Annotated in this window: 48 protein-coding genes; 22 read left to right on the forward strand and 26 right to left on the reverse strand. The window is 41.9% G+C overall.

Annotated features, from left to right (window positions below; translation table 11 throughout):
- Window positions 1–77: 77 nt before the first annotated feature.
- The gene (locus HUS62_RS02940; protein WP_175078482.1) at window positions 78–3,098 is read left to right on the forward strand and encodes a TonB-dependent receptor domain-containing protein; all 3,021 of its coding nucleotides are present in this window, start codon (window positions 78–80) and stop codon (window positions 3,096–3,098) included.
- 60 nt (window positions 3,099–3,158) lie between these two features.
- Here HUS62_RS02940 and zapE read toward each other — a convergent pair whose 3' ends face one another.
- Window positions 3,159–4,271, reverse strand: a complete 1,113-nt coding sequence (gene zapE / locus HUS62_RS02945; protein WP_175078483.1) for a cell division protein ZapE — start codon at window positions 4,269–4,271, stop codon at window positions 3,159–3,161.
- A gap of 58 nt (window positions 4,272–4,329) precedes the next feature.
- Here zapE and rsuA point away from each other — a divergent pair, with 58 nt between their 5' ends.
- Both rsuA and HUS62_RS02955 read left to right on the forward strand, forming a co-directional pair.
- Window positions 4,330–5,028 carry a 16S rRNA pseudouridine(516) synthase RsuA gene (rsuA, locus tag HUS62_RS02950; protein ID WP_175078484.1) on the forward strand — a complete coding sequence of 233 codons (699 nt, stop codon included), beginning with the start codon at window positions 4,330–4,332 and terminating at the stop codon, window positions 5,026–5,028.
- Between the two features lie 154 nt (window positions 5,029–5,182).
- Window positions 5,183–6,757, forward strand: coding sequence for a methyl-accepting chemotaxis protein (locus HUS62_RS02955; protein WP_175078512.1), 1,575 nt, complete (start codon window positions 5,183–5,185; stop codon window positions 6,755–6,757).
- 62 nt (window positions 6,758–6,819) lie between these two features.
- On the opposite strand, the gene HUS62_RS02960 is transcribed toward HUS62_RS02955, so the two are convergent.
- Window positions 6,820–7,602 carry a YggN family protein gene (locus HUS62_RS02960; protein WP_058585861.1) on the reverse strand — a complete coding sequence of 261 codons (783 nt, stop codon included), beginning with the start codon at window positions 7,600–7,602 and terminating at the stop codon, window positions 6,820–6,822.
- 105 nt (window positions 7,603–7,707) lie between these two features.
- On the reverse strand, window positions 7,708–10,137 hold the full coding sequence (locus HUS62_RS02965; RefSeq protein WP_175078485.1) for a zinc-dependent metalloprotease: 2,430 nt from the start codon (window positions 10,135–10,137) through the stop codon (window positions 7,708–7,710).
- A 160-nt stretch (window positions 10,138–10,297) separates the two neighbouring features.
- On the opposite strand from HUS62_RS02965, the gene HUS62_RS02970 reads away from it, so the two are divergent.
- The gene (locus HUS62_RS02970) at window positions 10,298–11,266 is read left to right on the forward strand and encodes a class 1 fructose-bisphosphatase (RefSeq protein WP_138619101.1); all 969 of its coding nucleotides are present in this window, start codon (window positions 10,298–10,300) and stop codon (window positions 11,264–11,266) included.
- 141 nt (window positions 11,267–11,407) lie between these two features.
- Here the strand turns inward: HUS62_RS02970 and HUS62_RS02975 are convergent, their stop codons facing one another.
- The 5 genes from HUS62_RS02975 to rplU form a co-directional block, all read right to left on the reverse strand.
- Entirely contained in the window at window positions 11,408–11,785 is a 378-nt protein-coding gene (locus HUS62_RS02975; RefSeq protein ID WP_062566166.1) for a DUF3718 domain-containing protein, read from the reverse strand.
- A gap of 79 nt (window positions 11,786–11,864) precedes the next feature.
- Complete coding sequence (gene folA / locus HUS62_RS02980; RefSeq protein ID WP_220094954.1) at window positions 11,865–12,344, reverse strand: type 3 dihydrofolate reductase; 480 nt, start codon at window positions 12,342–12,344, stop codon at window positions 11,865–11,867.
- Window positions 12,345–12,423: 79 nt separating this feature from the next.
- Complete coding sequence (cgtA, locus tag HUS62_RS02985; protein ID WP_054551016.1) at window positions 12,424–13,578, reverse strand: Obg family GTPase CgtA; 1,155 nt, start codon at window positions 13,576–13,578, stop codon at window positions 12,424–12,426.
- A 162-nt stretch (window positions 13,579–13,740) separates the two neighbouring features.
- Window positions 13,741–13,998 carry a 50S ribosomal protein L27 gene (gene rpmA, locus HUS62_RS02990; RefSeq protein WP_054551015.1) on the reverse strand — a complete coding sequence of 86 codons (258 nt, stop codon included), beginning with the start codon at window positions 13,996–13,998 and terminating at the stop codon, window positions 13,741–13,743.
- Window positions 13,999–14,014: 16 nt separating this feature from the next.
- Entirely contained in the window at window positions 14,015–14,326 is a 312-nt protein-coding gene (gene rplU / locus HUS62_RS02995; protein WP_036965957.1) for a 50S ribosomal protein L21, read from the reverse strand.
- Between the two features lie 410 nt (window positions 14,327–14,736).
- Between rplU and ispB the strand changes: the two genes are divergently transcribed.
- Window positions 14,737–15,708 carry an octaprenyl diphosphate synthase gene (gene ispB, locus HUS62_RS03000; protein WP_054562777.1) on the forward strand — a complete coding sequence of 324 codons (972 nt, stop codon included), beginning with the start codon at window positions 14,737–14,739 and terminating at the stop codon, window positions 15,706–15,708.
- A gap of 88 nt (window positions 15,709–15,796) precedes the next feature.
- On the opposite strand, the gene mdh is transcribed toward ispB, so the two are convergent.
- Complete coding sequence (mdh, locus tag HUS62_RS03005) at window positions 15,797–16,732, reverse strand: malate dehydrogenase (protein ID WP_054562778.1); 936 nt, start codon at window positions 16,730–16,732, stop codon at window positions 15,797–15,799.
- 225 nt (window positions 16,733–16,957) lie between these two features.
- Here mdh and argR point away from each other — a divergent pair, with 225 nt between their 5' ends.
- Window positions 16,958–17,425 (forward strand): transcriptional regulator ArgR, encoded by a 468-nt coding sequence (gene argR / locus HUS62_RS03010; RefSeq protein ID WP_063702957.1) that lies wholly within the window; start codon window positions 16,958–16,960, stop codon window positions 17,423–17,425.
- On the opposite strand, the gene HUS62_RS03015 is transcribed toward argR, so the two are convergent.
- The 11 genes from HUS62_RS03015 to ampD all read right to left on the reverse strand — a co-directional run bounded on the left by HUS62_RS03015 (window position 17,422) and on the right by ampD (window position 32,835).
- Window positions 17,422–18,321 (reverse strand): Dyp-type peroxidase, encoded by a 900-nt coding sequence (locus HUS62_RS03015; protein WP_175078487.1) that lies wholly within the window; start codon window positions 18,319–18,321, stop codon window positions 17,422–17,424. The two genes, argR and HUS62_RS03015, sit on opposite strands and share 4 nt — an antisense overlap.
- A 61-nt stretch (window positions 18,322–18,382) precedes the next feature.
- On the reverse strand, window positions 18,383–19,426 hold the full coding sequence (locus tag HUS62_RS03020; protein ID WP_175078488.1) for an ABC transporter ATP-binding protein: 1,044 nt from the start codon (window positions 19,424–19,426) through the stop codon (window positions 18,383–18,385).
- Window positions 19,423–21,057 carry an iron ABC transporter permease gene (locus tag HUS62_RS03025; protein ID WP_175078489.1) on the reverse strand — a complete coding sequence of 545 codons (1,635 nt, stop codon included), beginning with the start codon at window positions 21,055–21,057 and terminating at the stop codon, window positions 19,423–19,425. Before HUS62_RS03025 ends, HUS62_RS03020 begins: the two co-directional genes overlap by 4 nt.
- Window positions 21,058–21,134: 77 nt before the next feature.
- Entirely contained in the window at window positions 21,135–22,139 is a 1,005-nt protein-coding gene (locus tag HUS62_RS03030; RefSeq protein ID WP_175078490.1) for a Fe(3+) ABC transporter substrate-binding protein, read from the reverse strand.
- Window positions 22,140–22,929: 790 nt separating this feature from the next.
- On the reverse strand, window positions 22,930–23,592 hold the full coding sequence (locus tag HUS62_RS03035; RefSeq protein ID WP_175078513.1) for a tRNA-uridine aminocarboxypropyltransferase: 663 nt from the start codon (window positions 23,590–23,592) through the stop codon (window positions 22,930–22,932).
- Between the two features lie 340 nt (window positions 23,593–23,932).
- Window positions 23,933–25,357, reverse strand: coding sequence for a dihydrolipoyl dehydrogenase (lpdA, locus tag HUS62_RS03040; protein WP_054562783.1), 1,425 nt, complete (start codon window positions 25,355–25,357; stop codon window positions 23,933–23,935).
- Window positions 25,358–25,545: 188 nt separating this feature from the next.
- On the reverse strand, window positions 25,546–27,444 hold the full coding sequence (gene aceF / locus HUS62_RS03045; RefSeq protein ID WP_175078491.1) for a pyruvate dehydrogenase complex dihydrolipoyllysine-residue acetyltransferase: 1,899 nt from the start codon (window positions 27,442–27,444) through the stop codon (window positions 25,546–25,548).
- A 9-nt stretch (window positions 27,445–27,453) separates the two neighbouring features.
- Window positions 27,454–30,120, reverse strand: a complete 2,667-nt coding sequence (gene aceE / locus HUS62_RS03050; protein ID WP_062566172.1) for a pyruvate dehydrogenase (acetyl-transferring), homodimeric type — start codon at window positions 30,118–30,120, stop codon at window positions 27,454–27,456.
- An 85-nt stretch (window positions 30,121–30,205) separates the two neighbouring features.
- Window positions 30,206–30,955 carry a pyruvate dehydrogenase complex transcriptional repressor PdhR gene (gene pdhR / locus HUS62_RS03055; RefSeq protein WP_036965924.1) on the reverse strand — a complete coding sequence of 250 codons (750 nt, stop codon included), beginning with the start codon at window positions 30,953–30,955 and terminating at the stop codon, window positions 30,206–30,208.
- Window positions 30,956–31,419: 464 nt separating this feature from the next.
- A complete protein-coding gene (ampE, locus tag HUS62_RS03060; protein ID WP_175078492.1) occupies window positions 31,420–32,271 on the reverse strand; it encodes a beta-lactamase regulator AmpE in 852 nt (283 codons plus the stop codon).
- 21 nt (window positions 32,272–32,292) lie between these two features.
- Window positions 32,293–32,835, reverse strand: coding sequence for a 1,6-anhydro-N-acetylmuramyl-L-alanine amidase AmpD (gene ampD, locus HUS62_RS03065; protein WP_175078493.1), 543 nt, complete (start codon window positions 32,833–32,835; stop codon window positions 32,293–32,295).
- Between the two features lie 187 nt (window positions 32,836–33,022).
- Between ampD and nadC the strand changes: the two genes are divergently transcribed.
- The 7 genes from nadC (at window position 33,023) to yacG (ending at window position 39,925) form a co-directional block, all read left to right on the forward strand.
- Window positions 33,023–33,871, forward strand: a complete 849-nt coding sequence (gene nadC / locus HUS62_RS03070; protein ID WP_175078494.1) for a carboxylating nicotinate-nucleotide diphosphorylase — start codon at window positions 33,023–33,025, stop codon at window positions 33,869–33,871.
- Between the two features lie 506 nt (window positions 33,872–34,377).
- Window positions 34,378–34,815 carry a pilin gene (locus HUS62_RS03075; RefSeq protein WP_175078495.1) on the forward strand — a complete coding sequence of 146 codons (438 nt, stop codon included), beginning with the start codon at window positions 34,378–34,380 and terminating at the stop codon, window positions 34,813–34,815.
- Window positions 34,816–34,894: 79 nt separating this feature from the next.
- Complete coding sequence (locus HUS62_RS03080) at window positions 34,895–36,121, forward strand: type II secretion system F family protein (RefSeq protein ID WP_175078496.1); 1,227 nt, start codon at window positions 34,895–34,897, stop codon at window positions 36,119–36,121.
- A gap of 122 nt (window positions 36,122–36,243) precedes the next feature.
- Complete coding sequence (locus HUS62_RS03085; RefSeq protein ID WP_175078497.1) at window positions 36,244–37,146, forward strand: A24 family peptidase; 903 nt, start codon at window positions 36,244–36,246, stop codon at window positions 37,144–37,146.
- Window positions 37,147–37,148: 2 nt separating this feature from the next.
- On the forward strand, window positions 37,149–37,748 hold the full coding sequence (coaE, locus tag HUS62_RS03090; RefSeq protein WP_175078498.1) for a dephospho-CoA kinase: 600 nt from the start codon (window positions 37,149–37,151) through the stop codon (window positions 37,746–37,748).
- Window positions 37,749–37,941: 193 nt separating this feature from the next.
- The gene (gene pilB, locus HUS62_RS03095) at window positions 37,942–39,618 is read left to right on the forward strand and encodes a type IV-A pilus assembly ATPase PilB (RefSeq protein ID WP_175078499.1); all 1,677 of its coding nucleotides are present in this window, start codon (window positions 37,942–37,944) and stop codon (window positions 39,616–39,618) included.
- Between the two features lie 73 nt (window positions 39,619–39,691).
- Window positions 39,692–39,925, forward strand: coding sequence for a DNA gyrase inhibitor YacG (yacG, locus tag HUS62_RS03100; protein WP_054562797.1), 234 nt, complete (start codon window positions 39,692–39,694; stop codon window positions 39,923–39,925).
- Between the two features lie 57 nt (window positions 39,926–39,982).
- Here the strand turns inward: yacG and HUS62_RS03105 are convergent, their stop codons facing one another.
- Window positions 39,983–40,510 carry a Spy/CpxP family protein refolding chaperone gene (locus HUS62_RS03105; protein ID WP_175078500.1) on the reverse strand — a complete coding sequence of 176 codons (528 nt, stop codon included), beginning with the start codon at window positions 40,508–40,510 and terminating at the stop codon, window positions 39,983–39,985.
- A 171-nt stretch (window positions 40,511–40,681) separates the two neighbouring features.
- Here HUS62_RS03105 and HUS62_RS03110 point away from each other — a divergent pair, with 171 nt between their 5' ends.
- From HUS62_RS03110 to HUS62_RS03120, 3 genes are read left to right on the forward strand one after another with little or no spacing between them, the layout of a single operon-like run.
- Entirely contained in the window at window positions 40,682–41,371 is a 690-nt protein-coding gene (locus HUS62_RS03110; protein WP_175078501.1) for a response regulator, read from the forward strand.
- 1 nt (window position 41,372) lies between these two features.
- Window positions 41,373–42,758 (forward strand): ATP-binding protein, encoded by a 1,386-nt coding sequence (locus HUS62_RS03115; RefSeq protein WP_175078502.1) that lies wholly within the window; start codon window positions 41,373–41,375, stop codon window positions 42,756–42,758.
- The gene (locus HUS62_RS03120; protein ID WP_175078503.1) at window positions 42,759–43,697 is read left to right on the forward strand and encodes an alpha/beta fold hydrolase; all 939 of its coding nucleotides are present in this window, start codon (window positions 42,759–42,761) and stop codon (window positions 43,695–43,697) included.
- On the opposite strand, the gene HUS62_RS03125 is transcribed toward HUS62_RS03120, so the two are convergent.
- Window positions 43,676–44,584 (reverse strand): cation diffusion facilitator family transporter, encoded by a 909-nt coding sequence (locus HUS62_RS03125; RefSeq protein WP_082401648.1) that lies wholly within the window; start codon window positions 44,582–44,584, stop codon window positions 43,676–43,678. The two genes, HUS62_RS03120 and HUS62_RS03125, sit on opposite strands and share 22 nt — an antisense overlap.
- Window positions 44,585–44,685: 101 nt before the next feature.
- Between HUS62_RS03125 and trmL the strand changes: the two genes are divergently transcribed.
- The gene (gene trmL, locus HUS62_RS03130) at window positions 44,686–45,150 is read left to right on the forward strand and encodes a tRNA (uridine(34)/cytosine(34)/5-carboxymethylaminomethyluridine(34)-2'-O)-methyltransferase TrmL (RefSeq protein WP_058586636.1); all 465 of its coding nucleotides are present in this window, start codon (window positions 44,686–44,688) and stop codon (window positions 45,148–45,150) included.
- 103 nt (window positions 45,151–45,253) lie between these two features.
- Complete coding sequence (locus HUS62_RS03135) at window positions 45,254–46,744, forward strand: bifunctional diguanylate cyclase/phosphodiesterase (protein WP_175078504.1); 1,491 nt, start codon at window positions 45,254–45,256, stop codon at window positions 46,742–46,744.
- A 74-nt stretch (window positions 46,745–46,818) separates the two neighbouring features.
- Here HUS62_RS03135 and gpsA read toward each other — a convergent pair whose 3' ends face one another.
- From gpsA to HUS62_RS03155, 4 genes are read right to left on the reverse strand one after another with little or no spacing between them, the layout of a single operon-like run.
- Window positions 46,819–47,826, reverse strand: a complete 1,008-nt coding sequence (gene gpsA, locus HUS62_RS03140) for an NAD(P)H-dependent glycerol-3-phosphate dehydrogenase (protein ID WP_175078505.1) — start codon at window positions 47,824–47,826, stop codon at window positions 46,819–46,821.
- Window positions 47,827–47,829: 3 nt separating this feature from the next.
- Window positions 47,830–48,318: a protein-export chaperone SecB gene (gene secB / locus HUS62_RS03145; protein ID WP_058586639.1), complete on the reverse strand. Its 489-nt coding sequence runs from the start codon at window positions 48,316–48,318 to the stop codon at window positions 47,830–47,832.
- A gap of 41 nt (window positions 48,319–48,359) precedes the next feature.
- Window positions 48,360–48,617 carry a glutaredoxin 3 gene (gene grxC / locus HUS62_RS03150; RefSeq protein ID WP_054550973.1) on the reverse strand — a complete coding sequence of 86 codons (258 nt, stop codon included), beginning with the start codon at window positions 48,615–48,617 and terminating at the stop codon, window positions 48,360–48,362.
- A gap of 30 nt (window positions 48,618–48,647) precedes the next feature.
- The gene (locus HUS62_RS03155; RefSeq protein ID WP_054562817.1) at window positions 48,648–49,079 is read right to left on the reverse strand and encodes a rhodanese-like domain-containing protein; all 432 of its coding nucleotides are present in this window, start codon (window positions 49,077–49,079) and stop codon (window positions 48,648–48,650) included.
- Between the two features lie 192 nt (window positions 49,080–49,271).
- On the opposite strand from HUS62_RS03155, the gene gpmM reads away from it, so the two are divergent.
- From gpmM to HUS62_RS03175, 4 genes are read left to right on the forward strand one after another with little or no spacing between them, the layout of a single operon-like run.
- Entirely contained in the window at window positions 49,272–50,816 is a 1,545-nt protein-coding gene (gene gpmM / locus HUS62_RS03160; RefSeq protein WP_175078506.1) for a 2,3-bisphosphoglycerate-independent phosphoglycerate mutase, read from the forward strand.
- A gap of 3 nt (window positions 50,817–50,819) precedes the next feature.
- Entirely contained in the window at window positions 50,820–51,959 is a 1,140-nt protein-coding gene (locus HUS62_RS03165; protein ID WP_175078507.1) for a murein hydrolase activator EnvC, read from the forward strand.
- A gap of 35 nt (window positions 51,960–51,994) precedes the next feature.
- A complete protein-coding gene (locus HUS62_RS03170) occupies window positions 51,995–53,263 on the forward strand; it encodes a S41 family peptidase (protein ID WP_175078508.1) in 1,269 nt (422 codons plus the stop codon).
- Between the two features lie 35 nt (window positions 53,264–53,298).
- Window positions 53,299–54,057 (forward strand): divergent polysaccharide deacetylase family protein, encoded by a 759-nt coding sequence (locus HUS62_RS03175; protein WP_175078509.1) that lies wholly within the window; start codon window positions 53,299–53,301, stop codon window positions 54,055–54,057.
- Window positions 54,058–54,380 lie beyond the last annotated feature (323 nt).

The raw sequence follows: 54,380 nt of genomic DNA on the forward strand, positions 1-54,380 counted from the left end.
ACTGTAAATTTTAACTGCCCTTAAAAAGAGCATCACTCTGGTTCTAAAAACTAAAAATAAAACAACTAGGAACGCCTGTGAGAAATCTACTAACCAAACCTTGTGCAATTGCACTTGCTGTTGCCAGTGGTTTTAGCCAACATGCATTTGCCAATGAGGCTGAGATTGCCCGCCCTGCCAACACCACTCCAGCAGCTAATGAACAAACTGAAGAGCCGGAAAAAATCGTTGTTACGGGTTCACGTATTAAACGCGATAGCTTTTCAATTCCAACACCGCTGGTCACAATGGACCGCGAAGCCATTGCCGATACAGGTTTAACCAACTTATCAGACATTTTGGTTGATAACATGCCAGCTCTTAGCGAGAGCATAGGTAATACCACCAGCCAATCAAGTGTTTCAGCGACTGGCTTATCGACAGTACAACTTCGAGATTTAGGCGCTAACCGTACCCTTACATTGATTGATGGTCGTCGTGTTGTTTCAAACAGCTACAGTGGCAACTATGTCAGTTTAAATACCATTCCGAGCGGTATGGTTGAGCGCGTTGAAATAATCAGTGGCGGTGCATCTGCAACCTATGGTGCCGATGCTGTAGCAGGTGTGGTGAATATTATCACCCAATCCAAAAAAGAAGGCTTTGATTTTAAAGCGAACACAGGTGAAACCACCGATGGCGGCGGTAAAGAATTTACCCTTGATTTAAACTACGGTACCTCGTTTGCTGAAGATCGCGGTTACGCCTATTTCAGTGCCAACTGGGACCGTGATTTCGGTATGACTTTTTACGATCGTAAACGCGCACAAATCGAAGATAGTTACGATTACGATCCAGATCGCATGTGTAATGTAATGCAAACAGCAGATGGCGATCAATGTATGCGTGACATCACACAAGCTGATTGGGTAAGCAAAAGCGACGGTATTCCGGGCGGTGTATTCTTAGAAAACAGCCGTAACGACACACAGTTTTGGTATGACGGCCAAACTCTACGTGATGACTGGAAAGGCAACGAAGAAATTTACGGTATCAATTCAAATCAATACGTGATGCTTGATGTACCAAGCGATAACGTATCTGCTGCAGTTAAAATTGATTACGATTTAACTGACGATGTGATGTTCTACGCGCAAGTTCAATACAGTGAAAGTGGTTCTTTTAACAATAAGTCGCCTGAAGATGAATACGAAGGTGCGTATGTGCCGCGTTATGACCCTACCACTGGCGAGCCCCTTGCTGATGTAGCACCGGGTTACATTCCAATCGACAACCCATATGTTCCGCAAGAAATCCTCGATGCCAACCCATACAAAGATCGTATTTATTGGGATCGCCGCTTCAGTGAAGTGGGTAATATCAGCACCGATAATACTCGTAAAACCATTCGTAGTTGGGCAGGTCTTCAAGGCACATTATTTAACGACGAGTGGGACTGGGATCTATCTGCAAGTTATGGTCGATTTACTCAACACCAAATTCGTAGCAATGAATTAAATACTGTAAAACTTAATCAAGCTTTGCAAGCAGAAGAATTAGCGGATGGCACCATTCAATGTATTGATGAAGCAGCTCGCGCTGAAGGCTGTGTGCCAATTAACTTATTTGGTGAGGGATCTATTACCGATGAAATGGCTGCTTGGATCCGTACCAACCCAATTATTGATACCGAAATAAAACAATACGGTGTGGTTGGCTACGTAGCGGGTGATTTATTTGAATTACCAGCAGGCTCCGTATCTGCGGTAATTGGTGGTGAATACCGTAAAGACAGCCAAGACCTATCAACCAGCGACGACATGAAAGCAGGCGGTATTACCTTCAACTATGTACCAAATTTTTATGGTGAAGTTGAGGTCTATGAAGCCTTTGCAGAGCTTGCGATCCCACTTTTAAAAGATGCTCCTTTAGCAAAGAATTTAAGCGCAGAAACTTCATTACGTTTGGCTAACTATAGCATGGAAAACGTCAACACCGTTGCCAGCTACAAGCTAGGTGTATTTTGGGAGCCAATCGAAGGCTATGCATTTAGAGCAAACTACGCTCGCGCTCAACGCGCCCCCACAATCACAGAGCTTATGTCACCACCGCGTGGCGATTACGACAGCTATGATGATATTTGTGACGGTTTAACGGCAACATCAACTAAAGCAGGTCACGACAACTGCCGCAAAGAGCCGACGTTAGCTGCGCAACTTGCTGCTGCTCCTAACTTTGAATTTAGCGATGAGAACAACAGTTACTCTCCAGGGGCAGGTAACGAAAATCTAAAAGAAGAAACCGCTGATACCTATACCTTTGGTGTGACAGTGGCTCCTGCCTTTTTAGAAAACTTTAATCTTGCTGTTGATTACTACGATATTGCTATTGTTGATGCGATTTCGCAGATCAGCAATGAAAATATCATGCGTGAATGTTACGACTCAGAAGCAGCATGGGGTGAAGACAACGTATTTTGTAATGATATTACCCGTAATAGCGAAGGTAACATTATCAAAATTCTTCAGCGTCAATATAACCTCGATGAGCTAACTGCACGTGGTTATGATGTGGTTGCACAGTACAAACTCGACTTAGATAACCTAGGTCAGTTATCGTTTAAACTAGATTACAACCATGTAATCGAAAACTCGCAAACTTATGAAGGCCTTGATGGCAGCTTAGTAACCAGTCACTACGCAGGTTACGGCAGCAGCAAAGGTAAAGCCTCAATGTCACTGACATGGCGTAACGATAACTTGCGTATTCGCTGGCGTACAAATTACTTAGGCTCGTTTAAAGCAAGCCAGAGTCTTGAAGAAGATTATCAAGAGTATATTGCCGAAAATGATGCCCGCTGTGAGGCTGGTGAAGATACTTGTATCAGTAATCCAGAAAAACTTGCCTACCAAGATTATGGCTCGTTCTTAAAACACAGCCTTTCAGCGTCTTACACCATGTCACTTGGTGAACAGAGCCAATTGCGCGTATTCGGTGGTGTGAATAACGTGTTTGATAATAAAGGTGATTTTTATCCATATGGCCGTGGTAACTACTACAGCGCATACGGCGGTGGTGCTGGTCGCTACGTGTATGTAGGTGCTCAATATAGCTTTTAACCGTTTCATATGAAGATCCCCAGCTAGGCTGACATCAAAGGCGCATTTTTATTGCGCCTTTTATCTTTTCCAGCTTTGCATCTCAACTAATCGAGACTCGGTACGCGCATATTCAAATGCCAGTTTTTGGCCTTGGTATAAATCGCTAATACCCACCTTGGCCGAAATCACCAGTAATCGGCTGTGATCATAAAACTCATCAACCAAAGCAATAAAGCGCCGTGCTTCATCATCTAAAAAGTGTTCTTGTAAATCCTGCTTTTCTCGCTGATAACTATCTTCAATGCCATGCACAATTTGTTTACCTGTTGCTCCGCGCCCCATCACCGGCACATTGAGTAAATAAACACGCTGAAAACGCTCTGCCAAATAAATATAATCCGCGGTGCTTCTAGGTCCTGAGCAAAGCGTCATAAAATCAAACATAATGGCGTCTTGAGCTTGCATTACACAGCTAAGCTCGCGGTGGCAAACCTCTATCGTTGTTTGCCTTTGTATTACTTGCTCTTGCTTTAAAAAGCGCTCTGTTAGCGCCTCTTTGTTATTAATAAAATAATGTGCGGTTTGTTTGCCAAAGCGAAAGCGATGATCTGTGTCGCCTTCAACACTTAAAACATGGCAATGCTCATTTAATAAATCGATAGTGGGTAAAAATCGTGCTCGCTGTAAACCGTTGCGATATAACTGCTCCGGTTGACAGTTTGACGTTGCCACTAACACTACTTGCTGCTCAAACAAGGCTTTGAATAAGCCACCCAAGATCATGGCATCACCAATATCAGAAACAAAAAACTCATCAAAACAAATCAAGCGAATGTGCTCTGCCCACTCTTTAGCAATCACCGTCAGCGGATTTTTCTGCCCTTGCAGCTGAGTTAAACGCTCATGCACTTGCTTCATAAAATGATGAAAGTGCAAACGCTGCTTAGCGTCAATATTAACAAGCTTGAAAAACACGTCCATTAACATGGATTTACCACGCCCTACTGGGCCATATAAATAAACTCCTTTTATTGGCTTAGCGCTTTGCCACCAATGGCTTGGTGCAGCTAATTCTGTGGCTAGATTATCGAGAGCATTAATCGCTGTGCGCTGGGCACGGTCTTCTTGCAAATCACCTTTGGCTATTTGCGCTTGGTAATGCTGTAATATTTGTCCTTGCTGTACTGTCATAGGTAACTAGTATCCGCTATACTCGCCGCCATTGTAGCCGACTAAAAATGTGATCCCAATGAAATTTCCATGCCGTTTAGATAAATTTATTAGCCATATTGCCGAGTTACCTCGCAGCAAAACCAAAGCAGGTATCAAACGTAAATACGCCACTGTTAACGGCGAGGTGATCACCTCATTTGATTATTCAATCAGCCAAGATGATGACGTGCGCTGGCAAGGCGAGCCACTGGTGTTTTTAGGTAAGCGCTACTTCATGCTCCATAAGCCTGCTGGCTATGTATGTGCCAATAAAGATGACCTTCACCCGACTGTATTTGATTTACTTGATGAACCAAATATGAGCGACTTTCATGTTGCAGGCCGTTTAGATATCGATACCACAGGATTAGTGATCATCACTAATGACGGCGACTGGTCACACAAAATTACTGCACCAAAGCATAACAAATTCAAAACGTATTTAGTTGAAACTCAAGAACCTATTGATGAAGAAGCCATTGCAGCGTTAGAGCAAGGGGTGCAATTGCACAACGAAAAAGAGCTAACTCGCCCTGCGATTGTTGAAAAACTTGCAAGCTACAGCTTACGCCTTTCAATTTGCGAAGGTAAATACCATCAAGTTAAGCGAATGCTTGCTGCTGTAGGTAATAAAGTTGTTGAATTACATCGTGAAAAAATAGCTGACATTACCCTCGACGAAAGCCTTGCAAGCGGTGAATATCGAGCCCTTACAGAAGCCGAACTGAAGCTCTAAATAGGTACTTGAGCAAAAGTCATGATAACGCTGTCATTTTTCCTTAATAAAACCAGACAAACGTGGTAAAAGTTAACAGGGGAAATAATAAAGGAGGCTGACTGTGTTATCAGGACTAGCTTTAAAAACAAAAATCACCTTATTTGCTATCGCTATGTTTATTGCGTTATCTGCGATAGCGTTACTTGGCTTACAATCTTTACGTCATGCCAGCGAAAGCGACAACATCGCGCGTATCAACCAGCTCATGAAGAGCACCACCAATATTGTTGAGCAATTTGAGTTGATGGTTAAAAGCAATCAACTCGAAGAAGCACAAGCAAAGAAGCTTGCTATTCAGGTACTTCGAGAAAATAAATACCACGACTCAGAATATGTGTATGTCGTCGACAACAACTTAGATTTTGTCGCCACTCCGCACGACCCAGAACTACACGGCACCAGCTTTAACGATTTTAAAGATGCCAGCGGCAACAGTATCGGCCGTATGGTCGAAAATCTCGTGGGTAACACGACCAATAAAATCATCACCTATCACTGGGATTCAGTGCGAGATGGTGAAACCGTTGACTTAACCTCTGTAGTACAAAAAACACCGCTGTTTGGCTGGTATGTTGGTACAGGCATTAGCGCCAAAGAAGTTGATGAACGTTATTGGAATACTGCAAAGTGGTTACTGGGCTTATCTATGCTTATTGCCATTGCGTTGACCTTTGCCATTGCTCGCTTTGGCTCATCGCTCACTAATGCCTTAGGCGGCGAAATTGATGAAGTAATCGGTATTGTAAAAAACGTCTCTCGTGGCAACTTAAACTCACATATTCGCCAAGATGCCCCACCTGAGAGCATTATTGCTGCCATGCATTATATGCAGCAAGGGTTACGTGGCGTTGTTGGTGGTATTAAAGGGGTTACAGATAGCTTAAAAAATCAAAGTGTTGATAACGAATCTCGCTCTGTTGAACTCGACAAACTGACTCGTAGCCTAAACGAAGAAACTCAAATGGTTGCTTCAGCTATTACCGAGTTAACAGCCTCAGCGCAAACCGTTGTGGAACATGCTGAACAAGCAGCTTACTCAGTGCAAGAAGCTGAGCAACAAGGTCAAAGTGCCAGCCACTTAACCAGCGAGGCTGCTGATACCATCGCGCTTTTAGAGCAGCAAATTGACAGCGCAGGTAATAACATTCAAGTGCTTGATGATGAGGTAAATAACATCGCAAATGTGCTCAGTGTTATTCAAGGTATTGCCGAACAAACGAACTTACTTGCGCTTAATGCGGCGATAGAAGCTGCCCGTGCAGGTGAGCAAGGACGAGGCTTTGCTGTGGTTGCTGATGAAGTTCGCGGGCTTGCCCAGCGCACACAAACCAGTACTGAAGAAATCCGCAATATGATTGGCAAACTACAAGCTGCAACCCAAGATGCCAAATCATCTGTTTCGCTTAGTATTAGTACCAGTGAACAAACCGTTGAAAAGTCGACTAAAGCCAATGAAGAGCTAAAACGCGTTGCCAGCTCACTCAGCGCAATTGCACAAATGAGCCATCAGATAGCCATTGCTGCGAAAGAGCAACTTGATGCAGGTGAAGACACTGCCAAACGCATCGTAACTATCTCAGACACCGCTTCACAAACGGCTGTTGTATCAAACCAGGCTCATACAGCAACCGATTTGATCAAAGGTCTTACAAGCAATTTAGAAACTGAAACCGCTAAATTCAGTTAATTTAAATCAACTAAAAACGAAAAAGCCCAGCAACTGCTGGGCTTTTTCGTTTTTAGTTCGTATTAAGACTTTATTTGTACCAAATCAAAATCGGCCATACCAGGCACCATTTGTTGTAATCGTGATTCGGTGACATCTAATGAGTTCAAACACTCACAATACTCAGAGGCTTTCATTTCTAATTGCTCTGCTTTCTTTTGTAGTGATTTGTCAATTTCAGTTGAGATGATATCCATACGCTGCCCCATATCATTGATACGGTCTTCGATGTTACCTTCGCGCGATTTAAAAGCATCGCCTAACGAGACTAAAATAGCGCCAAGTGAGCCATGCACTGCAGAGTGAATTTTTTGGCTGATTTCTTTGGTAAAAAAGTCATCGATTTTCGACAGCGACTGCGGAGCAATAAAGAAAAAGTCATCACCACGCTTAAATTTATCCATCAGCGCACGCTCAACATATTGCAGCTGAGTTTTTAGTACTTCGGGCTCTTTGTCTGACATGCCCTCAACAACTTGCTCGATGGCACTTAAGCCAAGGTTTACACCATCGGTCGCCAAGTCAACAAGTTCAGGGACTGTTTGCCTGATACCGCGGCTGAACTGCTCCACAACTTTGCTTTCATCTGGGCTTAAATCAACCCAGTAGCCTCTTATAAACAATTGGTTATCGTTGTTGATCTGTACGCGAGTTTGACCTTTATCAACAATACGAATGACATCATCGGTGATGATTAAGCCATGGCTTAACTCTACATCGCATTGTTTTTTTTCTAAGGTTGCGTAACTGGAAAAGCTAGAGAATGTAATGGCCGCTGCTAACAACGAGCGAGAAAAGAACGCCATATACACCTCAAAAAGACAAAAAAGGAAGGCCGCTAGATTAGCAAATATCCAATTTTATGCAAGTAAAACGCCTAGCTATGCTAGGCGTCTTAAAAGAAAGGTGGATTAAATTGGTGAGCCCGGTGGCATTGGCAGCACTTTAAAGTTTGCAGGCCATTCACCGTTTTCTAAAAAGTGACTGATTTGCTCGCTTAAGTATTGCTTAAATGCACTGTTACCAACGGATGCACTGCCTAGCATGGATTCTTGCTGGTAACTCTTTGCAAGTTTAGCTAAGTAGTAACGAAGCTGTGCTTGCACTTCGGGTGCCACCTCATTGCTTGCAACTAAATCGGCAAACTGTTTTGCAGTTAAAAGCTGTACACGTTGGCTAATTTTACCTGCCATCCCTAAAGGAATTTTTTGCTCAAAAACTTGCTGATAAGTTTGTGCTAATAGCGCATCTAAACCATAAAATGCATCGCTTCGTGCTTGCTGCTGTGCTAAACGGTTAATGCGTTGGCTATTAAAAAGTAGGCTCAAGCTATGTGCTGCAGCAACCTCAGGCAACGCCATCGCATCAAGCGTGAGTCCTGTGCGACCAACAATACTTTCGCGTGATTTAGATTCACCATACGCTTTTGGTGGAATAAGCGCTAATACTGACTCAGGTAAAACAAGGTTTTCGGCTTTTAGCGTTGCAAGGAGTGCATCTACTGCTGCTTGTTGCGTTTGCTTTGCCACAACCTGTGCCCCTTTTGGTTGCGAGCCGTCACGTACTTCGTACTCGTAATTCACACCAGCAATTAGTTTAACCGCCGCTTCTACTTGATAGCGATGGAACAAATAAAGTGGCACCAGCATTTCTTCTAATTGCGATAAAGCAGTGCCTGTTTTGATGTTTTCGATACCAAAGCTCGTCAGCGCTTGTTTACGAACATCAAGTACACGCATTAGCTCATCACTTGGTGAACTGCCGTTATCCCATAAATGCCCTGTTGGGTGAGCACCACCTTGAGCGCGGGCATCACTGTCTGAAATAAATTCCAGCCCTTTGCTTTTGTTTTCAGCTAAAATAGCGGCCAATTGCTGTGCTTCATCTTGATTAGTGAAATCGCTATAACCGTATTTGACCACTTGGGTATCCCACACGCCCATGCCAGCAGCATAGCCTCGACTTACATCTAACTTACCTTGCTCATTAAAGCTCAGTAGTGGGTGTGGATAATCCATCACAGAGGCTCTGTCTGCCACTGACGCTGCAAAGTTATGCGAAATACCTAAAGTATGCCCTACTTCATGGGCGCTTAATTGACGAATACGATCAAGTGCCATGGCTTGTAAGCGCTTAGCCACCTCATTGCCTTCAAAATATGGGGCTGCTAATGCTTCTGCAATTAGGATGTCTTGACGAACACGCAGTGAACCCAGTGTCACATGACCTTTGATAATTTCGCCTGTTCGAGGGTCAATCACTGAACTGCCATACGACCAACCACGTGTTGCACGGTGCACCCATTGAATTACGTTGTAGCGTATATCCATAGGGTCGGCATCATCAGGGAGCACTTTAACGATAAATGCGTTCTTATAACCTGCTGCATTAAAGGCATCATTCCACCATTTAGCACCATCAAGTAACGCTGTTTTAACTGGCTCTGGTACGCCCGGATCTAAGTAATAAACAATCGGCTCAACGGGCTCGCTGATTGGCAGGCTCGGATCTTTTTTCGCTAAACGATGACGTGGAATGTAACGCACATACATAGACTCACCCAGTGCTGCCGCATAATCTTTGTGCTCAATGCTCCAAAAACCTGCTTGAGGGTGGAATTTGCGAGGGGTGTAGTTATCGTCCGGTAACTCAATTAATGAGTGATGCATATGTACCGTCAGTGCATAAGGGTCTGCGCTCACTTGGCGTACATACTTACCTGGGTTATTACCTTGAAAAGTAAGCACGGCTTCTAATTCAGTATTTTTTTCAAATGCTTTTGAACGTGCTAAATAAACCGCGCTGCGGTTGCTATCTAAATTAAAACTTCCCTGCCCGGTTGCTGATAAACGACGGCTTACACCATGAACATCGCTTAATAAATAAGGGGTGTAATCCACAAGTACCGCAGTGCCTGACTGAGCTACAACATTAAAGCCCGCTAAAATACTTGATGCGAACGCCTCTTTAATACTTTGTTGTTCCGCAAGGTTATTAGTATTAGCTCGGTAATAAGTATTAATAGCTCTTAGCATCACCTTATCGCCAAAACGCTCAAATTGAACTAAGTGAGTATCGCCTAACTGACCGCGATCTAAGCCAATATCATTTGAACCAACACCGTAGGGTAAGCTTTGTTGTAATAAAAATTGTTGCTCGAGTTTATCCACCTCAAGATACAATTTGCCGTTTTCTGTGTCGTAGTAAAATGAAAAATAGCCTGAAAAATGAGTCATTTTTTCAGTAAAATCATTTATAGACTTAATTGCTGCGTGTGCTTGAGTTATCATAGTAAGTAGCACAGCTAAGAGCAGATATCGTAGTAATGGTATTTTTTGCATAATCTTATCTTTGTTATTCGCGTTTTAAATACTGTATAGGTATTAAGCAGTATAAAGTACCGCCAAGAAAAATCAGCTATTTAAGACGAAATTCAGCGCTTGCTAAGACATTCTCTCTCACACTAAAAATGTCTGGCTACAACGTTATCAGGAAAATAGAATGCGTAGACTCCCACCGGTATTGTTAGAAGATGGTTGCCCTCGTGAACTGATCTCATTGATCAGAACGGTACTTGCGGCATGTAAAGAAATTTCATTTCGTGTTGGTCAAGGCGCCCTATCTGGCGTATTAGGCTCAACCCTAGACGAAAACATTCAGGGTGAAACACAGAAAAAACTCGACGTTCTAACTAACCAACTTTTAAAAGATATTTTATTAGAATCGGGCTACGTAAAAGCCATTGCCTCTGAAGAAGAAGACTTCACCGTTGCGGGTAATCCAGATGCCAACTACATTGTTGCATTCGACCCACTTGATGGCTCATCAAATACTGATATCAACTCACTCGTTGGTACGATTTTCTCAATTATGGCGGCGCCTGAAGGTTCAGATCCAGCTGATCCTAGTATTTTTATGCAACCGGGTAAAAACCAAGTTGCAGCGGGTTATGTATTATATGGCCCATCTACCGTGCTGGCGTTAACAACCGGTAAAGGCACACGCTTTTTCACCTTAGATAAAACACACGGTACCTTCTTATTAACGCAAGATTTTGCAAGCGTACCTGAAGAGACCAGCGAATTTGCAATCAATGCTTCAAACCAACGCCATTGGCAACCAGCAATGCAAAATTACATCAATGACTTAATTGCTGGTGATACTGGACCGCGTGGTCGTAACTTTAACATGCGCTGGATTGCTGCAATGGTAGGTGATGTGCACCGTGTATTATGCCGTGGTGGTATTTTTACTTACCCAACCGACACGAAAGATCCAAATAAACCTAACAAATTACGTTTATTATACGAAGCAAACCCAATGGCAATGTTAATCGAACAAGCTGGCGGTATTGCCTCAACAGGCACTGAGCGCATCATGGACATTCAACCTGACGCAATTCACCAACGTGTGGCGGTGATCTTAGGTTCTAAGAACGAAGTGGAAACGTGCTTAAGCTATCATAAATAGCAAGCAGTAAATGCCTTAGGCTGGGAGACTTGAATTGAAGCTTCCAGTCTTTAACAAACGTTAAATTCCAAGTAAACAACTCACTTCAAAGACAAAAAAACCGCAACGAGTGCGGTTTCTTAAATTCTATTGGCGTTTCAATTAAAGGCCAGCGCGGTCTTTAATAACAGCGATTAGTGGAGAACCACCGTGGCCGTTTGATTCTGCCCATGCGATGTCTGCACCGTCTTCTAAAGAGCTTTTAGATAAGTTCTTAACGATGTATTCACCAGCATCCGCAGCGCCGCTTTCAATTGCATGACGAAGCATATTGTTGCCGTTACATTTTACAGCATCAAAGATGTTACGAATTTTCACACGTGAGCTTTTTAGCTTACTACGTAAACGGTTTTTATCATCAGCTGCGATGTACTCACAGATAGAAACCGCTAATTGATCATCAGCTTTTGCTGGTGCTGTATACGCAACTGACGCTGAAACAACAGCCGCTGCAAGTAACATATTTGGTAACTTCATCATATTTTGCCCTTATGTAATACTTTTTTCTTACCAAGATTGTGTAATATTGTACCAACTAATTAATTTTACCGCAATAATGTTACGAGTTTTTGTACAGGGTTACAAAAGTATACGAGTAAGGGTTTTTGTTATCAGGCTGATGCTTTTCTTGATCGGCAACTGTCCAATTAGCAACATTTTCGTAATCTGGGAACTGCGTATCACCGGCCACTTCGAGGTCGATGAATGTTAAGTATAGACGATCTGCTTGAGATAGAAATTGTTCGTATATATTTCCGCCACCTATAATCATTACTTCTTCAACATCAGCAACCAATTCCAGCGCAGCCTCTGGTGAAGTAACCACCTCAATACCTTCAGCTGTGTAATCAGCATTACGCGTGATAATAATATTTTGACGACCTGGTAAAGGCCGACCTATTGATTCAAATGTTTTACGGCCCATGATCACAGGCTTTGCCATGGTTACTTTTTTAAAGTGTTGCAGATCGGCGGGTAAATGCCATGGCATTTGGTTGTCTTGGCCAATTACTCGGTTATTTGCCATAGCAGCAATCATTGAAATTTTCACACTAAACCTTAATACTTTTTTCTTATTAATAAAAAAGGAGCGCATGGCTCCTTTTCAGTTTTAAATTTTATCGTTGGTAGATAACTTCTACATCGTAGTCATCATCATCCCAGTCGTCATCCCAATCATCATCGTCTTGAGATGTTGCTTTCTGATGATAAGTATCCCACTTAAATTCAACTTCTTCTTTCTCTTCTTCAGCGAATTTCTCTTTCGGCATACTATCAAGTAGCGCCATAATATCATGACATAGTGCTTGGGTATTTTGCTTATTAGCAGCAGAGATACGGTAAACATTAACCTCTTCACCTAGCTCTTCGGCAATTTCATTACACAGTGCTTCAGCTTCATCTTCTGGTAATAGGTCAATTTTGTTAAATACTAACCAGCGCGGCTTTTCAGCAAGCTTAGGACTATATTGGTGTAGCTCATTAATAATCGCAAAGGCATTATCAACTGGATTTGTGCCATCAACAGGCATAACATCAATGATATGCAGTAATACACGACAACGCTCTAAGTGCTTTAAGAAGCGAATACCAAGGCCTGCGCCATCCGAAGCGCCTTCGATTAGACCAGGGATATCAGCAATTACAAATGACTTATTCGCATCTGGGCGTACTACACCAAGATTAGGAATAAGTGTCGTAAACGGGTAATCTGCCACTTTTGGTTTAGCTGCAGAAACACTGCGGATAAACGTTGATTTACCAGCATTTGGTAAACCAAGTAAGCCAACATCAGCAAGTAGCATTAGCTCTAGGCGTAAGCTGCGAACTTCACCAGGTGTACCTAGTGTTTTTTGACGTGGCGCACGGTTTGTACTTGATTTAAAACGTGCATTCCCCAAGCCATGGAAACCACCTTTTGCAACAACAACCTTTTGACCATGCTTAGTCAGATCACCTAATGACTCTTCAGTATCAACATCAATGATACGTGTACCAACAGGCACCTTAAGCGTTAAATCAGCGCCTTTTTTACCAGTCATGTTACGGCTTTGACCATTTGTGCCGCGCTCTGCTTTATGAAAACGCTCAAATTGGTAATCAATTAACGTATTTAAGTTTTCATCGGCTTGTAGATAAACGCTGCCGCCATCGCCGCCGTCGCCGCCATCAGGACCGCCATCTGGTACATATTTTTCACGTCGGAAAGATACGACACCGCTGCCGCCATCACCCGCGTCACAACGAATTTCTACTTCATCTACAAACTTCATGATTACTCACTTTAAGATTGGCTTGTTAATAACTCTATTATATACCTAAGTGCCCTATTCAGCACCCAATGCCAAGGCGCTTAGGTATATATTTATACGCACTATTATGTGCCTTAAAACAAAAAACCCCGCAAAGGCGGGGTTTTTCAAATATCGAGATGATTACTCAGCTACGATATTTACGTATTTACGGTTTAAAGGACCTTTCTGTTCGAATTGAACTTTACCATCTGCTTTTGCGAAGATAGTGTGGTCTTTACCGATACCTACGTTTGCGCCAGCGTGGAAACGAGTACCACGTTGACGAACAATGATGCTACCCGCTAGAACTGATTCGCCACCAAAACGCTTAACACCTAGGCGTTTGCTTTCTGAATCGCGACCGTTACGAGTACTACCAGCTGCTTTTTTATGTGCCATTTCTCAGTACCTCTAATTAAGCGCTAATGCCAGTGATTTTAACTTCAGTGAACCATTGACGATGGCCCATTTGCTTACGAGAATGCTTACGACGTCTAAATTTAACAATCTTAACTTTCTCACCGCGACCGTGTGAAACAACCTCAGCTGTTACTTTACCACCGTTTACGAACGGTACACCGATCTCGATTTTCTCACCATCAGCAACTAAAAGTACTGAATCAAATTCAACTGCTGCACCAGTTTCAACGTCTAATTTCTCAAGACGAATTGTTTGACCTTCAGTCACACGGTGCTGTTTACCACCACTTTGGAAAACCGCGTACATAATTAACTCCGTCTGTGCGCCCTCAAATCGACGCAACTAAAATATTCTTCAATAGGGCGCGAAGTTTACGCTAATGTGCAAAAACTAGCAAGCCTCTTTTTCGATAAAATGAATAAAAAATAGCTGCATTGAGAGCAATTCAATATTTTCCCCTATTCTATCCTAAAAACACCACATGCCAAGCGGTTTTTACGATCTCATGACAATTAAATTACGCTAATAATACACACCTTGAAAATTAAAAAAGCTGAACACTTATTAATCAAGGTTATAAATTTATCTTGGCAAAATTGATCTCAAATAAAAAACTTTACAGTGTTTTTTTACTGAATCATCACAAAATATCGAGCAAGCGCTTTTTTTGTTGTACAATCAGCCCCGTATACCCATAAATATTGGCTCGGAGATCAATGGATATAAAAGCTATCCAGACGTTAATCGAAAATGAAATGGATGACGTCAATCAACTTATACATGCCCAAATGCGCTCAGATGTCGCATTGGTTAACCAACTCGGTTTATACATAGTAAACAGTGGCGGTAAACGCGTTCGTCCTATGTTGGCCATTTTAGCGGCAAAAGCACTTGGTTATGAGGGCAAAGACCATATTACGCTTGCCACTATCATCGAATTTATTCATACCGCAACTTTATTGCATGACGACGTTGTCGACGAGTCACATTTGCGCCGTGGTACGCCTACAGCCAACGCAGAGTTTGGTAATGCAGCGAGCGTTTTGGTGGGTGACTTTATCTATACACGTTCATTTCAGCTTATGGTTGGCCTAGGTAAAATGCCAATCATGCAAATTTTAGCTGATGCAACCAATGTCATCGCTGAAGGTGAAGTATTACAGCTAATGAACTGTAATGACCCTGACACCACAGAACAAAGCTATATGCAGGTTATTTACAGCAAAACGGCAAAATTGTTCGAAGCTGCAACCGGCCTGGCTGCAATTATTACCGAGCAAGACGAACAAACCCTTGAAGCATTAAACTTATACGGTATGCATCTTGGCACTGCATTCCAATTAGTGGATGATGTTCTAGATTACAATGCTGATGCCGAGCAACTTGGTAAAAACATTGGCGATGATTTAGCTGAAGGTAAACCTACCCTACCGCTTATCTACGCCATGCAAAAAGGCACACCAGAGCAAGTTAAGCTAGTACGCGAAGCAATTGAGCTTGGTAATGGTATGGACCACTTAGAGAGCATTCTAGCGGCATTAGCTGACACTAAGGCCCTTGAGTTTGCAATGCAAAAAGCTGAGCAAGAAGCTGACAAAGCAATTGCTTGTATTGCGTTCTTACCAGATACACCGTACAAACAAGCCTTAGAGAGTTTGGCCCGTATCGCCGTTGCCCGCGATCACTAAACGCTATTTATTCGAGCCATTAAAAAAGCCTGCATTTGCAGGCTTTTTTGTTTTCGGCGATTTAAAAATCGCCTATCATCTGTCGGAATTAACCGTTGATGAAATCAACACCTTCTTGGATGTCTTTGTTAAGTGTAGCTAGCATGTCGTTTTTAGCTTGCTCTTCGAATGCACTTAACTCACCGTAAGAAAGGATTTCTTCAACGCCGTTTTTACCTAGACGAACTGGGTGTGCGAAGTATGCTGCGTCACCGTTTTCAACTGCAACGTATGCGTAATCAACTACTTCTTCACCTTGTAAGCCTTTAACTAAAGACATACAGAAGCGTGCTGCTGCAGCACCCATTGAAAGAGTCGCTGAACCGCCACCCGCTTTAGCGTTAACAACTTCAGTACCTGCGTTTTGGATACGTGGAGTTAATGCTGCAACTTCTTCGTCAGTGAAAGTAACACCTTCAACTTGAGATAGAAGAGGAAGAATTGTAGTACCTGAGTGACCGCCGATAACAGGAACTTTAACGTCAGTTGCGCTTAAACCTTTAAGTTCAGCAACAAATGCTTCTGAACGGATCACGTCAAGCGTTGTGATACCGAATACACGGTTAGCATCGTAAGTACCCGCTTTTTTGAATACTTCAGCAACGATTGGCACAGTGCCGTTTACTGGGTTAGTGATGATACCTACTAACGCTTTAGGACAGTTTTTAACGATGCCTTCAGCTAATGTTTTGATGATACCTGCGTTTACGTTGAAAAGGTCCGCACGGTCCATGCCTGGCTTACGTGGCATACCCGCTGGGATAAGAACGATATCACAACCAGCTAATGCTGCGTCTAGGCTGTCAGCACCAAAGCCTTCAACTTTAACGTCTGTTGGGATGTGAGAAAGATCAACCGCTACACCAGGAACAACAGGGGCAACATCGTATAACGATAATTCAGAACCTGCAGGTAAACTTGTTTTTAATAATAAAGACAATGCTTGGCCGATACCGCCAGCTGCGCCTAAAACAGCAACTTTCATTGGAATTCTCCGTAATTTGAGGTAGGAAATATTTGTGGCCCTAAAGATAATGAAATTAGCGACTAAAAACAAATTTATCCTGCTTATTTCGCGTATAATTTCGACCATAGTTGTAAACTTAGCTGTAAAGACACAGCATTTTGGACGACTTTGTAAACTAATACTGCATAAATATGCAGAGTTGTGTAGAATTACCCTACATTTTATGAATAAAGAAACGGCAACATGCAACCACAAGACAAACAAGAAGCACTGATCAAAGCGTTTAAAGCGCTATTAAAAGAAGAAAACTTCGGCTCACAAGGTGAGATTGTCGAAGCATTAAAAGAGCAAGGCTTTGATAATATTAGTCAAAGTAAAGTCTCTCGCATGTTAAGCAAGTTCGGTGCAGTACGTACTCGTAATGCAAAACAAGAAATGGTCTATTGTTTACCGGCTGAAATGGGTGTACCAACAGCGAAAAGCCCACTGCGTCAGCTTGTTATTGATATTATGCATAACGAAATGATGATTATTATTCGCACCAGTCCAGGCGCAGCACAATTAATTGCTCGTTTACTTGATTCACTCGGTAAAGCAGATGGCGTACTAGGTACCATTGCAGGCGACGACACTATTTTTATCGCCCCTGCGAAGATTTCTGAAATCGATGTGACGCTTGAGCGCGTGCGCACTTTATTTGATACCGTTTAAAGTTGCTTTAAGAAGTTTACTGACGGGGCGAAAAACGCAGATCCCATATCGGCTTGAGTAAAATCGAGCCAATGATCATAGCAATCGCCCTGCCCCAAACGACTCTTTAATACCTGCTCAAACGCATCCCCTTGCGCAGAACACGAAACCATTAAAATACCCTGCTTATGCACATCACCAAATGGCATGCTTTGGTTTAGCAATAGCGGCTGGCCATGCTCATCTTTTAATTCACTACGAACCGCATGACTGGTTTCTACAGCAGGCACAATCAAGGTGTTATCTAGACGCGTGCGCCCCATGATTTGCTCTTGCTCAGACAACGATAAATGCTGCCAGACACTCAAATCATGCACAAAGCGCTGAACATGAATATAACTGCCTTGGTCTTCAAAGTGACCCGGTTTATCGATAAGTGCTGTACTACGTTTTTGACGGCCATGAGGTGTATCGCCTGCATAAATGAAGCCGTTAAAATCACGTCCATCTAAAAACCGAAAATTACGGACCTGCTCCACCAGCTCAACATCCGGTGTTAATAATTTTAGAATTTGCAGAGCAAATAGATGATTTACATCTTCACGGTCTGAGCGAATTTGCACAAACAAGTCAAATGGCTGAGCACTAATCACATGCTCACTATGAGTCACATTCGGAAAGCTTTGCAATTGGCTTGGGATAAACTCGGGCAGAATATGCGGCCAATACTGAGCACCAAGGGCAACCACACACGATAGCATAGCTTCTGAGAACTGATCAGCAAACTCATCTTGAATGACGCTAACGCGTTTTAGTTTTTTACGTAATGACTCATCATGGCCATCGTAAACATTAAAAAACAGGTGCAAACCATGTAAGTTTGCTTCAGCACAAATCCCAGATTGCGCTTGCGCCATAGTGAATCCTTAGCTTCTCGTTATTTGCACAAAGCCAAGGATTCAAGATTGTTATTTATTGCTAATCATGAAAAAAATTGACTGTGTGCGGCATTATTTTTATTTTTACAGGCTGCTCAACAGCTAACACGCGGTCTTGCTCTGCAGCAACTTCACACTCTTGCCCTGCAATATTGATACGATATACATAACGCGTACCGATAAAGCGCCTGTGCAAGATAGTTAAACTGTTTGCGTCACTGTGCGCAGCTTCACACAACTGAATATGATTTGGTCTTATATACACTTGACCTTGCTGACAATCTGCATTGTTCGCCGTCAAAGAGTGAACCACACCAAACGCCGTCTCATATTCAGTTGGCGTTAATACTTTTGCCGTTAAGTATATGCCCGTACCAAGAAACTCTGCAACCACCTTTGAGTTAGGTTGGCTAAATAACTGCTCCGGAGAGCCCTGTTGGGCGATTTTTCCACCATGCATAACCGCAAGCGTGTCGGCAAACGCGAAAGCTTCTTCCTTCGAGTGGGTAACAAATACTGCAGAAACCTGCTGAGCTTTAATAATGCGACGTATATCAGCAATAAGCTCAAAACGCACTTGTGTATCAATATTCGAAAATGGCTCATCAAGTAGTAATAAACTTGGTTTGTAAGCAAGTGCACGGGCTATTGCCACTCGTTGCTGCTGTCCACCAGAAAGCTGATGCGGATATCGCTTTGCACAACCATCGAGTTTAACAAGGCTAAGCATTTCATCTACACGCTCGCGCTTTTGCGCTTTACTCATGTTGCTTAGGCCAAACGCAATGTTATCGCTTACCGTTAAATGAGGAAACAACGCATAGTCTTGGAACATCATGCCAATATTACGTTTTTCCGGTGCAACAAACAGCCCACTATCGTTGACCACTTTTGAATCAATACTCATATAGCCTTGCGCAGGCTGTAAAATTCCGGCAATTGCCTTTAGGGTGGTAGTTTTGCCGCAGCCACTTGCGCCAAGCAAACAGACGATTTCATCTTGTTCAACATTGAGGTTTAGTTCACTCAACACCTGAGTCGCATTGTACTGATAAGCTAAGTCTTTAATTATCAAATGACTCATGAGTGATTTTGCTCCATCGAACGATTAACGAAATACAAAGGGATTAACCCAACTAACACGATAAACAAGGCTGAAATTGACGCAAGCTCCAATTGCTCATCACTAACATATTGAAAAACATGAGTTGCCAGGGTTTCAAAATTAAAAGGTCTGAGTAATAGAGCTGCTGGTAACTCTTTCATGCACTCAATAAACACTAACAAGCCAGCTGTTAGAATGCCGCGCTTTAACAGTGGTAAATGTACTCGCCACAAGGTTTGTAAGGGCCCTTTGCCCATTGATTGGCTGGCCATATCAAGTGAAGGGCTAATACGTAAAAAACTGCTTTCAAGCGCGCCATGCGCAATCGCATAAAAACGTACAACATAAGCAAAAATCATCGCAAATAAAGTGCCGCTCAAAAGTAATCCTGGTGATAAACCAAAAGGTTCAAGCCAATTATTTAATGCATCATCTAACTGAGTTAATGGTAGCAATACGGCAATGGCTAACACAGTACCAGGTAAGGCGTAGCCAGTACTTGCTAAACGCCCTGGGATCAAAGGGTAAGCTTGTTTCGCAATACGTTGATAAAACAATACCAATAAGCTCAATAGAATAGTTACAATACTCACCACAACAGCCACTTTAAAGCTTTGCCAAGCGTAATTAAAGAATGCCCCATTCCATGCTTCATCTGCATAAACAATGGCGTATTTAACTAACACCCCAACCGGAAGGATAAAAGCCAGTATTAGCACAACGGTGCAAGCAAAGCTTGCAGCCCATGCAGCACTGCCTTTTAAGCGATATAAGGTTGCGCTGTTAACGCTTGACTGACGTTCATACACAGCTTGATTACGACGACTAAAGCGCTCAACCATGATGGTTAAAAACAAAATCAGTAACATAATGCCTGAAATTTTCGCCGCTGCCGTTAATGAGTAATAGCCAAGCCATGTATCGTATACAGCGGTCGTCAGTGTGCTCACAGCAAAGTAATTAACAGTGGCAAAATCAGCCATAGCTTCCATACTGATTAATGTAACCCCTGCCACAATCGCCCCACGACCAAGAGGTAGGCTAACGCGCAAAAAACTCTGTAATGGCGATAACCCCATCAGCTGACTAGCTTGTACTAGTTTAAAAGACTGCTCTCTGAGTGCCGTTTTAAAAATAAGGAATAAGTAAGGATAGAGTACCAAGGCAATCATAATAATAGCCCCAGCTAATGTACGAATATCAAAAAACCAGTAATCGTCTGGTGATTGCCAGCCAAACCAGTCTCTAAGGGCGATTTGTACTGGCCCTGCGTAATCAAGCAAGTCGGTATACACATAGGCGATGAGATAAGTTGGCATTGCTAATGGCAGCATTAACGCCCATTCAAATTGCTTTCGCCCAGGAAAGTCACAATATGCAGTTAACCAAGCTAGCGGCAATGCAATTACACAGCTTAACAGCCCTACCCCTGCAATGAGCATGAGTGTATTACGGGTATAATCCCACAGCACGGTATCGAAAAGGTGCTGAAATACATCTGAATCCCCTTGCAGAGACTCAAATAACAAAAAGCCTAATGGCGTAACAAGCAACAGGCCAATAAGCCAGGCTATAAGCTGCCAACGCGACAGCGAAAACTTCACATGCATAAGTGGATTAATACCAGATAAAATAAAAGCTGTTAAAAAACAGCTTTTATAAAAATGTGTTACGAGAAATATCCTCGTTATAAATCAAACTTTACTTCATCAATCAGCTTCAGTGCCACAGGGCGATATTTGCTGATCTCATCAAGAGGAAGGCTATCTTCTTTAAACTCACCCCATGATGCAACCATCTCAGATAATGCAACCCCTTGCTTTACAGGGTATTCCATATTAACTGAAGCATACATATTTTGCGCCTTATTGTCGGTCATATACTCAACCAGTTTCAAGGCATTTTCAGGGTTTTTAGCATAACGGGTCATAACAACGCCCGATACATTGATATGAGAACCACGGTTTGTTTGGTTAGGGAAGTTAATATAAACCGCTTCAGCCCATGATTTTTGCTGCTCATCTTGCATCATTTTGCCAAAATAATAGCTGTTGCCCAACGCCAGATCGCATAAACCTTCTTTTACGGCTTTGACTTGCGCTCTGTCATTACCTTGCGGCTTACGTGCTAAATTGGCTTTTACGCCCTCAAGCCATTGCTTAGTTTTTGCTTCGCCATGGTGAGCAACCATAGAAGCAACTAAACCTAAATTGTAAGGGTGTTTACCAGATCGAGTGCAGATCTTACCTGTGTATTTTGGATCGGCTAAATCCTCGTAAGTTAATTCAGCAAGTGCACCAACACGCTCTTTTGCAGAGTAAACATTACGTACACGTTTAGTAAGTGCTATCCATTGACCGTCGGCATCGCGAAAAGTGCTTGGCACATTCGCATTAACCACATCACTATTAATTGATTGCGTTAAGCCTAAGTCCTCTAATTGAATCAGCGCACTAAAATTAGAGGTTAATACTAAATCAGCCTTACTGTGCTTACCTTCACGCTTTACACGTTCAATTAACCCTTTTTTAGCAAAAACCACGTTAGTTTTAATACCTGTTTGCTTAGTGAAATCATCCAAAATAGGCTGAATTAAGAATGGTTGACGAAACGAGTAAATATTTACTACATCTGCAGCAAATGTAGGCGCACTTAATAATGCGCTAAGTAATACTAAGGCTGTTTTCTTCATTTTATAGCACCTAAATAGTAACAATTATCAAAATATTTTACCTAGAGTTAGGGCAAAGTGCACCCGTTTAAACTTATATTTCAATCAACCTAACTGCCATTTAGGAATTTGCATGTAAGACATATCTCACCCACATGGCAGTTATTGAGTAAAAACCACCAGCAAACACTGCACAAAACAAGATAAACACTTGAAATATAACAATATACTTTAAATGACAATAAAATAACCAGCAGATTAAGTAAGATTTTGACCTACTCAGCTTTGCCCATTTCTCTATAATTACTTACATCAACTAAGCAAGAAGCTTAATGAGTAGATGGATAAGGAAGCATTACTCATAATACCGCGGAATAAGGTTCATTAGGAGAATAAGGAATCAAGGACAGGCTCAGGAAGAGTAACGCAATGGAGTGACAACCTACGGACAACATCAGGATGATGTGGAATGGCATGACAACAGGACGTTGTTATACAGGAAGTTCAAAAAGTGGAATAAAGGACAGGCCGTTAGGGCATCGCAATGGATTTGCAAACAAAGGGATAGTGTCAGGATGGCACGTAAGGGAGTGGTAAAGTATTTACCAGCAAGGATGTAAAGGACTAACAAGGAAACAAGGCGGGATTGCCTTATATTGCACAGAACCAATAAGTAAAGTGTAATAGCATGGATTGGCAAAGTTTAGGGAGTTGATTAGATTCAATTGCAGGATGCAAAAAATTAAGAAGATTCCGCAAGCGCGACTAGAGATAGTACGCGCTTTTCTTTTGCCTAAAATTTAGTAAAGAGTTATTTCTCTGGTCGCCCTTTATTGCGCTTACCTAGCAGATAAGCATCTCTAAACTTAATAAAATGTTGCTCAAGCTTTTGTGTAGCATCTTCTTCACCGGCAAGGGCAAGTACCATAATAGCCACCTCAGCGGTGCCTAACTGATGCTCATGCGGAGCAACACGCAGTCGGTAATCCGAAAGCTTTTCAGGCGTAATTGAAAGCACAGGAAAATTATCTAGATAAGGGCTTTTACGGATCATTTTCTTTGCTTCGCGCCAAGTCCCATCTAAAAAGATAAACAAAGGACGCTTACCTTCAACAGGAGTTACTTCGGTGATTACGCGCTCTTCGTCGTCAACATCGCTGGCAGGAAAAATAACCATTGGCTGATACTGAGGATCCGCCAACAAGCTTAATAAGGCTTCATCTGGATTTGTTCTATCCCACTTAAAGGCATGGTTATCTGGCACGATTTCAGCAATTAAACGGCCAGTATTTGACGGCTTAAAACTCTCATTATGGTACATAAGTAAACAGACCGCGGCATCACACTGAGCCTGCTCAACGCCTTCACAAATACAATAGTGCTCGGCTAATAAACAACGCTCACAACGCGTTAACTTTGCTCCTCGCGCTTTAAATTCACGACGAGACTCAGTCATTTGCTGAGCACGAAGCATTAACACTGAATTATTTGAGATAGTAGCCACTGTATTTACCAGATAATTAAACGGCGCGTATTGTAGCTAAAAATATGGGGAATAGATATTGATCTAAGTGGTTAGTGGTTAGTGGTTAGTGGTTAGTGGTTAGTGGTTAGTGGTTAGTGGTTAGTGGTTAGTGGTTAGTGGTTAGTGGTTAAACAAGTATAATTCATTTCATGTATAACAAGCTTTTGTTCAATTACAAAAAATAAAATAACTCTCTCGATCAACTAACGAGTGACATCTGATATCTAACCTCTAAGAAAACAAAAAACCCAGCAGGAGCTGGGTTTTTAAAACGATTAGTCAAAAGAACTTACTTCTTTTTAACTGCTTTTTTGTTTGGAAGGTCAGTGATTGAACCTTCGAAGATTTCAGCAGCTAGACCGATTGATTCGTTTAATGTTGGGTGAGCGTGAATAGTTAACGCTAGGTCTTCACCGTCTGCGCCCATTTCAACAGCTAAGCCGATTTCACCTAGCATTTCACCTGCGTTGATACCAACCATAGCACCACCGATAACACGACCTGAGTCTTTATCGAAGATTAGCTTAGTTTGACCTTCAGTACGTGCTGAAGCGATTGCACGACCAGAAGCAGCCCAAGGGAATACAGCAGTTTCGATGCTTAAACCTTGCTCTTTAGCTTCTTTCTCAGTTACACCAACCCATGCGATTTCTGGATCTGTGTATGCGATTGAAGGAATGCACTTAGGATCGAAGAAGTGTTTCTGACCAGAGATAACTTCTGCAGCAACGTGAGCTTCGTGAACCGCTTTGTGTGCAAGCATTGGTTGACCAACGATATCACCGATCGCGAAGATGTGATCAACGTTTGTTTTAAGCTGTTTATCAACATTGATGAAACCACGCTCATCAACGTTAACGCCTGCTTTATCAGCGTCAAGTAATTTACCGTTAGGTGTACGACCAACAGCAACAAGTACTTTGTCGTAACGTACTGCGTCAGCTGGTGCGTTTTTGCCTTCGAATGAAACGTATAGACCGTCTTCTTTCGCTTCAACGCCAACAACTTTAGTAGAAAGCATTACGTTGAACTTGTTCTTAACGTATTTTTGGTAGATCTTGATAACGTCTTTATCAGCTGCTGGTACTAATTGATCAGCAAACTCAACTACGTCGATTTCAGAACCTAGTGCACGGTATACAGTACCCATCTCAAGACCGATGATACCACCACCTAAAACAAGTAGTTTCTCAGGAACGTCTTTAAGCTCTAGCGCACCAGTTGAGTCAATTACACGGTCATCTTCAGGGATGAAAGGTAAGTTAACAGGTTGAGAACCCGCTGCAATAATAGCATTGTCAAAAGTGATTGTTGTTGTACCGTCTTCACCTTCAACAGCAAGTGTGTTGCTGCCAGTGAATTTACCGTAGCCGCTAACTACTTTCACTTTACGCATTTTAGCCATGCCGTCTAGGCCGCCAGTAAGTTGACCGATTACAGACTCTTTCCAATCACGGATTTTGTCTAGGTCGATTTCAGGCTTGCCAAAAGTAACGCCGTGAGATGACATTTCAGCTGCGTCATCAATCACTTTAGCTACGTGTAAAAGTGCTTTTGAAGGAATACAACCCACATTTAGACATACACCGCCTAATGTGTTGCGAGATTCTACCAGTGTAACTTCTAAGCCCAAGTCAGCAGCACGGAAAGCCGCAGAATAACCACCAGGACCACCGCCTAGTACAACAACTTGAGTTTTTAATTCGTTGCTCATGCTATTACCTTAAATGTTTGAACGGGACACTGCCCCTAAGTTTAACTGCCATGTTTCTGCAAGGCAGAAAGGGAGAGCAGATATCTATACCAAGATTGTTCTATGGCAAAGATTGTATCATTGCCAATGGTAAAAATCCCAGCAAAAAACAACTTGCTGGGATTTGATTCTTATAATTTACGAGACGATTACATCACTAGTTGACGAATATCGCTCATGTAGCTTGCTAGCGTCACAGTAAAGCGTGCTGCTAGGGCACCGTCAATAACCCTATGGTCGTATGACATTGATAATGGAACCATTAATTTAGGTTCAAACTCTTTGCCATTCCACTTAGGTTTCATTTCTGACTTAGATACACCCAAGATAGCAACTTCTGGCGCATTCACAATTGGCGTGAACGCTGTACCACCGATACCACCAAGGCTTGAGATTGTGAAACAACCGCCTTGCATATCAGATGACGTTAGCTTGCCTTCACGTGCTTTCTTAGAAATATCCATTAACTCACGAGAAAGTTCAATGATGCCTTTCTTATCAATATCTTTGAACACTGGAACAACTAAACCATTTGGCGTATCAACTGCAACACCAATGTTGATGTATTTCTTCAAGATTAAGCTTTCGCCGTCTTCAGACAGTGAAGAGTTAAACGTTGGGAATTCAGCCAATGCTTTCGCCGCTGCTTTCATTACAAATACAAGTGGTGTGATTTTAACACCCAGCTTTTTCTTCTCTGCAAGCGCATTTTGCTCTTTACGGAATGCTTCAAGGCTTGTGATATCAGCTTCGTCAAACTGTGTAACATGCGGGATTTGCACCCAGTTACGATGTAAGTTAGCACCTGATAGCTTCTGGATACGAGAAAGTTTCTTCTCTTCGATTTCACCAAACTTAGCAAAATCAACCTTAGGCCAAGGGATAAGACCTAACTCACCGCCACCGGCATTACCTTTACCTGCAGATAGCTGACCTGACTCAACTTTCTTCACAAGATCTTTCACGTAGTTTTGTACGTCTTCTTTCACAACACGATTCTTACGACCCGTGCCTTTTACGTTTGCTAGGTTAATACCAAACTCACGCGCTAAACGACGAACAACAGGTGATGCATGTGCATACGCTTTGTTATCTGCAAAACCTTCGTTGCTTGCAGGTGCTGATGCTGGCTTTTCAGCCGCAGGCGCTGTTGCTGCAGGTGCAGGCGTTGCTTCAGCTTTTGCAGGAGCAGGTGCCGCTGCAGCTGGTGCACTACCAGCTACTTCAAATACAAAGATAAGTGAGCCAGTTGATACTTTATCCCCAGCTGCTACTTTGATTTCTTTAACAGTACCAGCAAATGGTGCTGGTACTTCCATTGATGCTTTATCGCCTTCTACGTTTAAGATTGATTGATCTTCTTCAACCTTGTCGCCAACAGCAACCATCACTTCGGTTACTTCAACTTCGTCACCACCGATATCAGGCACGTTAACTTCTTTAGTGCTTGATGCCGCTGCTGCCGGCGCAGCTTCAGCTGGTGCTGATTCTGCAGCTGGCGCTTCTGAAACGCTTGAAGCTGTTTCAAAAACGAAGATTAGAGAGCCCGTTTTCACTTTATCGCCAGTCGCGATTTTGATCTCTTTAACCGTACCCGCAATTGGAGCAGGTACTTCCATTGATGCTTTATCGCCTTCAACGCTTAATAAAGATTGCTCTTCTTCAACCGTGTCACCTACCGCAACCATGATTTCAGTTACTTCAACTTCATCATCGCCGATATCTGGCACAGTTACTTCCTGTGTAGCAGAAGCTGCAGGCGCAGCTGCTGGAGCTGGCGCTTCTTCTTTAGCCTCTGCAGGAGCCGCAGCTTGTTCTTCACCTTCGAAGATCATGATAAGTGAACCAGTAGTTACCGTATCACCTTCAGCTACTTTAATTTCTTTAACCGTACCTGCTTGTGCAGCAGGTACTTCCATTGATGCTTTGTCGCCTTCAACCGTTAATAACGATTGGTCAACCTCAACCTTATCACCAACGCTAACAAGGATTTCGGTTACTTCAACTTCATCGCCACCGATATCTGGTACATTAATTTCAATACTCATTGGAACCTCTTATGCGTATAGCGGGTTAACTTTGTTTGTGTCGATGTCGAATTTCTTGATTGCTTCAACAACTACTGACTTCTCAACTTCACCACGTTTAGCAAGCTCAGATAGTGTTGCAACCACAACATAACCAGCATTCACTTCGAAGTGACGACGTAAGTTTTCACGGCTATCAGAACGACCGTAACCATCAGTACCTAACACTTTGTAGTTACTGCTTGGTACGAATGAACGAACTTGTTCTGCGTAATTCTTCATGTAGTCTGTTGCTGCAACAGTCACGGCATCTGTTAATGCGTTCGTGATGTAAGCAGTCTTTTGCTCTGCTTCAGGGTTAAGCATGTTGAAACGCTCAGCGTCTTGACCGTCACGAGTTAACTCGTTGAATGATGTTACAGAGAATACATCTGAACCAATACCATACTCTTCGCTCAGGATTTGTGCCGCTTTACGCACTTCAATCATAATAGTACCTGAACCTAGTAACTGTACTTTCGCTTTATCGCCAGCCACAGTTTCAAGCTTGTAGATACCTTTACGAATACCTTCTTCAGCGCCTTCTGGCATTGCTGGTTGATGGTAGTTTTCGTTCATTAGCGTTAGGTAATAGAACACGTTTTCTTGGTCTTCACCGTACATGCGACGGATACCGTCTTGCATGATTACCGCTACTTCGTATGCGAATGTCGGATCATAAGAAATACAGTTAGGAACCGTGTTAGCAAGAATGTGGCTGTGACCATCTTCATGCTGTAAACCTTCACCGTTTAGTGTAGTACGACCTGCCGTAGCACCTAGTAAGAAACCACGTGCTTGTTGGTCACCGGCCATCCATGCCATATCACCTACACGTTGGAAACCAAACATTGAGTAGTAGATGTAGAATGGGATCATTGGTAAATCGTTAGTGCTGTATGATGTTGCAGCAGCAACCCATGATGACATTGCACCTAACTCGTTGATACCTTCTTGTAGTACCTGACCTGATGTTGCTTCTTTATAGTAAGAAACGATGTCACGGTCTTGTGGCGTGTAGTTTTGGCCATGCGGGTTATAAATACCGATTTGACGGAATAAACCTTCCATACCAAATGTACGCGCTTCATCAGCGATGATAGGAACGATGTTTTTACCAATGCCTTTGTCTTTTAGTAATACGTTAAGTGCACGTACAAAGCCCATTGTTGTAGAGATGTCACGTTTTTGCTCTTCAAGTAGTGGCTTGAACGCGTCAACTTCTGGCAATGTTAAGCTTTCAGAAAACTTAGGAATACGCTTAGGTGTGTAACCTTGTAGCGCTTCACGGCGAGCGTGAAGATACTTGTACTCTTCAGAGCCTTCTTCAAGAGTAAGATATGGCAAGTCTTTAATTTCTTCATCAGAAACTAAATCTTGTAGACCTAAACGTGAACGTAGGTGCTCAACGTGGGTCATGTCCATTTTCTTAACTTGGTGCGCGATGTTTTTACCTTCAGCCGCTTCACCCATGCCGTAACCTTTTACAGTTTTAGCTAGGATGACAGTTGGACGGTCTTTGGTTTCTTCCGCTTTTTTGAATGCAGCGTAAAGTTTTGATGGCTCATGACCACCACGCTTAAGTGCGAAGATTTCTTCATCAGTCATATCAGCAACAAGTGCTGCTGTTTCTGGGTAACGACCGAAGAAGTGCTCACGAACATATGCACCGTCTTTTGCTTTATATGTTTGGTAATCACCGTCAATCGTTTCGTTCATTAACTGCAGTAATTTACCTGATGTATCTTTAGCAAGTAGGATATCCCAACCACTACCCCATACAACTTTAATCACGTTCCAGCCTGCACCTTTGAATAGGCCTTCAAGCTCTTGAATGATCTTACCATTACCCATAACTGGGCCATCTAAACGCTGTAAGTTACAGTTGATTAGGTAACATAGGTTATCTAGCTTCTCACGCGCAGCGAATGAGATTGCACCACGTGATTCTGGCTCATCCATTTCACCATCGCCTAAGAAAGCGTATACACGTTGGTTTTTAGTGTCTTTTAAGCCACGACCGTCTAGGTATTTTAAGAAACGAGCTTGGTAGATTGATGCAATTGGACCAAGACCCATAGATACCGTAGGGAACTGCCAGAATTCAGGCATTAACTTAGGGTGTGGGTATGAAGGAAGACCTTTACCATCAACTTCTTGACGGAAGTTATCAAGCTGCTCAGCTGTTAAACGACCTTCAACAAATGCACGTGCATAGATACCTGGAGAAATGTGACCTTGGTAATAAACTAAATCACCGCCATCAACATCGTTTGGTGCTTTGAAGAAGTGGTTAAAACATACTTCATAAAATGCAGCTGAAGACTGGTAAGACGCCATATGGCCGCCTAAGTCTAGATCTTTTTTCGACGCACGTAATACGATCATGATCGCATTCCAACGAATAATTGAACGAATACGACGCTCAATGTTTACGTCACCTGGGTAAGCAGGTTCTTGATCTACCGGAATGGTATTAACGTAGTTAGTGGTTGTGCCAGTAGGCATATCAACACCGTCTAAACGGGCTTGCTCTAACACTTGCTCAAGTAAGAATTGAGCACGTTCAACACCTTCTTCACGCACAACAGACTCAAGGGCTTGTAACCACTCTTGTGTTTCTAGCGCGTCTACGTCAATTTTATTGACTTCAGACATATGGAGGTTTCCTTATGTTTAAAATACTAATTATTTTAATAAATCTTAAAATTAAGTAGTTAACTAAACTTAGCTAATCACTTGCTTAATGTTGTTTGGTGCGTCTTAAACTACGTTCAATCCGCGAATGCTCTTTGCCAGCCTCAAGTAAGGCTTCTTCGATAAAGGCTAAGTGAGCATTACTAGCAAGACGTGCTTGCTCTGGGTTTCCTTCAATAACCGCATCCATCAACAGTCGTCTATGTTCTGCGAGCTGCTGGCTGATCTGTGGTTTTTTTAACAGTACAGTTAAATTCTGTAATACATTTTGCTCTAGCAAGGCCTGCATACCACGTACTAAATGTAGCAGTACAACGTTATGAGACGCTTCAGCCACACTAAAATGGAATGCATTAATTGCTTTTGCCTTTTGCACAATGTCGTCATTAACGAGCGCAATGTTGTCAAAGCTTTGTTTTACTTTTTTGAAGTCATTCGTTGTGCCGCGCATAGCTGCATAATATGCTGCGATTCCTTCAAGGGCATGACGAAATTCGAGTAAATCAAATTGTGACTCTGGATGCTTACTAATCAAATCAAAAAGCGGATCCGTGAGCCCCTCTTCAAGCTGATTCTTTACGAACGTTCCACCACCTTGGCGACGCGTTACTAACCCCTTAGCTTCTAGCTTTTGAATCGCCTCACGCAGTGAAGGTCGCGATACTTCAAATTGTTTCGCTAATTCACGTTCAGGAGGCAGCTTTTCGCCTGGCGCCAACGACCCCTCAAGAATCATATTCTCAAGTTGTTGTAAAATTACATCAGATAATTTTGCTGCTTTAATCTTTAAAGACATTTATTAACGTCCGCATTGTTATGCGCTAACCCCATAAATATCGGGTATTTAGCCTTGTGCTTTGACCAAAAAGGTAAATTGGTCATACCAAATTTATCGCATACGTTATCAAAAACCCGTATTTCTGTCAATTTCACTACGTTCAGCGCCTAGTTACACCCTAACGTAATTCGTCTAAAGATTAAACAGTATGGATTAAAGTGGCTTTTTCTGAAGGAAAAAACAATAAAAAATAAATGGTCAGACCAGATTAGCAAGCAAAGCTATTAGAGGCCAGATTTAAGATTTTAGTTGAATTGAGTAGCTTTGTAACAGCGGGTTTACCCCGCATCGTTGAATTGAATGCTGAAAAATTAAAACTCAATCGAAGTGCATTAGTAGAGCGATTAATGAATAAAGTTATACAACAAGATTTACTCTTGTAACTTGCTAACTTTACTCTTTCAACTCGCTAACTTTACACACTACGCCAAACCACCAAACAGGGTTAATGCTGCTATGATCACTAAAAAGAACAATACATTTCTTTTTACAAGCTTCATCATGCAAGTGGCTTCATAAGTACAGCCAAAATGTTGCTGCTCAATTTGCTCAGCGGCAAGTGCAGTTTGCGTAACAACTTTGCGGTTGCTCACTGAAAAGTCGAGCACATACTTCAGCCAACAACTGGTACCTTTATTAAAGTTACCAATCACTAAATAACCAAAGCTTGCAACCCGAGCCGGTAACCAATCGAGCCAAAACAGTAAGCTATGTACTAGTTTAAAACGCTTAGCATAGGCAACACTGTGATCATCCCTTACTTTGTCAGCAAAAGTACGAACTAGCGCATAAAGAACCGCGCCAGGTACACCTAAGACCACAAACCAAAAAATAACTGCACAATAAAAGCGAAAATTTAACCAAGCTAAAGTTTGGCCAAAAGTTTCACCTTGAGGAGCATCTTCTGTCTTCTTTTGACCCATCTGTAATGCAAATAAGGTAGCCGCTTCTTGATCGTTGCGGGTTAACGCATTTAAGTAAGACTTATATAGAGCACGTTGCTTAGCACAGCCAAAACACACCAGCAGCACAGCAACATTCACAGCTAGTTGCCAAATAATAAAATCAGAGAGTTGATAAACTAAACCTGCGGCAACGACAGGCAGCATTAACCAAATCAAAAAACCAATTGGTGAATTAAATAAGCCTTTTTCTGAGAGTTGTTTTTGCGAATGCTTTAGATAGGTATTGGCATAAAAACCGATTTGCCAATAATTAGCGCGAGCCCCTAAGCGCTCAACCACCAAAGCAATAATTATTGAAATTAAGATCATGCTTTTACCTATATCCTTTAACTAAAACACTAAATCAAAATAGTATTGCCAATCAAAACTCGCTCCAGGGTCAGTTTTTCTGCCCGGAGCAATATCACAGTGGCCTACAATGCGTGAACGGTTTATCTCAGGGTACTTTGCCATCAACGCCTTAGTCACTAAGTGTAATGCATTATACTGGGCTTGGGTATACGCTTGCTTATCTGTACCTTCAAGCTCAATGCCCACGCTAAAATCATTACAGCGCTCTCGACCTTCAAACGTTGAGATACCAGCGTGCCAAGCTCGTTTTTCAAAAGGCACGTACTGAATAATTTCACCGGTACGACGAATAAAGCAATGTGCAGACACTCTTAAGCCTTTTAAATCAGTAAAGCTTTCGTGTGCCGTACAATCAATTGCCCCCATGAACAAGTCATCAACATAAGGCGTTGCGAACTGCCCAGCAGGCAATGAAATATTATGAATAACAAGTAATGACACTTCGCCCTCGGGGCGCTCATCGTAATGTGTACAGGGCCTTTGTAACACATTGTTTAATTGACCCAATTCATTTATATGCATATTAAAAACTAACGATGACAATAAAGTTAAATAGTGTAAAGGGTTAAAATCTCAGGGTCTAGTTGCTTTGATTCAATCACTTAAAGTAAGAGAAAGGATACTTTAATGTGGCCGATCTTTGTCTTCTATTAAGGGGTTAAACATAGTAAAATTTCGCCAATTTATTAATAAACAATGAGCTTTCGACATGTCAGTCCCTCACACTTTAATTAGCCAACTGGTAAAACTCGCCCTTGATGAAGATTTAGATTACCAAAGCGCAAGTGACGGTGATATTACCGCGCAACTAATTCCAGCAAACGAGCTAGCCAATGCCAAAGTAATTACTCGTGAAGACTGTGTATTTTGTGGTAAAGACATTATTTTAGAAGTATTTAAGCAAGTTGATCCTTCAGTTGAAGTTGACGTACTCGTAAATGACGGCGACAAAGTAGCTGCAAATAGCACACTTTTTACAGCATCTGGCTCAGCGCGTGCTATTTTAACTGCAGAGCGCACTGCCCTTAACTTTGTACAAACACTCTCAGGTACAGCAACAACAACAGCTCATTATGTAAAAGAGCTTGAGGGCACGACTACGCAGCTACTCGACACGCGTAAAACAATTCCAAGTTTACGTGCTCTACAGAAATACGCTGTAAAATGTGGCGGCGGCGCGAATCATCGCATCGGCCTTTTTGATGCGTTCCTAATTAAAGAAAACCACATTGCAGCCTGTGGTGGTATTGATAAAGCCGTCGCTCAAGCTAAATTAAACCACCCGACTAAACCAGTTGAAGTAGAAGTAGAATCACTTGATGAGCTTGAACAAGCGATCACAGCTGGGGCAGATATCATCATGCTTGATAACTTTACTGTAAAGCAAATTCAACAAGCTGTTGTGCTTACAGACAAGCGAGCAAAGCTTGAAGTATCTGGCAACATGACTCTTGAAACCTTAAAAGCCTATTCGCAGGCCGGTGTTGACTTTATTTCAAGTGGCGCACTTACAAAAAATTTACAATCAATCGACCTTTCAATGAGATTTAACACCTAAAACCCTCCCTTTACGTATTTAATGCTTTACCTAGTTCGTTGACAAGAAAATAAAAAAAGCATTAAATACGTAAAAAGCCTGAACAGATAACAAATAACTAACATCTCTTTAGCGCTTTTGACTATTTTGTATGCCTACACCCTAAACCTACTCAAGATTGCAATTAATTCAATAAGTTCCTGAGCGGGAGCGGTGTTTATAAGGTGTTTATAAATAGTACAACTAAGTAGAGCTAAGCTTATTTTACATCAAACAAAGGTAGGAAAGTTCTGAAAAACTGCTTATTGAACAGGAAAATGGCTTCCAAAAACGCTTAATAATGCTAAAGTAATTTTATGAACTCTGAACACAGGACGTTCAAGTAAAACTTTGTTAATAATCAAGCTTTATTCAAACTGATTTTAAGTAAAATTGTAAGATTTATCCTGTAAACTGAGCCTTGGTTTTACAACGCTGAAGTTACAGCTAAACTTACTAAATAATCATATCCTTTAGGAGAGGAACAAATGACACAACAAAAGCAACAGGGTTTCACCCTAATTGAATTAATGATTGTAGTTGCAATCATCGGTATTTTGGCAGCAGTAGCACTGCCTGCTTATCAAGATTACACTGTAAAAGCTCGGGTATCAGAATGTGTAAACCTTGCTAGCGCAGCAAAAACAACTGTAGCAATGAATGCAGCTGAAGGTGCAGTATTTGATTCTGGTTTTAATCCAAACGCTAAAACTGAAAACTGTTCAGCAGTATCTATTGATGCCGATACGGGAGTAATCGAAGTAACTTCTGAACCAAAAGCTGGATCAGTTGTACTAACAATGACGCCAAAAACTGGTACAGCAGCTCTAAAAAGCGGTACAATCCCTGCTGGAGAAATCAACTGGACTTGTACTATTGATTCAGCAGATAAAAACAAGTACGTACCTAGTTCTTGTCAAATTTAGTGACACCTGATTAAATAGTTTTAATCATTTTAAGGTAGCGGCTCAAGCTACCTTTCTCTCTTCTATTCCAAAGAAAAAAATGGCTAAACAACCTGAAAATAAAAGCTTAGACACTTTCCAATGGGTTGGTGTGAGTGCTCGCGGCAAAAAGCTTGAAGGTGAACTTTCTGGACAAAGCATAGCGTTGGTTAAAGCACAACTACGCAAGCAAGGTATAATTCCGTCGAAAGTAAAACGTAAAGCAAAGCCTTTATTCGGCGCTCGCGTCCAAAAAATCACAGCTAAAGATATTGCCCTCATTACTCGACAAATTGCAACTATGCTAATGGCAGGGGTTCCCCTCATTCAATCTATTGAAATGATTGGCTCAGGTGCTAAAAATAAAAGTGTTGCCAAACTTATGGAAAGCATTGGAGATGACGTAAAAGCAGGTATGCCTTTATCGCAAAGCCTAAGAAAACACCCTCGCTATTTTGACGACCTTTATTGCGACCTAGTTGCCTCAGGTGAGCAATCAGGCGCCCTTGATAAAATTTTTGACCGTGTTGCCCTTTATAAAGAAAAGGCTGAAGCTTTAAAATCAAAAATTAAAAAAGCCATGTTTTACCCTATTGCGGTGTTAGTGGTTGCTCTAATCGTTACATCTATCTTGCTGATATTTGTAGTACCGCAATTCCAAGATATTTTTAATGGTTTTGGTGCTGAGCTTCCAGGGTTTACCTTAATGGTGATTGGTATATCTGAATTTATGCAGGAATATTGGTGGATAATACTCATTGCTGTTATCGCAACTGGTTTTGCATATAAAGAAGCACTACTTAAAAGTAAAAAACTCAGGGATGCTAATGATAGAGCCGTATTAAAACTGCCTGTTATTGGCATGATTTTGAATAAAGCAGCAGTTGCTCGCTATGCCCGAACACTTTCAACTACTTTTGCTGCTGGTGTCCCCCTCGTTGATGCGCTTGATTCTGCTGCTGGTGCCTCTGGTAATGCAGTTTACCGCTATGCAATATTAGAAATAAAAGCAGAGGTCAGCTCAGGTAATTTAATGAACTGGGCAATGCGCAATACTAAAATTTTCCCTGATATGGTGGTGCAAATGGTGGCCATTGGTGAAGAATCTGGTTCACTTGATGGCATGCTTGCTAAAGTAGCCACCATATATGAGCAAGAAGTTGATGATGCAGTAGACGGTTTGTCAAGCTTATTAGAGCCTTTAATTATGGTTGTGTTAGGTGTGCTTGTCGGTGGTTTAATTGTTGCTATGTACTTGCCTATATTCCAATTGGGTTCGGTGATTTAACACATAGCTGTAAGCAAACTATAAACACTAGTTGATTGCTTGCTACATAAAATAAATAATAAGAATAGTTCAACACAGCGAAATAAAATCGGCCTTGAAATGGCCTGAAGTTAGGTATTTTAATGGAAAACTTTTTTCTTGATATAACCACTGCGATGCAAAGTCAGCAGTGGTTTTATTTTTTGACGGTGGGCTTAGTAAGCCTGTGTATTGGTAGCTTTTTAAATGTGGTGATTTATCGTTTGCCACTAATGATGAAAAGAGAATGGCAAACTGAATGCCGTATTGTATTGGCCGATGAGCTCAATTTAAAACAGCAAGCAGAACCAGAACAAGCTACCTTTAACCTAGTAAAACCTAATTCAACCTGCCCTAAATGCAAAGCACCGATTAAGGCTTGGCAAAATATTCCTGTACTGAGTTGGTTATTATTAAAAGGTCGCTGTGCTAATTGTCAAACATCGATTTCTGTGCGCTACCCTATTGTTGAAATGCTTACAGCGGTTTTAAGTTTAATTGTCGCTGCTGTTTTTGGTCCAACTAAGCTTGCTCTTCTTTATATATTGATTACGTGGGTGTTAGTCGCTTTAACCTTTATCGATGTAGATCACATGTTACTACCCGACCAGCTCACCCTACCACTAGTATGGCTGGCGCTGATTGCGGCCACTATGGATATTACTATTGCGCCGAGCGATGCCATTATCGGCGCAGCAATTGGCTACCTGAGCTTATGGAGTGTTTACTGGTTGTTTAAGCTTGCTACAGGTAAAGAAGGCATGGGTTATGGCGACTTTAAACTTTTAGCTGTATTTGGTGCGCTACTTGGCTGGCAAGATATTTTAACTATCGTGCTGCTATCAAGTGTCGTCGGTGCCATCATCGGCATTGCGCAAATCATGATCCAAGGTAAAGACAAAACTACGCCAATTCCGTTTGGGCCTTACCTTGCCATCGCAGGATGGGTCACCTTACTTTGGGGTGAGCAAATTAAAAGTTATTACTTTAATTACTTAGGTTACTAATTATGGCAAACTGGGTTTTAGGGCTTACCGGTGGTATTGGCTCAGGCAAAAGTGCAGTAAGCGCCATGTTTGAAGAGCTTGGTATTCAAGTGGTTGATGCCGATATAGTTGCCAGAGAAGTCGTCGAGCCAGGCTCTGTTGGCTTAACAAAAATTACAGCACATTTTGGTGATGAGATACTCACGGATAACGGCACGCTTGATCGCGCAAAGCTTAGAGCAATTATCTTTGCTGATGAATCACAAAAGCAATGGCTAAATAACTTATTGCATCCACTTATTCGAGAATCAATGCTGAGCCAATTAAAGCAAGCCACCAGCAATTATGTCATCTTAGTTGCCCCCTTACTTTTTGAAAATGGCTTAGAAAAATACTGCAACCATACCTTGCTAATAGATGTTCCGGTTGATGTACAAATAACAAGAACGACAGCCCGTGATAATGTCTCTGTAGAATTAGCTAAGCAAATTATCGCTTCTCAAATGAGCAGAGCTGATAAACAACAAAAAGCGGGAGATATTTTAGATAATAACCGCCCTCTTGAAGAAGTAAAAACGGATGTGCAAAAACTGCATGAAAAGTATCTAATACACTCAGTCTAGGCTATTGATTTTATTTATAGATTCTCATTTAATAGAAGCCCCTAAAACCAATACAAAAGTACCACCCCACACTCTAAACAACTGAGTTTTAGGTTAATTTTTTTTGCAATTTTTCTAAAATCAGACAAGACTGATGTAATAGCCTTACTTTTTCTGTTAGATTGTGGCAATAAAGGATCAATCTAGGTGCGCAATGAATATAAACTCACCGCTACTTCGAAAATTTATTACACTCGGTCGCATTGATGCAGAGACCGTAAAATCAAAGCAGCGCGAATACAGCTCTACTGCTGAGCTTATATCTAAAACATGTGGAATGGCTGGACATGAGCTCGCAGAGCAATGTACAGATCTTTTTCGTGTGCCTTATTTTGATATTAGAGACTTTGATGTAGCGAACATTAGCGAAGAGCTTGTTAAAGACAAGTTGATACGTGAACACCATATTCTACCCCTAGTGAAAAAAGGCCGTAAACTCTATATTGCTGCCTCAGATCCTACCGACTACGGTGCCTTTGAAAACTTTGAATTTAGTACTGGCCTTTCATGCGAAGTGGTCGTTGTTGATTACACGCAACTTGAAAACAAAATTGAGCAATTACTTGATGCCGCAGGTGGTTTACATTTAAGTGAAGATGAGTTTAAAGAGCTTGGTGAGCTTGAAACAGAAGCCCCTCGCGATTTAGCCAGCAAAGATGAAGATAAAGACGATGCCCCTATTATCGTTTACATCAATAAAATATTGATGGACGCAATTAAAAAAGGGGCCTCGGATCTACACTTTGAGCCTTACGAACACCGCTACCGCGTGCGTTTTCGTATCGATGGTATTTTGCATGAAATGGCAAGTCCGCCAAATAGCTTAGCGAGCCGTTTATCTGCACGTATCAAGGTTATGTCACGACTAGACATAGCAGAAAAACGTAAACCTCAAGACGGCCGTATTAAGCTTAAAATCACTGAACGTAAAAGTATCGACTTCCGTGTAAGTACCTTGCCTACCCTTTGGGGCGAGAAAATCGTAATGCGTATTCTCGACTCATCAAGTGCTATGCTAGGTATCGATGTGCTTGGTTATGAGCCAGAGCAGAAAAAACTCTACATGGACGCGCTTGAGCAGCCACAAGGCATGATCTTAGTAACCGGTCCAACGGGCTCTGGTAAAACGGTATCACTTTATACGGGTTTGAATATTCTTAACCAGCCTGAACGTAATATCAGTACTGCCGAAGATCCAGTAGAGATCAACCTTGAAGGGATTAACCAAGTACAAATTAATCCAAAGGCAGATATGACCTTTGCCAATGCACTAAAGGCTTTCTTACGACAAGATCCCGATGTCGTAATGGTTGGTGAGATCCGTGACCTCGAAACCGCTGAAATAGCAATAAAAGCGGCGCAAACAGGTCACTTGGTATTATCAACTCTGCATACAAACTCTGCTCCAGAAACTCTTACACGTCTTTTAAATATGGGTGTGCCTGCTTATAACGTAGCAAGCTCTATCAGCCTTATTATTGCGCAGCGTCTAGCAAGACGACTTTGCCCTAAGTGTAAAACACCAGAAAAACTTCCTGATGAAGAATTGATTCGCCAAGGTTTTGATAAAGACAAACTCAATGAAGTTCAGTTATTTGCACCAAAAGGCTGCGACAGCTGTACTGAAGGCTATAAAGGTCGAGTTGGTATTTACGAAGTAATGCAAATTACCCCTGAAATAGCGCAAATTATTATGCGTGGTGGTAACTCTCTAGAAATCGCTGAAGTATCTCTGCGCTCAGGCTTTAATGATCTGCGTTTATCTGGCCTGAAAAAAGCCGCCGATGGTGTTACCTCTCTGACAGAAATAAACCGAGTAACGAGTTTCTAAACAAATTCGTTACTGGATTATCAGCTAACTGTTCAGTAAGATCTGACAAAAGTGCTTATTTGAGAGTTATTCCATGCCAACAGTTGTAAATTGCCCAACATGCAAAGCCAAAGTTGAATGGTCAGAGCAAAGCCCGCATCGTCCATTTTGCTCAAAGCGCTGCCAGCTAATAGATTTAGGTGAGTGGTCATTTGAAAACAATAAAATTTCTAGCCCAATTAGCAATGCTAATGATTTGAGCCAAGATATGATTGAAGATATCGAAGCAATGCTGGCTAAAAACGATGATTCATTCTTTAAAGAATAATGCGTCAAATACAAAAAATGCGGCATTTGCCGCATTTTTTAATATAACCTATCACTTTTAACCTTCAGATTTCTCAGCTTTGCGTTCGCCTCGATGACCATGGTGGCCCTTTTTGTGACCTTTTTTACGCAGGTGCTTTTTAATCTCTTGATAGCTTTCGCGCTGTTCAGCATTTAAAACCTGCCAAATCGCATGGTCAGATTTCATTTTTAGCATTGCAAACTGCTGACCTTTTTCTTGGCGCGCTTTAATCAGCTCTAATGCGGCATTTTCGTCAAATGCTTTTGTTGCTAATAACGCATCCATTTTCTCTTTGTGTGCAGCACGAGCGGCTTTCATTGCATCTTTATCGCCACGCAGTGCTGCAAATTGTGTTTTCTGCTGTGCAAAGATTGCTTTAAGTTGTGTTTGCTGCTCTTCGGTAAGTTGTAATTTATCAATACCACGCTCAGAAAGTAAAAAACGAGCCTGTGGGTTCATACCACGGTTAAAGTCTCCTTTCGCCATTGCTGAAGTAGCACCTACACTGGCTGCTGCTAAACCACAAACAAGTACGAATTTAGAAAGCTTATTTGAAATAGTCATAATCATTACCTTTTGTTGGGTTGTGCTCTGTTGTCGTTTCCGACTGATGGGTTAACTATAACTAATTCAATGCAAAGGAACGCAAGCCAGTGTAAAGGTTGTGTAAAGATTCACTTTTACATAATTTACTGAGTAAAATAACCTTAAAGAAATAAATAGCTAGGTGTCAGAATGAAACTATTAATGATCGACGACGATACAGGATTGTGCGAATTACTCAGCGAGTACTTGTCAGCACAAGGTTTTACAGTAGAGTGTGTTCATGATGGCGCTGAAGGCCTAAAGCAAGCTATTAAGCATAACTATGAGCTAATATTGCTTGATGTGATGTTACCCTCTATGGATGGCTTCGATGTGCTAAAGCAATTAAGACAACATAAGCTCACACCGGTGATCATGTTAACCGCGAAAGGCGAAGATTTTGATCGTATCTTTGGTTTAGAACTTGGCGCAGATGATTATATTCCTAAACCGTTTAATCACAGAGAGCTACTAGCTCGCGTTAAAGCAATTACTCGTCGCATCGAACATATCAATAGCTTATCGAGCCAACAGACCAGCTCATTGAGTGTTAACAGCATCAATGTTAATTTCGCAACTCGTGAGGCTTCTGTTAATGACAATGTACTTAGCCTAACCGGCACTGAGTATGAGATCCTTGCCATGCTAGTGCAACATGCCGGTGAAGTGATCAGCAAAGAGCAAATAAGTGAACAAGTATTAGGTAGACGCCTTGCTCCTTTTGACCGCTCAATCGATATGCATGTCAGCAACATCCGTAAAAAAATTGCAGAGCATGTTAGTAATGAACGGATCAAAACCATGCGTGGCAGTGGTTATGTATTAATACAAGGCGAATAATATGCAAACTCCAAGCTGGCTAAAGCATCCCCGCCATTATTTGTTTTTAAAAATATTTGCTTGGTTTTGGGTCACCGTTATCGCGACTATCACAATACTGGTGTTTTTAAGCCAGTTAACGAGCAATGTCGGCAATGACGACCTGCGTGGACCCATGCTGAAAAATCTTGAGTACACGGCTAAAAGTATTGAACGCATTGTTGCTAAACACGGAAAATCAACTCAAGAGGTTTTATCTCATCCGCGCTTATCAAAGCATAAATTACTGTACTTAAATGGTGAGGTTCATGGTGTTGAAATGCTCAGCGAACCTGTATCCAAAGACATTGATTTAAGCTTGCTGAACTTTACCAAATATATGCGTCCGCAAATTATTTTTACCGATGAATACCAAGCTTATGGGCCGGTAGCTTTGAATGTGCCTGAAGGTAAGTTTTATCTTTATGAAATCGATGAAAAACGCAAGAAACCGTTTTTTGTCAGCCTATGGCTAATGCCTGTTTGGCTTAAACTGCTTATTGCTTTAGTTGCATCCTTGATGCTGAGTTTCTTCTTTAGCCGTAACTTAATTGCACCTATTAATAGTTTAAAAGAAACAGCAAAAAAACTAGCTCATGGCGATTTAACTGCCCGTGCCGATGTATCTCCTACTCGTCAAGATGAGTTAGGTGTACTTGGTCGTGACTTTAATACCATGGCGGTGCAACTTGAGCAGCTTATTAGCGCTCAAAAACGACTACTAGCAGATATTTCTCATGAACTACGTTCACCATTAACGCGCTTAAAAATGGCCACAGGCCTTGCACAAATGCAAGCAGATGATGCTCAACACACTTATTTAGAGCGCATTGAAAAAGAGGCCAATCAGCTCGATAAAATGATTGCCGATGTACTTCAAGTTTCACGTTTAGAAGCCAAAAGCCAGACTCTGGCGTTGAGTACACAATCCTTACAAGTGATTGTTGATCATGTACTCAACGATGCTCAATTTGAGGCCAAGCAAAGTAATAAAGAGCTTATTGTTAATGGTACACTAACAGCCGATTTAAAATGCGATGAAACCTTAATAGCCAGCGCGCTTGAGAATGTACTTCGCAATGCCATTAAATACGCAGAACATTCAATCTCAATTGGCCTAGTTGAATCAGACGCTATCTACATCACTATTTGTGATGACGGTAAAGGGGTTGATGAAGCAAACCTAGCAAGGCTGTGTGAACCTTTCTTCCGCCAGGAGCATGCTCGTGATAGAAGCACAGGCGGCACGGGCTTAGGTCTTGCTATTGCAAAGAATGCTATCTCAGCACATGATGGTACACTAACACTTGAAAACCAAGAACATGGCGGACTGTGCGTAAACATCCGTCTACCTTTTAAGAGTGAGTAAATGTTTTATAGTAGCGAAGCAAGTCTTGTTAACAACCTACCTAATATTAATCAGTTTTTTTCTGAGCAATTACAGCAAGACTTTCTGAGCACCGCTCATGGCAAGCTTTATTATGGCTATGCAATCCCTCAACAAGCAAAAACGGCCATTGTTATCAGTACTGGCCGAATAGAGTCTTTAATTAAGTACAAAGAGTTGCTTTGGGAGCTATACCAAAATGGCTTTGCAGTTTTTAGTGTTGATCACCAGGGGCAAGGTCGCTCTTATCGTCATTTAAAAAACACTCATAAGGGTTATGTAAATCGCTTTACTGATTACGCAGATGACTTTGCTGTATTTATAGAAAAAGTGGTGCATCAACACTGGCAAGGAAAGCAGGTTTTGCTTGGCCACTCTATGGGCAGTGCCATTGCCTATGATTACCTATCGCGCTATCAGCATCAATTTGCGGGTGCTTTTTTATCAGCGCCGATGTTTGATATCTATACCAAAGGCACGCCAAAGCCTGTAGCAAAACTGGCTGCTAAAATTGCATCCTTACTTGGTCTTGGCCGCAGTTACGCATTTGGCCAACGCGATTATTTACCAGTCGACTTTGCAGCTAATGAGCTAACCAGTAGTGAAATTCGATATAAGCTGTTCAGAGAGCTGTATGCAGCAGAAGATGATTTACAGCTAGGTGGCGTAACCTATGGTTGGCTTAATGCATCATTTGATTTTATTGCTTCTTTAGTCGATAAAAAAGTCGATATTCCTTTATTTATCGCAATCGCCGAGCAAGATACCGTGGTCGATAACGCTGCGCAATTTGCACTTAGCCATAGGCAAAAAGCACAACTAAAAAGCTATGCGAGCGCTCGCCACGAGTTATTATGTGAACGCGACGAGATCAGACAAGCAGTGCTCAGCGATTTTTATCAATTTTGTGCTGAGCTTTGACGTGTTTTGTTAACCACAGAAAGTGGGTCTAGGTGCATCAAAATATCCATTTCACAATCAAAATGCGTTTGAATTAACGCTTCTACTTCATCAGCAACTTGATGCGCTCTTATCAATGATAATGAGTCTTCCAGCTCTAAATGCATCTGAATAAACTTAATTTTACCACCTTGGCGAGTACGAATATCATGGGCACCAAATACGTCTTGATGACTATTCACAATGGCCAGTATTTGTTGTTTTTCTTCATCTGGGAGCTCTTTATCCATTAAGTGATCAGCACTTTCGCGAGCAATATCCCAGCTGTTATAAAGTAAATAAACAGCCACCCCAATAGCAAACAATGGATCGGCATAAGCGACGCCGTACTTAGCTAACACAATTGCCAGTAATACCGCCAAGTTTAAGATTAAATCGCCTTTATAGTGAATTGAGTCTGCTTTAATGGCGATTGATTCGGTGTGATTAATCACCTTAGTTTGTACAAACACCACCACGAGCGTACAAACAATAGCGAAAATACTAACCCAAATACCAAGGTCTGAATGCTTTAAGGTTACCGGATTAAATAAGCGCTCAATGCCATGAAACGCTAAAAAGCAACCTGAGCCAGCTATAAAAGCAGCCTGTGCAAGCCCGGCTAATGCTTCGGCTTTTCCGTGACCAAAGCGATGGTCGTCATCAGCAGGGCGTAGTGCATAACCTAGCACTAAAAAACTCATCAGTGAGGCTGTGATATCCATTAACGAATCGGTCAATGAACCCAGCATTGACGCCGAGCCAGATGCAAGCCAAGCCCAGCTTTTTGCTGCGATCATTAAACTCACCATAACAATGGTGACTATACTGGCTGTTTTAACCCAAAACTCATAACTACGATGCTGCACAACAACTTACCTTTAGTGAGTAACTACGTTGAGTATATCATCTTTTAATTCTAGTTCGTGTATACTCAGCAGCAGATCAAATCCTTATAAATGAGATTCACATGCTTGATATTGTGTTGTACCAACCAGAAATTCCACCAAACACGGGTAATATCATTCGCTTATGCGCAAACACAGGTTATGCGTTACACCTAATTGAACCCCTTGGTTTTGAGTGGGATGATAAACGCGTAAAACGTGCAGGTCTTGATTATCATGAGTTTAGCCATGTACAGCGCCATGCCTCGTTTGAAGCATATCTAGAAAAATGCCAACCGAAAAAAGTCTATGCTTGCACCACTAAGGGCAGCCAATTTCATCATCAAGCACAATATCAGCCTGGCGATTGTTTAGTGTTTGGCCCTGAAACACGTGGCTTACCTGATGATCTAATTCAGTCGTTGCCGAAAGAGCAACGTGTACGTATTCCAATGCAAAAAGACAGCCGTAGTATGAACTTATCTAACTCAGTTGCTGTATTTGTTTATGAATCTTGGCGTCAGCTGGGTTTTGTGAACGGTCAATAACTCATTGAAAAAGCGCTTGTAATAAATATTCACTAATTGTTTAGCACGACCATTTTTTATGGACTAACCTAAATAGGTGAGTTTGTTCCTAAAGATGGATTTAATGCGCTTTTTTGCCCGAGTATGCAGTATCATTTTGCTGATGCAGCACTTTTCTAGTGCTGTTTCTGCTGCTGCGTCTAATCCCTCTAACTCACAAGCCCCCAATACGACTCCCCTATTACTACTAATCTTTCTAGCGATTGTCATCCTCATTGGTGCGGTTATCTATTATCAAAGAAACCAAAAGATGACGCTGATGGATGCTCTACTTTCCCAGTCTAAAGATGGTATTTGGGTCACCGATGAACAGTTTCGGATCATAGAAATCAATAACGCATTTAGTGAAATATCGGGTTATAAAAAAGCCGATGTATTTGGTAAAAAATTCAAAGCATTAACGCAAGCCGGTCGTGATACACAACTCGAAGAAATTATCCAACAAGAGCTGAGTAATGATGGTTATTGGTCTGGCGAAATTTGGAATTTACGCAAAGATGGGCAACCCTACGCCATTGATTTATGTATAACAAAAGTGACCACACCACGCTTTGCAAAAAGCTCTGTACGTTACGTTGGTATGTTTTCTGATGTAACTGCTCGTAAGAATAACGAGCGAACTATGCTCAAGCTCACTACCAAAGACAGTGTCACGGGTTTATCAAACCGTGCCATTTTTATAGAGTCCCTTGAAAAAGCAATCAATGCTTGTAACGACACTTACCCTAGTCTATTAATCATCTTTATTGACATAGACAATTTCAAAAAGATTAACGATTCGCTCGGTCACACAATTGGCGATGTACTACTAAAAGAGGTAGCCTGTCGTTTAACTGACTCTCTAAATTCAGGCTTTACCATTGCAAGACTCGGTGCAGATGAATTTGCGGTACTGGTGCCACCCTATCTTTATTCAGGTCAAACCGTATTCTTTGCTAAAAAAACCGCAGACATCGTGCTTCAGCAGTTTAAAACCCCATTTATGTTAGATGGTTTTGAGACTTCACTATCTGCCTGTTGTGGTCTTGCTATCTACCCAGACAACGCCTACAACTGTGAATACTTAATGCGCAGCGCAAATAGTGCTTTGAATCATGCAAAAAAAATGGGCCGTAATACGTATCAATTTTTTGATAAAGAGCGCCATACACTTGACCCAACCGAGTTAACGAAAGAAAGCGCTCTGTTTAAGGCAATTACCAATAATGACTTTGAACTTTACTTCCAACCTAAGTTTGATGCTCAACACAATCGTCTGCATGGCTTTGAAGCCCTAGTTAGGTGGCCTCAAGAAGATGGCAGTGTGATTAACCCCGATGAGTTCATTCCGCTTGCCGAACAAAATGGTGCCATTATTCCGCTCACCCAATTACTAATGGAGCAGCTGCTTAATCAACTGGCACAGTGGCGAAAACAAAACATTTCGTTTGGTAATGTCGCTATTAATATTTCAGCCTTACACTTTCAACAAGGTTACTATTACTGCAAGCCATTAAAAGCCAACCAAGTCAGCGAATTTATTAATGATACGCTAGAAAAGCAGCAATCTAGCTAATGGTTGCAACTATACATTAAATAAAAAACGCGATTAATAAATCGCGTTTTTTATTTAACAGTGAACAATCTAAATTATTCAGATTTTTGCTCACGGCCAAGTAGTGCCATCGCAGCTTCTTTTACATCTTTATTTTCATAAAGTACTTGGTAAATTTGCTCCGTTATTGGCATTTCAATACCTGTGCGTTCAGCAAGTAAATACACTTCTTTGGTATTTCTATAGCCTTCAACAACCTGACCAATAGATTCAATTGCAGCTTCTACGCCTTCACCCTTGCCAAGAGCAAGACCAAAGCGACGGTTACGAGATTGGTTATCTGTACAGGTTAAGATCAAGTCACCAAGGCCAGCCATACCCATAAAGGTATCTGAACGGGCACCTAATGCACACCCTAAACGGCAAAGCTCAGCTAAACCGCGAGTGATTAAGGCAGTACGTGCGTTGGCACCAAAGCCAAAACCATCAGACATACCAGCGCCAATCGCAATCACATTTTTAACTGCACCACCAAGCTGTATTCCAATAAAGTCATCATTGTTATACACCCTAAATGAGCGGCCACAGTGTAAAAGATCAGCTAGTTGCTTGGCAAAATCTTTAGAGGTAGACGATACCGAAATAGCGGTTGGTAAACCCATTGCCATTTCTTTTGCAAAAGTAGGTCCTGAAAGCACAGCCAGAGGAACATCATCTCCTAGCTCTTGTACCGCTACTTCTTGCAATAAACGCCCTGTATTTGGCTCTAAACCTTTGGTAGCCCATGCAACTTCAGCACCTTCTAACAACCAAGGTTTGATTTTTTGCAGCGTGCCAGCAAAAGCATGGCTAGGCACAACAACCAAAATGATCTTGCTTGCTTTAACTGCCGTTTCTAAATCTGCTTCTAGTTGGAGGGTTTCAGGAAAGCTAACATCCGGAACATAACGTTGATTCTTTCGCTCAGCTGCAAGCGTAGCAACGTCATCGCTATTGCGGCCCCACAAGGTCACTGGGTGGCCATTTCTGGCAAAGCAAATAGCAAGGGCGGTGCCATAAGACCCCGCCCCTAATACTGTAACAGCTGATTGTGCTGTACTCATAGCTTATGCGTCTGCAGTTGCCTGTTGATCTTGAGCTGCACGTTGTTGCATGTATTGAGCAAATAGTGCGTCAAAGTTAACTGGCGCTAAGTTTAATTGTGGGAAAGTACCACGGTTAACTAGGTTTGATACTGCTTCACGAGCGTAAGGGAAAAGTACGTTCGGGCAGAAAGCACCTAACATGTGCGCAAGTTGAACTTCTTCAACTTCACCAATTGTGAAAATACCCGCTTGTTGGATTTCACATAGGAATGCAGTTTCTTCACCGATTGAAGCTGTTACTGTTAAAGCAAGAACAACTTCAAACACACCTTCTTCTAATTTGTTAGAACGAGTATCTAAGTCAAGCTTAACTTCAGGAGTCCACTCTTTTTGGAAAATAGCAGGTGAGTTAGGCGTCTCAAAAGAAACATCTTTAGTGTAGATGCGTTGGATTGAGAATTGAGCGCCGGCTTGTTGTTCTGCTGCTGCGTTTTGATTTTCTTCGTTCATTGTAATTCCTAACTTGTATTCGTTTTTATATTTAAAATTTATTAAGCGTTAAGCTTTGCGTCTAAAAGGCCTTGCGCTTCAATTGCCATCATGTCATCACAACCGCCGATATGTTCATCATTAATGAAAATTTGCGGAACTGTGTAACCACCATTTGCTTTGTCGATCATTTCATCACGACGCTCAGGGTGAACACCAATATCGATATTCGTGTAGTCTACACCTTTACTGTCTAATAACGCCAAAGCACGTTGGCAGAATGGACAGTATGCTTTTGTGTAAAGAACAACATTACTCATAATAATTCCTCTATCGGGCAGTGAGCCTTATTAACGACCGGTCGTTGTTGGTAAGCTAGCTGATTGCCAAGCGCCCATACCGCCCGCTAATACATAAACACGCTCAAAACCTGCTTTATGCATTGCAGTTGCGATACCTGAGGCAGTCATGCCCGTGGTACATACTAGTATAATGGGTTTAGTCTTAAACTTTTCAAGGCTTGAAAAATCAGATTGCTTTGCTTTTTCCGGATTTAAGTGAGTTGCGCCTGCAATACGGCCAGAGTTAAACTCTTTTTGTGCACGTATATCAATCACTTGACCATCATCACGGTTAATTAGCAAGGTAAGTTGCTGTGGGTTGATTTGACGGATAGCCGAAAATTTACTTTTAAACCAACTGCTGATCAGCATAGCGACTAATGCTAACCAGATAATGCTCAAAACCGGATGATTCGAGATAAATTCAATATATTGATCCATGCGTTTTCCACTAAGAAATTTAGGTACCACAGCGCATAGCCATGGGTTAATTAAAATTTGCCACGCAAGTATACGTGCTTCAATTGAAAATGCTAGGGCGTGAAATATTTTAATATGACATATTGATAGCTGATCAAAACCATAAAACACGGTATGCTAGTGATATATAAGTGCCAATCTTCAGGAGCTATAATGACAGAGCATAAAAAACCATTGGTATTAATGATCTTAGACGGTTGGGGATACCGTGAAGACACAGAAAGTAACGCCATACTTGCTGCTAATACCCCAGTACTCGACAACCTTTGGGCAACCCGCCCACATACATTAATTTCAGGTTCGGGACTTGATGTTGGTTTACCTGCAGGACAAATGGGTAACTCTGAAGTAGGCCATGTAAATTTAGGTGCTGGCCGTATCGTTTACCAAGATTTTACTCGCATCACTAAAGCCATTGATGATGGTGAGTTCGATAGCAACCCTGCGCTTGTTGATAATATCGACAAAGCTGTAAATGCAGGCAAAGCCGTGCATATTATGGGTCTTTTAAGTCCAGGTGGTGTTCATAGTCACGAAGACCATATTGTGGCAACGATTGAACTTGCAGCTAAGCGCGGTGCAAAAGAAGTTTACTTCCACGGTTTCTTAGACGGCCGTGACACACCACCACGTAGCGCAAAAGCATCAATTGAGCGCATCGAAGCCCTATTTGCAGAACTTGGCTGTGGCCGCTTGGCAACGCTTGTTGGTCGTTACTATGCAATGGACCGCGATAACCGTTGGAATCGTGTCGAGCTTGCATATGATGTTATGGTTAGTGGTATTGCTGAATACAGCTACACTGACGGTGTAACCGCACTAGAAGCGGCTTATGCACGTGACGAGAACGACGAGTTCGTAGCAGCAACAACTGTTGTGCCAGAAGGCCAAGCAGCTGCTGAGATCAATGACGGCGACACTGTTATCTTTGCTAACTTCAGAGCAGACCGAGCACGTGAAATGACTCGTGCCTTTGTTGATGCTGACTTCAGTGGTTTTGATAAGAAAAAATCACCACAGTTAAGCGCTTTTGTGATGATGACAGAATATGCAGCAGACATTAAAGCACCGATTGCGTTTGCACCAGAACCTCTAACAAATGTATTAGGCGAATGGTTAGAGAAGCAAGGTAAAACACAGCTACGTATTTCTGAAACAGAAAAATACGCACACGTGACCTTTTTCTTCAGCGGTGGCCGTGAAGATGAATTTGTTGGTGAGACGCGCGAACTAATTCCATCACCACAAGTTGCAACATACGATCTGCAACCAGAAATGAACTCTGAAATGCTGACCGATAAGCTTATTGAAGCAATCGCTAGCGGTAAATACAATGCCATCATCTGTAACTACCCTAACGGAGACATGGTAGGTCATTCTGGCGTATTCGAAGCAGCAGTGAAAGCATGTGAAGCAGTTGATCATTGTATTGGTCGTGTAGTTGCAGCACTTGAAGAACATGGTGGTGAAGCGCTTATTACTGCCGATCATGGTAATGCTGAACAAATGGCTAACCCAGCAACGGGCCAAGCACATACCGCACACACCAGTGAGCCAGTGCCATTTATCTATGTTGGCCGTGATGCAACACCACATGATGGTAAAACATTAAGTGATGTAGCCCCGACCATGCTTCACCTACTCGGCTTAGAGCAGCCAAGTGAAATGACTGGTAAACCAATCATGACGCTGAAATAAGCTATGAGTAAATGTATTAACCACTTCTTTAAAACTGGTTTAATACTGACTTCATTAGTAGCAACTTCGGTTGTTGCTAATGAAGATCAAACCAAAAAAGACTTATCAGACATTCAATCAGCTTTACAAAAAACAGAGGCTGAGCTTAAAGGTCAACGCAAGTCCATTGCCCAAATGCGCAAAGATCTGCGAGCCCATGAACTCGACATAGCTCAAAATGCCAAAGCATTAAACCTTGCCGCCCAATCTGTTAAAGAAAATGAGCAACAACAGCGAGAACAACAAGCTAAAGCCGAGCAACTTAAAGCCCAGCAAGCACAGCGCCAAACCTTATTAGCTGCACAACTAAAAAGCGCCTTCATGGCGGGTAGCCATGACTACTCAAAAATGTTGCTTAACCAACAAGACACAGCCAAAATTGAGCGCACACTAAGTTATTATAATTATTTAAATAAAGCACGTATTGAGCAAATTGAAGAGCTCAAAGCACTACAGCAAGAAATTGCAGACAACCAAGCTGAGCTTGAAAAAACCAAACAACGTCTAGTTGCCTTATATGATGAGCAAAAAAGACGCCAGCAAGCTCTAGTCAATGCACAACAAGAGCGTAAAACTAACCTCAATAAACTCCAGTCAGCGTTAAAAGAAACTAAAAGCTCTATTGATTACTTAAAAGAAAATGAGCAAACCCTGATCACCGCTATTGAAGAGCTTGAACAAGAGCGAAGTGAAAAGGTTGAATTACTAGGCTTACAAAGTAGTAAGGGCAAACTCGACTGGCCAACTAAAGGGGCATTACGCCACCGCTTTGGGCAGCGCAAGCACGGCAACATAGATTGGAAAGGCGTACTTATCAGCGCTAAAGAAGGCAGTAATGTTAAAAGCGTACAGAACGGCCAAGTTGTTTACGCAGACTGGCTAAATGGCTTTGGCTGGGTTATCGCTATTGATCATGGCGATGGCTTTATGAGCTTATATGGTCACGCTCAAACTCTACTTCGCGATGTTGGCGACCTTGTTAGAGAAGGCGAAACAATTGCATTAGTCGGTCAAAGCGGCGGACAACCGGATCCTGGTCTATACTTTGAAATACGCCACAAAGGACGCGCAGTAAATCCTGTAAAATGGTGCAGACGCATTTAATTGATTAAATAGCTGCACTCTATGAGGAGCAGCTGATGCTAAACACAACTTACTCTTACAAAGCTCATTTATCCCCAGCTAAGTTTTTTACTCAGCTGTCTTTTTTATTACTTGTCAGCTTGCTATGCCTGATACTGCAATCGTTTCAGGCTGTTGCAAAACCCTCGTTACAGTCACTACAGCATCAGCAACTAAACGAAATTCTATTTAATATCCATACGTATTATGTTGATGATCTGAAACTACAAAACACATTTGTAACCCAGCCTGATAACTTACAAGTCGAAGCGTTATTCGAACGCCTTGATCCATACTCAAAATACCTCGACGAAACTGAGCTCGATGCTATCTTCAGTAGTACTAATGGTAGATACACAGGACTCGGTATAGAAGTAAAAGTTGAAGATGGTCGGGTTTATATTGTTAACACTATTAATAACTCACCTGCGGCGCTTGCGGGTCTTCAGGTAAATGATGAAGTTATTGCGATTAATCAACAACCTATTTTAGACAAAAGTATCGAAGAAGTGGCTAAATTAATTCGCCAAAGCGGTCAAAGTGCTGTCGATGTTGCTGTAAAAAGAGAGAAAGATACTGAGCTAAATTTCTCGATCAAGCGCCAACAAATCAACTTACAAAGCGTTCATGGCCATTTAGCAGATACAGGCGTTGCGCTTATCAGTATCAACTCATTTAATAACCACACATTACACGATGTTGCTCGGGAGCTTGCAAAAATGCAGGTCACCAATAGCTTCCCTCTTTCAGGTTTAATTATTGATTTACGCGATAACCCAGGCGGTACATTACAAGGGGCCATTGAAGTTGCAGATCTGTTCTTAGATAACGGTACCATAGTGTCAACCAAAGGCCGCTTTAATGAAGCTAATCAGAAGTATAAAGCCCATAAAGGCGACATACTCAGTGGCGCTCCCATTGCTGTACTGATTAACGAAAACTCAGCCTCTGCGGCTGAAATACTCGCAGCAGCATTAAGAGATAATCAACGAGCGGTGCTAATTGGCGAAACTTCTTTTGGTAAGGGCTCAGTGCAATCGCTGATACCTTTAGGTAACGGTAATACCGCATTAAAACTGACTACAGCACGTTATTACACACCAGCGGGTCAATCTATCGATGGAAAGGGGATCACCCCTGATGTGAGTATTAATCAAACAATGCTTTCAGAAATTGACCAAGGCGTTATAATAAAAAACATCCAAGAATTGGCGCTTTTTAGCTCACTTCTAGATGGACAAGACAAAAAGCAACTTACAGCAAAGCAGCTCTTTATTATGCAGTAAGTAAATGCTCACAACGGATATAATAATTACAAAAAGTGAATTTAAAAACAGGCTTATTACTCGCCGTATGTTGCCTACCGCTATTCTGCCAAGCAAAGCAAATAGCCATAGTAATCGATGATATAGGCAACCATCAGCGCGATCTTGAAATATTAAACTTACCAGGGCAAGTGACCTTCTCAATCTTGCCCCATACACCCTATTCACAAATATTTGCTGAACGCGCCAGTAGAACTCATAAAGAACTACTTTTACATGTACCAATGCAAGCGCTTGATAAAACTAAAGCACTTGGTCCGGGTGCACTCACTGATACTATGACTAAGTCAGAGTTACAAACAACCCTTGGCCATGCATTAGCCTCTTTACCACAAGTAAAAGGGGTCAATAACCACATGGGCTCTGAGTTAACACAGCTTACTGAGCCTATGAAGTGGACGATGGAAGTATTGAAGAAACGAGGTTTGTACTTCTTAGATAGCCGAACAACCAGTCAAAGTGAAGCACAAAACGTTGCTAATCTATACGGTGTCGAAAACGTATCTCGTCATGTATTTCTTGATAACAATGTCACACAAAGTCAGCTACAACATCAACTTGAAGAACTAAAAAGCAAAGCTGAACACTTCAACTACGCAATCGCCATTGCCCACCCCTACCCAGAAACAGTTGCTTTTCTACAACAAGCCCTCCCTGAACTACAACAACAAGGCTTCGAACTTGTTCCCCTCTCACAACTAGTCGAAACAAAATACATTCAGCTTGCCAAAGCAGAACAAAGGCAAGGGGAATGAGTGTTATAAAAGTAAGTTAGCGAGGGGAAAGTTGAAAGAGTAAAGCTTGGAAGTTTGGCGTAGGTTGGGTAGAGCGGAGCGAAACCCAACACAGAGCTATCAGCTTTCAGCCGTCAGCACTCAGCCGCGCGGTCTGGGTGTTTGGTGCTGCGTATCCCTCTGCTGGAGGTTCTAGGTAAAGTGTATTGTAGGAATGGCTTCAGCCATGAATGTGTTTGTTCTGGTCTAGATTCGGCACTGAAGTGCCTTATATGGACTCCTCCTATTGCACAATACCCTTCGTTAATTTTGTCAGACTGCGTGCTTATATGCGGGCTCATAAT

It is taken from the genome of Pseudoalteromonas sp. 0303 (genome assembly GCF_013349995.1).
Taxonomy (GTDB): domain Bacteria; phylum Pseudomonadota; class Gammaproteobacteria; order Enterobacterales; family Alteromonadaceae; genus Pseudoalteromonas.

Excerpts from the sequence above, each read along its gene's own strand:
- ispB (WP_054562777.1), top strand. The coding sequence starts at position 14,737 with ATGGATATAAAAGCTATCCAGACGTTAATCGAAAATGAAATGGATGAC.
- aceF (WP_175078491.1), bottom strand. The coding sequence starts at position 27,444 with ATGAGTATTGAAATTAATGTACCAGATATCGGTGGCGATGAAGTTGAA.
- argR (WP_063702957.1), top strand. The coding sequence starts at position 16,958 with ATGCAACCACAAGACAAACAAGAAGCACTGATCAAAGCGTTTAAAGCG.
- HUS62_RS03035 (WP_175078513.1), bottom strand. The coding sequence starts at position 23,592 with ATGCTTCGTGCTCAGCAAATGACTGAGTCTCGTCGTGAATTTAAAGCG.
- zapE (WP_175078483.1), bottom strand. The coding sequence starts at position 4,271 with ATGACAGTACAGCAAGGACAAATATTACAGCATTACCAAGCGCAAATA.
- rpmA (WP_054551015.1), bottom strand. The coding sequence starts at position 13,998 with ATGGCACATAAAAAAGCAGCTGGTAGTACTCGTAACGGTCGCGATTCA.
- coaE (WP_175078498.1), top strand. The coding sequence starts at position 37,149 with ATGGCAAACTGGGTTTTAGGGCTTACCGGTGGTATTGGCTCAGGCAAA.
- HUS62_RS02965 (WP_175078485.1), bottom strand. The coding sequence starts at position 10,137 with ATGCAAAAAATACCATTACTACGATATCTGCTCTTAGCTGTGCTACTT.
- HUS62_RS03030 (WP_175078490.1), bottom strand. The coding sequence starts at position 22,139 with ATGAAGAAAACAGCCTTAGTATTACTTAGCGCATTATTAAGTGCGCCT.
- mdh (WP_054562778.1), bottom strand. The coding sequence starts at position 16,732 with ATGAAAGTTGCTGTTTTAGGCGCAGCTGGCGGTATCGGCCAAGCATTG.
- HUS62_RS03165 (WP_175078507.1), top strand. The coding sequence starts at position 50,820 with ATGAGTAAATGTATTAACCACTTCTTTAAAACTGGTTTAATACTGACT.
- HUS62_RS03120 (WP_175078503.1), top strand. The coding sequence starts at position 42,759 with ATGTTTTATAGTAGCGAAGCAAGTCTTGTTAACAACCTACCTAATATT.
- pdhR (WP_036965924.1), bottom strand. The coding sequence starts at position 30,955 with ATGTCTTTAAAGATTAAAGCAGCAAAATTATCTGATGTAATTTTACAA.
- gpsA (WP_175078505.1), bottom strand. The coding sequence starts at position 47,826 with ATGAGTACAGCACAATCAGCTGTTACAGTATTAGGGGCGGGGTCTTAT.
- rplU (WP_036965957.1), bottom strand. The coding sequence starts at position 14,326 with ATGTACGCGGTTTTCCAAAGTGGTGGTAAACAGCACCGTGTGACTGAA.
- HUS62_RS03155 (WP_054562817.1), bottom strand. The coding sequence starts at position 49,079 with ATGGATCAATATATTGAATTTATCTCGAATCATCCGGTTTTGAGCATT.
- HUS62_RS03135 (WP_175078504.1), top strand. The coding sequence starts at position 45,254 with ATGCGCTTTTTTGCCCGAGTATGCAGTATCATTTTGCTGATGCAGCAC.
- HUS62_RS03085 (WP_175078497.1), top strand. The coding sequence starts at position 36,244 with ATGGAAAACTTTTTTCTTGATATAACCACTGCGATGCAAAGTCAGCAG.
- HUS62_RS03020 (WP_175078488.1), bottom strand. The coding sequence starts at position 19,426 with ATGAGTCATTTGATAATTAAAGACTTAGCTTATCAGTACAATGCGACT.
- grxC (WP_054550973.1), bottom strand. The coding sequence starts at position 48,617 with ATGAGTAATGTTGTTCTTTACACAAAAGCATACTGTCCATTCTGCCAA.
- HUS62_RS03115 (WP_175078502.1), top strand. The coding sequence starts at position 41,373 with ATGCAAACTCCAAGCTGGCTAAAGCATCCCCGCCATTATTTGTTTTTA.
- HUS62_RS03080 (WP_175078496.1), top strand. The coding sequence starts at position 34,895 with ATGGCTAAACAACCTGAAAATAAAAGCTTAGACACTTTCCAATGGGTT.
- ampE (WP_175078492.1), bottom strand. The coding sequence starts at position 32,271 with ATGATCTTAATTTCAATAATTATTGCTTTGGTGGTTGAGCGCTTAGGG.
- trmL (WP_058586636.1), top strand. The coding sequence starts at position 44,686 with ATGCTTGATATTGTGTTGTACCAACCAGAAATTCCACCAAACACGGGT.
- HUS62_RS03105 (WP_175078500.1), bottom strand. The coding sequence starts at position 40,510 with ATGACTATTTCAAATAAGCTTTCTAAATTCGTACTTGTTTGTGGTTTA.
- rsuA (WP_175078484.1), top strand. The coding sequence starts at position 4,330 with ATGAAATTTCCATGCCGTTTAGATAAATTTATTAGCCATATTGCCGAG.
- ampD (WP_175078493.1), bottom strand. The coding sequence starts at position 32,835 with ATGCATATAAATGAATTGGGTCAATTAAACAATGTGTTACAAAGGCCC.
- lpdA (WP_054562783.1), bottom strand. The coding sequence starts at position 25,357 with ATGAGCAACGAATTAAAAACTCAAGTTGTTGTACTAGGCGGTGGTCCT.
- nadC (WP_175078494.1), top strand. The coding sequence starts at position 33,023 with ATGTCAGTCCCTCACACTTTAATTAGCCAACTGGTAAAACTCGCCCTT.
- HUS62_RS03015 (WP_175078487.1), bottom strand. The coding sequence starts at position 18,321 with ATGGCGCAAGCGCAATCTGGGATTTGTGCTGAAGCAAACTTACATGGT.
- HUS62_RS03025 (WP_175078489.1), bottom strand. The coding sequence starts at position 21,057 with ATGCATGTGAAGTTTTCGCTGTCGCGTTGGCAGCTTATAGCCTGGCTT.
- secB (WP_058586639.1), bottom strand. The coding sequence starts at position 48,318 with ATGAACGAAGAAAATCAAAACGCAGCAGCAGAACAACAAGCCGGCGCT.
- pilB (WP_175078499.1), top strand. The coding sequence starts at position 37,942 with ATGAATATAAACTCACCGCTACTTCGAAAATTTATTACACTCGGTCGC.
- yacG (WP_054562797.1), top strand. The coding sequence starts at position 39,692 with ATGCCAACAGTTGTAAATTGCCCAACATGCAAAGCCAAAGTTGAATGG.
- cgtA (WP_054551016.1), bottom strand. The coding sequence starts at position 13,578 with ATGAAGTTTGTAGATGAAGTAGAAATTCGTTGTGACGCGGGTGATGGC.
- gpmM (WP_175078506.1), top strand. The coding sequence starts at position 49,272 with ATGACAGAGCATAAAAAACCATTGGTATTAATGATCTTAGACGGTTGG.
- HUS62_RS02975 (WP_062566166.1), bottom strand. The coding sequence starts at position 11,785 with ATGATGAAGTTACCAAATATGTTACTTGCAGCGGCTGTTGTTTCAGCG.
- HUS62_RS02955 (WP_175078512.1), top strand. The coding sequence starts at position 5,183 with ATGTTTATTGCGTTATCTGCGATAGCGTTACTTGGCTTACAATCTTTA.
- HUS62_RS02970 (WP_138619101.1), top strand. The coding sequence starts at position 10,298 with ATGCGTAGACTCCCACCGGTATTGTTAGAAGATGGTTGCCCTCGTGAA.
- HUS62_RS03110 (WP_175078501.1), top strand. The coding sequence starts at position 40,682 with ATGAAACTATTAATGATCGACGACGATACAGGATTGTGCGAATTACTC.
- folA (WP_220094954.1), bottom strand. The coding sequence starts at position 12,344 with ATGATTGCTGCTATGGCAAATAACCGAGTAATTGGCCAAGACAACCAA.
- HUS62_RS03170 (WP_175078508.1), top strand. The coding sequence starts at position 51,995 with ATGCTAAACACAACTTACTCTTACAAAGCTCATTTATCCCCAGCTAAG.
- aceE (WP_062566172.1), bottom strand. The coding sequence starts at position 30,120 with ATGTCTGAAGTCAATAAAATTGACGTAGACGCGCTAGAAACACAAGAG.
- HUS62_RS03075 (WP_175078495.1), top strand. The coding sequence starts at position 34,378 with ATGACACAACAAAAGCAACAGGGTTTCACCCTAATTGAATTAATGATT.
- HUS62_RS02960 (WP_058585861.1), bottom strand. The coding sequence starts at position 7,602 with ATGGCGTTCTTTTCTCGCTCGTTGTTAGCAGCGGCCATTACATTCTCT.